This window comes from Actinomyces bowdenii (assembly GCF_017592395.1).
GTDB lineage: Bacteria > Actinomycetota > Actinomycetes > Actinomycetales > Actinomycetaceae > Actinomyces > Actinomyces bowdenii.
In genome coordinates, this window is record NZ_JAGFOU010000005.1 from 1 (window position 1) to 56,988 (window position 56,988).

Annotated in this window: 48 protein-coding genes, 1 pseudogene and 1 CRISPR repeat array (1 of these 50 only partly in view); of the genes and pseudogenes, 13 read left to right on the forward strand and 36 right to left on the reverse strand. The window is 70.4% G+C overall.

All coding sequences use genetic code 11. The features are described from left to right. From J5X07_RS03140 to J5X07_RS03150, 3 genes and pseudogenes are all read left to right on the forward strand, one after another. A pseudogene (locus J5X07_RS03140) lies at positions 1-335 on the forward strand (hypothetical protein); the annotation flags it as partial. 145 nt (positions 336-480) lie between these two features. Beyond that, positions 481-954, forward strand: coding sequence for a hypothetical protein (locus J5X07_RS03145; protein WP_208478652.1), 474 nt, complete (start codon positions 481-483; stop codon positions 952-954). Beyond that, positions 951-1,721 (forward strand): hypothetical protein, encoded by a 771-nt coding sequence (locus tag J5X07_RS03150; protein ID WP_208478653.1) that lies wholly within the window; start codon positions 951-953, stop codon positions 1,719-1,721. Before J5X07_RS03145 ends, J5X07_RS03150 begins: the two co-directional genes overlap by 4 nt. 216 nt (positions 1,722-1,937) lie before the next feature. Here J5X07_RS03150 and J5X07_RS03155 read toward each other — a convergent pair whose 3' ends face one another. Together J5X07_RS03155 and J5X07_RS03160 are read right to left on the reverse strand one after the other, a co-directional pair. Next, positions 1,938-3,323: an MFS transporter gene (locus J5X07_RS03155; protein ID WP_124933202.1), complete on the reverse strand. Its 1,386-nt coding sequence runs from the start codon at positions 3,321-3,323 to the stop codon at positions 1,938-1,940. Further along, positions 3,316-6,417: a glycoside hydrolase family 2 TIM barrel-domain containing protein gene (locus J5X07_RS03160; RefSeq protein ID WP_208478654.1), complete on the reverse strand. Its 3,102-nt coding sequence runs from the start codon at positions 6,415-6,417 to the stop codon at positions 3,316-3,318. The genes J5X07_RS03155 and J5X07_RS03160 overlap by 8 nt, the downstream gene beginning before the upstream one ends. Positions 6,418-6,650: 233 nt before the next feature. Here J5X07_RS03160 and J5X07_RS03165 point away from each other — a divergent pair, with 233 nt between their 5' ends. After that, entirely contained in the window at positions 6,651-7,643 is a 993-nt protein-coding gene (locus J5X07_RS03165) for a LacI family DNA-binding transcriptional regulator (RefSeq protein ID WP_124933235.1), read from the forward strand. Positions 7,644-7,765: 122 nt separating this feature from the next. On the opposite strand, the gene J5X07_RS03170 is transcribed toward J5X07_RS03165, so the two are convergent. Next, positions 7,766-8,566, reverse strand: a complete 801-nt coding sequence (locus J5X07_RS03170) for a hypothetical protein (RefSeq protein ID WP_243896394.1) — start codon at positions 8,564-8,566, stop codon at positions 7,766-7,768. Between the two features lie 321 nt (positions 8,567-8,887). On the opposite strand from J5X07_RS03170, the gene J5X07_RS03175 reads away from it, so the two are divergent. Next, positions 8,888-10,219: an enterochelin esterase domain-containing protein gene (locus J5X07_RS03175; RefSeq protein WP_208478655.1), complete on the forward strand. Its 1,332-nt coding sequence runs from the start codon at positions 8,888-8,890 to the stop codon at positions 10,217-10,219. 34 nt (positions 10,220-10,253) lie between these two features. Here J5X07_RS03175 and nrdF read toward each other — a convergent pair whose 3' ends face one another. Further along, positions 10,254-11,228 (reverse strand): class 1b ribonucleoside-diphosphate reductase subunit beta, encoded by a 975-nt coding sequence (nrdF, locus tag J5X07_RS03180; protein WP_124933198.1) that lies wholly within the window; start codon positions 11,226-11,228, stop codon positions 10,254-10,256. A 223-nt stretch (positions 11,229-11,451) separates the two neighbouring features. Between nrdF and J5X07_RS03185 the strand changes: the two genes are divergently transcribed. Continuing rightward, the gene (locus J5X07_RS03185) at positions 11,452-12,120 is read left to right on the forward strand and encodes a nucleoside/nucleotide kinase family protein (protein ID WP_208478656.1); all 669 of its coding nucleotides are present in this window, start codon (positions 11,452-11,454) and stop codon (positions 12,118-12,120) included. A gap of 562 nt (positions 12,121-12,682) precedes the next feature. Here the strand turns inward: J5X07_RS03185 and J5X07_RS03190 are convergent. From J5X07_RS03190 to J5X07_RS03200, 3 genes are read right to left on the reverse strand one after another with little or no spacing between them, the layout of a single operon-like run. Beyond that, entirely contained in the window at positions 12,683-14,131 is a 1,449-nt protein-coding gene (locus J5X07_RS03190) for a GntP family permease (RefSeq protein ID WP_208478657.1), read from the reverse strand. Next, positions 14,128-14,688, reverse strand: coding sequence for a gluconokinase (locus J5X07_RS03195; RefSeq protein ID WP_243896395.1), 561 nt, complete (start codon positions 14,686-14,688; stop codon positions 14,128-14,130). Before J5X07_RS03195 ends, J5X07_RS03190 begins: the two co-directional genes overlap by 4 nt. Further along, positions 14,685-16,163 (reverse strand): sugar porter family MFS transporter, encoded by a 1,479-nt coding sequence (locus J5X07_RS03200; RefSeq protein ID WP_208478658.1) that lies wholly within the window; start codon positions 16,161-16,163, stop codon positions 14,685-14,687. Before J5X07_RS03200 ends, J5X07_RS03195 begins: the two co-directional genes overlap by 4 nt. Before the next feature lie 236 nt (positions 16,164-16,399). On the opposite strand from J5X07_RS03200, the gene J5X07_RS03205 reads away from it, so the two are divergent. Beyond that, on the forward strand, positions 16,400-17,989 hold the full coding sequence (locus J5X07_RS03205; RefSeq protein ID WP_208478659.1) for an SLC13 family permease: 1,590 nt from the start codon (positions 16,400-16,402) through the stop codon (positions 17,987-17,989). 84 nt (positions 17,990-18,073) lie between these two features. Here the strand turns inward: J5X07_RS03205 and J5X07_RS03210 are convergent, their stop codons facing one another. From J5X07_RS03210 to nrdH, 5 genes are all read right to left on the reverse strand, one after another. Beyond that, the gene (locus J5X07_RS03210; RefSeq protein WP_208478660.1) at positions 18,074-19,123 is read right to left on the reverse strand and encodes a hypothetical protein; all 1,050 of its coding nucleotides are present in this window, start codon (positions 19,121-19,123) and stop codon (positions 18,074-18,076) included. Between the two features lie 375 nt (positions 19,124-19,498). Continuing rightward, entirely contained in the window at positions 19,499-19,987 is a 489-nt protein-coding gene (locus J5X07_RS12825) for a hypothetical protein (RefSeq protein ID WP_243896396.1), read from the reverse strand. Positions 19,988-20,001: 14 nt separating this feature from the next. Beyond that, entirely contained in the window at positions 20,002-22,158 is a 2,157-nt protein-coding gene (gene nrdE, locus J5X07_RS03220; protein WP_208478661.1) for a class 1b ribonucleoside-diphosphate reductase subunit alpha, read from the reverse strand. Next, the gene (nrdI, locus tag J5X07_RS03225; protein ID WP_208478662.1) at positions 22,143-22,553 is read right to left on the reverse strand and encodes a class Ib ribonucleoside-diphosphate reductase assembly flavoprotein NrdI; all 411 of its coding nucleotides are present in this window, start codon (positions 22,551-22,553) and stop codon (positions 22,143-22,145) included. The genes nrdE and nrdI overlap by 16 nt, the downstream gene beginning before the upstream one ends. A gap of 12 nt (positions 22,554-22,565) precedes the next feature. Further along, a complete protein-coding gene (gene nrdH / locus J5X07_RS03230; RefSeq protein ID WP_124933190.1) occupies positions 22,566-22,811 on the reverse strand; it encodes a glutaredoxin-like protein NrdH in 246 nt (81 codons plus the stop codon). 701 nt (positions 22,812-23,512) lie between these two features. Here nrdH and J5X07_RS03235 point away from each other — a divergent pair. The 5 genes from J5X07_RS03235 (at position 23,513) to J5X07_RS03255 (ending at position 28,974) form a co-directional block, all read left to right on the forward strand. Next, positions 23,513-24,193: a DUF4956 domain-containing protein gene (locus J5X07_RS03235; RefSeq protein WP_208478663.1), complete on the forward strand. Its 681-nt coding sequence runs from the start codon at positions 23,513-23,515 to the stop codon at positions 24,191-24,193. A 54-nt stretch (positions 24,194-24,247) separates the two neighbouring features. Then, a complete protein-coding gene (locus J5X07_RS03240) occupies positions 24,248-25,084 on the forward strand; it encodes a polyphosphate polymerase domain-containing protein (RefSeq protein WP_208478664.1) in 837 nt (278 codons plus the stop codon). 440 nt (positions 25,085-25,524) lie between these two features. Next, the gene (locus J5X07_RS03245) at positions 25,525-26,178 is read left to right on the forward strand and encodes a DUF4956 domain-containing protein (RefSeq protein ID WP_208478665.1); all 654 of its coding nucleotides are present in this window, start codon (positions 25,525-25,527) and stop codon (positions 26,176-26,178) included. Between the two features lie 26 nt (positions 26,179-26,204). Further along, positions 26,205-27,122 (forward strand): polyphosphate polymerase domain-containing protein, encoded by a 918-nt coding sequence (locus J5X07_RS03250; RefSeq protein WP_243896397.1) that lies wholly within the window; start codon positions 26,205-26,207, stop codon positions 27,120-27,122. A 67-nt stretch (positions 27,123-27,189) separates the two neighbouring features. Beyond that, entirely contained in the window at positions 27,190-28,974 is a 1,785-nt protein-coding gene (locus J5X07_RS03255) for a carbohydrate-binding domain-containing protein (protein WP_208478666.1), read from the forward strand. 220 nt (positions 28,975-29,194) lie between these two features. Next, positions 29,195-29,734: a CRISPR direct-repeat array (repeat unit 36 nt; unit sequence GCTTCAATGAAGTGCAGTTCCCGGAGGAACTGCAAC). 176 nt (positions 29,735-29,910) lie between these two features. Here J5X07_RS03255 and cas2 read toward each other — a convergent pair. From cas2 to hisC, 5 genes are all read right to left on the reverse strand, one after another. Next, the gene (cas2, locus tag J5X07_RS03260; RefSeq protein WP_208478667.1) at positions 29,911-30,210 is read right to left on the reverse strand and encodes a CRISPR-associated endonuclease Cas2; all 300 of its coding nucleotides are present in this window, start codon (positions 30,208-30,210) and stop codon (positions 29,911-29,913) included. Beyond that, the gene (locus tag J5X07_RS03265) at positions 30,210-30,392 is read right to left on the reverse strand and encodes a hypothetical protein (protein ID WP_185731987.1); all 183 of its coding nucleotides are present in this window, start codon (positions 30,390-30,392) and stop codon (positions 30,210-30,212) included. The genes cas2 and J5X07_RS03265 overlap by 1 nt, the downstream gene beginning before the upstream one ends. A gap of 133 nt (positions 30,393-30,525) precedes the next feature. Next, complete coding sequence (gene csb2, locus J5X07_RS03270) at positions 30,526-31,662, reverse strand: type I-G CRISPR-associated protein Csb2 (protein ID WP_208478668.1); 1,137 nt, start codon at positions 31,660-31,662, stop codon at positions 30,526-30,528. A gap of 56 nt (positions 31,663-31,718) precedes the next feature. Next, the gene (locus J5X07_RS03275; RefSeq protein ID WP_341769389.1) at positions 31,719-33,584 is read right to left on the reverse strand and encodes a glycoside hydrolase family 13 protein; all 1,866 of its coding nucleotides are present in this window, start codon (positions 33,582-33,584) and stop codon (positions 31,719-31,721) included. A gap of 35 nt (positions 33,585-33,619) precedes the next feature. Beyond that, positions 33,620-34,804, reverse strand: a complete 1,185-nt coding sequence (gene hisC / locus J5X07_RS03280; protein WP_208478670.1) for a histidinol-phosphate transaminase — start codon at positions 34,802-34,804, stop codon at positions 33,620-33,622. Positions 34,805-34,851: 47 nt separating this feature from the next. Between hisC and J5X07_RS03285 the strand changes: the two genes are divergently transcribed. After that, on the forward strand, positions 34,852-35,259 hold the full coding sequence (locus J5X07_RS03285) for a phage holin family protein (protein ID WP_208478671.1): 408 nt from the start codon (positions 34,852-34,854) through the stop codon (positions 35,257-35,259). 63 nt (positions 35,260-35,322) lie between these two features. Here J5X07_RS03285 and J5X07_RS03290 read toward each other — a convergent pair whose 3' ends face one another. The 19 genes from J5X07_RS03290 to J5X07_RS03380 form a co-directional block, all read right to left on the reverse strand. Continuing rightward, on the reverse strand, positions 35,323-37,329 hold the full coding sequence (locus J5X07_RS03290) for a hypothetical protein (RefSeq protein WP_208478672.1): 2,007 nt from the start codon (positions 37,327-37,329) through the stop codon (positions 35,323-35,325). 286 nt (positions 37,330-37,615) lie between these two features. Continuing rightward, on the reverse strand, positions 37,616-37,849 hold the full coding sequence (locus J5X07_RS03295; protein WP_208478673.1) for a hypothetical protein: 234 nt from the start codon (positions 37,847-37,849) through the stop codon (positions 37,616-37,618). A gap of 307 nt (positions 37,850-38,156) precedes the next feature. Continuing rightward, complete coding sequence (locus tag J5X07_RS03300) at positions 38,157-39,020, reverse strand: DUF817 domain-containing protein (protein ID WP_208478674.1); 864 nt, start codon at positions 39,018-39,020, stop codon at positions 38,157-38,159. A 217-nt stretch (positions 39,021-39,237) separates the two neighbouring features. Beyond that, positions 39,238-40,743 (reverse strand): NCS1 family nucleobase:cation symporter-1, encoded by a 1,506-nt coding sequence (locus tag J5X07_RS03305; protein WP_208478675.1) that lies wholly within the window; start codon positions 40,741-40,743, stop codon positions 39,238-39,240. A gap of 127 nt (positions 40,744-40,870) precedes the next feature. Continuing rightward, on the reverse strand, positions 40,871-42,658 hold the full coding sequence (gene gcl / locus J5X07_RS03310) for a glyoxylate carboligase (protein WP_208478676.1): 1,788 nt from the start codon (positions 42,656-42,658) through the stop codon (positions 40,871-40,873). Between the two features lie 6 nt (positions 42,659-42,664). Next, entirely contained in the window at positions 42,665-43,621 is a 957-nt protein-coding gene (locus J5X07_RS03315; RefSeq protein WP_243896399.1) for an NAD(P)-dependent oxidoreductase, read from the reverse strand. Between the two features lie 12 nt (positions 43,622-43,633). Next, a complete protein-coding gene (locus J5X07_RS03320; protein WP_208478677.1) occupies positions 43,634-44,554 on the reverse strand; it encodes a sugar phosphate isomerase/epimerase family protein in 921 nt (306 codons plus the stop codon). A 78-nt stretch (positions 44,555-44,632) separates the two neighbouring features. Then, positions 44,633-45,574 (reverse strand): transketolase family protein, encoded by a 942-nt coding sequence (locus J5X07_RS03325; RefSeq protein ID WP_208478678.1) that lies wholly within the window; start codon positions 45,572-45,574, stop codon positions 44,633-44,635. Beyond that, the gene (locus tag J5X07_RS03330; protein ID WP_424924080.1) at positions 45,571-46,458 is read right to left on the reverse strand and encodes a transketolase; all 888 of its coding nucleotides are present in this window, start codon (positions 46,456-46,458) and stop codon (positions 45,571-45,573) included. The genes J5X07_RS03325 and J5X07_RS03330 overlap by 4 nt, the downstream gene beginning before the upstream one ends. An 8-nt stretch (positions 46,459-46,466) precedes the next feature. Next, positions 46,467-46,880, reverse strand: coding sequence for a DUF3830 family protein (locus J5X07_RS03335; RefSeq protein WP_208478679.1), 414 nt, complete (start codon positions 46,878-46,880; stop codon positions 46,467-46,469). Positions 46,881-46,931: 51 nt separating this feature from the next. Continuing rightward, positions 46,932-47,927 (reverse strand): aspartate/ornithine carbamoyltransferase family protein, encoded by a 996-nt coding sequence (locus J5X07_RS03340; protein ID WP_208478680.1) that lies wholly within the window; start codon positions 47,925-47,927, stop codon positions 46,932-46,934. Positions 47,928-47,995: 68 nt separating this feature from the next. Then, positions 47,996-49,342, reverse strand: coding sequence for an allantoinase AllB (gene allB / locus J5X07_RS03345; protein WP_208478681.1), 1,347 nt, complete (start codon positions 49,340-49,342; stop codon positions 47,996-47,998). A 36-nt stretch (positions 49,343-49,378) separates the two neighbouring features. Beyond that, positions 49,379-50,890: an NCS1 family nucleobase:cation symporter-1 gene (locus tag J5X07_RS03350; protein ID WP_341769390.1), complete on the reverse strand. Its 1,512-nt coding sequence runs from the start codon at positions 50,888-50,890 to the stop codon at positions 49,379-49,381. Positions 50,891-50,953: 63 nt separating this feature from the next. Next, positions 50,954-51,895: a carbamate kinase gene (arcC, locus tag J5X07_RS03355; protein ID WP_208478682.1), complete on the reverse strand. Its 942-nt coding sequence runs from the start codon at positions 51,893-51,895 to the stop codon at positions 50,954-50,956. Between the two features lie 24 nt (positions 51,896-51,919). Further along, positions 51,920-52,657, reverse strand: coding sequence for an aspartate/glutamate racemase family protein (locus J5X07_RS03360; RefSeq protein WP_124933171.1), 738 nt, complete (start codon positions 52,655-52,657; stop codon positions 51,920-51,922). 307 nt (positions 52,658-52,964) lie between these two features. Then, positions 52,965-53,240 carry a hypothetical protein gene (locus J5X07_RS03365; RefSeq protein ID WP_124933170.1) on the reverse strand — a complete coding sequence of 92 codons (276 nt, stop codon included), beginning with the start codon at positions 53,238-53,240 and terminating at the stop codon, positions 52,965-52,967. A gap of 249 nt (positions 53,241-53,489) precedes the next feature. Next, a complete protein-coding gene (locus tag J5X07_RS03370; RefSeq protein ID WP_341769391.1) occupies positions 53,490-54,956 on the reverse strand; it encodes a four-carbon acid sugar kinase family protein in 1,467 nt (488 codons plus the stop codon). Between the two features lie 117 nt (positions 54,957-55,073). Further along, positions 55,074-55,796 carry a FadR/GntR family transcriptional regulator gene (locus tag J5X07_RS03375; RefSeq protein WP_124933168.1) on the reverse strand — a complete coding sequence of 241 codons (723 nt, stop codon included), beginning with the start codon at positions 55,794-55,796 and terminating at the stop codon, positions 55,074-55,076. 207 nt (positions 55,797-56,003) lie between these two features. After that, positions 56,004-56,988: the 3' portion of an MFS transporter gene (locus J5X07_RS03380; RefSeq protein WP_124933167.1), read on the reverse strand. It continues 383 nt past the right edge of the window; the window shows 985 of its 1,368 coding nt (coding positions 384-1,368); its start codon lies off the right edge, out of view; it ends in the stop codon at positions 56,004-56,006.

The window sequence follows — 56,988 nt, forward strand, 5'->3', positions numbered from 1 at the left end:
AGACCAGCCCCCTGATGTCACTCCTAGTACCAGCAGTTCTGTTCTTCCTGGCGGTCGCCGTCCTCGGCCTGCTTCCCATTCCTCTACCTAAGCCCATGTATCCAGAGTGGCAGATGGAGAAGCGCCGTCGACTCGCCAACCAGACCGCATCAGAAAAAGTCGATGAGTATCCCGACACAACACCGAGCATCCTCGCCCTCAAAAACTATCAATCCACGCCACCGCAGAACACCGACCACTCATCCTCCTACACCCTCCCCATACCCGACGACGAGCCACCACCCCGCTCACATCACAACCACGACAGCGCACCACACCCCAGCACGCCAACATGATAATATTGGATGTTAGGCCACCGGAAGACAATAGGCCGATACCTGCGAGGACCCCACCGACCGGTAAGCGCTAGTCACATCACACCCGGGGCGCAAGGTCACACGGCCCAATAGCATGGACCCGGACAGAGGAGCAAGGAGAACCATGGGAGACACGATCAATATCCAGCTCGCCCCCGGATGGCGCACGATCACCCCGGAGGAGCTGCCCCCCAATATTCTCAACATCGGCGGGGAAGCCGTAAGATACATTGCTGCCGCCGTACCCAGCACACCGTCCTACGCGCCCAACCTTGTCGCCGTGCGCACCACCCTAGGCCCAGACGATAACCCCGAGGAGGTCCTCATAGCCTCCGCCAGGGTGATGGCCGATTCCATTCCCGGCATGCGCATGCTCGACGAACTCGCCGTTGCCGGTCCCCCCGAGGGCAGGCGTCTGCGCAGCGGGATCTACATCCTGGACGACATCTCCCTGACCATCCTCCAGATCGCCTGGCTCGATCGCACCGACGAGGGCACCCACCTGTGGACGGCCACATTCACCTGCGCCACACAGGAGTTCGGCGCCCTGTCCGAGCATTTCGTCCACATGAGCAACACCCTGGAGGTGGCCGCATGAGCTCCTTCGACACCAGTCGCGGCATCATCATCCTCGAACCGGACCAGTGGGACGTCCTCCAGCGCATGCTCACCGGCCCCCTGACCCAGCGCGCCAACTACGCCGAGGGCGCCCTCGCGGGACTGGAGGATCTCGGCGTCATCGACCCCTACGGGCCCACGCCCGCAGCACGCGGCATCCTCGCCGGCCTCATGAACTCCGACGCCCGCTACCTGCTGCGCCGACTCGCCCCCAACGACCCCCTGCCAGTGCGCGACCTCGCCATCGCACTATCCTCCCCCACTTGCACCATCGCACGCCACGACGCCGACGGCGTCCACATCTACGCCTGCGACGACATCGAGGTCCCCCACATCGCCCTGGCCAACGACCACCTCTACCCCCGCCCCATGATAGGCGACGGCCCCGATGCGGTCTACGGCACCCTCGCCGCCGCCGTGCGGCAGGGAGACATCGACGCCGCCGTGACCACGATGCGCACCATGGGAGAGTACGGACCACCAGGATCCACCTTCACCAACGACGCGGAGACCGGGCAATGGTCCATCGTCCTACGCTCTCGCCAGGACAGGGAGGGAGACGGCTACACCACCACAGGGCAGGCCATGACCCTCGGTACCCGCAACGCCCTCTACCAGATCCTCGAGGAGCCGGGAGGCGCCACCGACCCGCACGGCCCCTCCTCGACGCAATATCCCCTCGAACCCCTCCTGGCCACCGACGTATGGACAACCATCACGCCCTGGCTATGGGCCACCCCTTCCTGAGGGCCACACCCCCATCAACGCCCAGGACCGGGGCGGAACCCACCGCCGGACACCACTCACACCAAGGCCTCACCCACCGCCGCAGTTGCGGAGCCGGCTCAAGGGCCCGGGCTTCGAGCGTTGCGCGGGTGTGGTGGCGGCGTCATCGCGCATGACACTGCCACCACACCCGCGCACCGCTCCCGTGGCCTCAGCCCATCGGGCCGGCTCACCGCCTCAGCTCGCCGAGCCCTCCCGCTTCCTGAGCCCGGCGTTGACGCGCTCGACATCGAGCCGCGTGAGCAGCAGCAGGATGACGGCAGCAGCGGCCAGGGGGAGCCACACGTACATGACGTGGAGCATCTGAATGGCCGAGTCCGACTGGGCCTGCGCGCCGCCGATGTACCCGCTGGCCGCCAGGAGCCACCCGGACAGGGCGGTGCCGATCCCCCCGCCCACCTTGACCCCCAGGGAGGTGCAGGAGAACATCAGCCCGTCGATGCGATGCCCGGTGCGCAGCCGGGTGTGCTCGGAGGCCTCGGCGATGAGCGCATTGAGGGTGCCCTGCAGCGGGCTCATCCCGATCGAGGCCAGGGCGGAGAAGGCGAGCATGAGGGGGACGCTGCCCATGTAGGCGGCCACCACCACGCCCAGGCGCCCGAGGACCGCCACGGCGTACCCCGCGATGTTGACCCGGTACATCCCCCCGAGGCGGCCCACGACCACCGGGGTGACGAGCAGCCCGACGATGAGCGGGATGTTGATGGCCCAGGCGAAGGCCCCCAGGAGACCGGCGTCGCCCAGGACGTAGGTCATGAAGTAGATGCCCATGTTGAGCATCGCGGTGAAGACCTGGGTGAGCAGGAAGACCGCCAGGATGATGAGGTAGTACTTGTTGCTCAGAAGCATGCGCACCGACTGCCTCAGGCTGAGCCGCTCCTCATCGCCGCCCCGGGCCCCCTGGCCCTGCTCCTCGAGCTCCTCGGGAGGCAGCTCCCTGACGCTGAGCACCGACAGGGTGTTGACCGCCAGCCCGATGACGGCGTAGATGATCGCCATGGCGCGCCACCCCTGCGCCCCGCCGCCCAGCATCTCCACGCCCTGGACGGTGATGGACTGGATGAGCAGGCTGGTGCCGAAGGCGAACATGAAGCGGATGGAGCCCATCTGCACCCGCTCGGCGCTGTTCTTGGTGATCAGTGCCGTCAGGGCCGAGTAGGCGATGTTGTTGGCCGTGTAGAACACGGAGTTGAGCAGGGTGTAGGTGATGAAGAACCAGGCGTACTTGGCGCCCTCCCCCAGGGCCGCGGGGATGGCGAAGAGCGCGATGATCATGGCGGCGCACCCCACGAAGCCCCACAGCATCCACGGCCGGGCCCGGCCCATCCGGGTGCGGGTCCGGTCCAGGAGCCTGCCGAAGATGATGTCGGAGAACCCGTCGAAGATTCTGGAGACCATCATCAGGGTGCCGATGACCCCGGGGTTGAGGCCAGCGGTGTCGGTCAGGTAGATCATGAGGAAGGCCGACAGGAGGGCGTAGACCACGTTGCCCGCCACATCCCCCGACCCGTAGCCGACCTTGTTGTACCAGCGCAGGTAGGTCGTCTCAGTGCTGTCAGTCATTGCTCACCTCGTTGTGCGTGTTCTGCTTGATGGTCGTGGGCACCAGCTCCAGGGCCATGCCCAGCTCCTCGTCGTCGATCCGGTACTGCTCCCTCAGCCCGGGCCCGCAGCTGTTGGAGCCGATGCCCGCCATGGCCCCGTCGAGGCACAGCACGGTGCTGCCCGACGGCCTGAGCCCGGTGCGGTGCCGGCACCGGGCCAGCTCCTCCTGGGTGTAGGGCGAGGCGTTGAAGGAGAAGGGCGAGCGGCCCACGGCGGTCAGCGAGACCCGCGGGCCGCTGAGGGTCACGTAGTCGCAGTCGGCCCGGCTGCCGCCCTCCTGGGGGCGGATGCAGTCCGGGGCCATCTCGACGACGTCGGCGAGGAACTCCCCGTGGTAGCCGGCGCGGCGCTTATCGGCATAGCTCTCCTGGGGGCCCAGCCCGTAGTAGGAGACGTGCCTCATGGCCTCGGGCAGGAGCAGGCGCAGGCCCAGGCGGGGCAGGGGCGGCAGCTCCCGGTCCCGGCGCGCCCTCAGGTCGATGCCGATGGAGCCGTCACCCCTGATGGTCCACACCACCGCCGCGCGCAGGAGCGGCTGGACGGAGGGCGCCACCATGGCGATGTCGCTGCGGATGATCACCTCGGCCCCATGCTGCTCGACCTCGACGTCATAGGCGCGGGCCCGGGCCAGGTGGTAGAGGGCGCGCTCCCACTCCTTCCTGATGTGCCGGTCGTTGTCGGTGGGGGCCCGCCACAGGTTGATCTCCATGGGGCGCTCCAGCAGCCGGATCCCGCCGACCCCCAGGGCCTCGGGCAGGCCGGTGCGCGTGTCGAAGGCGTGGGAGAACCCCTCACCGGAGATCTCGATCCTGGTGCCCGCCCGTCGCGCCCGCACCCGGCCCCGCGGTGCGGGGGCCGCATCGAGGCGGATCAGGGCCCGGTGGCGCGGGTCGGCATTGGCCAGGGGCGCCTCGTCGAAGCCCAGGGGATGGCCGGGCTCCAGCAGGGGCCGGTCGGCGATGAGCCGGTAGCGCAGCAGCAGGTGGCAGCGGCCGGAGGCGGGCACGACCAGCGGGCAGGGGACCGTGACCCGGGAGTGCGGGGGCACGGGCCCCTCGGGCTCCAGGGTCCCGCTGTCGACCGGCTCGCCGTCGCAGCGCACCTCGTAGTCGATGCGCAGGTAGTCGGTCAGGTCCGTCATGTCGAGCTCGTTGCGGATGGTCAGCTCCCCGCGCTCCTGGTCCAGGGCCACGAGGCGGGCGGGGCGCTGGACGTTCTTGAGCTCGGCCAGCCCGGGGTGGGGGCGACGATCGGGGTCCACGAGCCCATCGACGCAGAAGTTGGAGTCGTGGATGTCCTCACCGTGATCCCCGCCGTAGAGGTAGACGGGGCCGGCCCCGGTGTCGCGGCCCGCCACGGCATGGTCGCACCACTCCCACACGAACCCCCCGCAGAGGCGGTCGTGGGCCATGATGAGCTCCTGGTAGTCCTCCAGATCGCCGGGGCCGTTGCCCATGGCGTGGCTGTACTCCACGAGCACCAGGGGCTTGTCCGGATCGGAGGCCAGGTAGTCCTCGATCTCCTCCAGGGCGGGGTACATGCGGCTGTAGAGGTCGATGCCGGAGTAGTCGTAGCGCCGCTTGGAGTCGCGGTAGTAGGCGCCCTCGTAGTGGGTCAGGCGCGTGGGGTCGAAGGACTTGATCCACGCCAGGGCCGCCTCCAGGGTGCACCCGTAGGCGCACTCGTTGCCCGCCGACCAGGCGATGACGCTGGGCCTGTTCTTCTCCCGGTGGACGCACAGGCGCACCCGGTCCATGGTCGCCCCGATCCACTCGGGGTTGTCGGCGATGAGCTCGTTCCAGTGCTCGACCTGGTTGTCCCAGGAGGGGTCGGCCAGGTAGCGGGCCTGGGTGCCGTGGCTCTCGTTGTCGGCCTCGGACATGACGTAGAAGCCGTACTCGTCGCACAGCTGGTAGAAGCGCGGATCATTGGGGTAGTGCGCGCTGCGCACGGCGTTGATGTTGTGCTGCTTCATCAGCGCCAGGTCCCGCCGCATGTGGTCCAGGTCCACCACGGGCCCGGTGCGGGGGTCGGAGTCGTGCCTGTTGACGCCGCGCAGGGTCAGGGGGCGCCCGTTGAGGCGCACGACGGCGTCGACGGCCTCGATCCGTCGCAGTCCCACCCGGTCGGTGATGACCTCCTGCGGGGCGGTGAGGGTCAGGGTGTAGAGGTGGGGATCCTCGGCACTCCACAGGTGCGGGTCCTCGACGGCCAGGGAGACCCGGTGGGTGTAGTGGGGGTCGCCGTCGAAGGGCTCCAGGCGGCCCCCGGCCACGACCCGGCCCTCGTGGGACAGCTCCGCGGTGGTGGGCGCCTGCCCGCCGCGGAAGACCGCGCGCACCTCCACCTCGGCGCGGCTCGGCCCGTCCCCCGGCCCCAGGACGGTGGTGGTGGCGTAGTCGTGGACCATCGCCTCGGGGCGGGACAGGAGGTAGACGTCGCGGAAGATGCCGCTGGTGCGGAACTTGTCCTGGTCCTCCAGGTAGGTGCCGTCGCACCACTTGAGGACCAGGACCGCCAGGCGGTTGGCCCCGGGGACCAGGTGCTCGGTGACGTCGAACTCGCTGGTGGCGTGGGAGACCTGGCTGTAGCCGATGTAGTGGCCGTTGAGCCAGGCGTAGAAGCAGGAGTCGACGCCCTCCAGGACCAGGTGGGTGCGGGGCGCCTGGGGGCAGGGGGTGTGCTCGAAGTCCCGGAGGTAGGCCCCGCAGGGGTTGTCCTGGGGGACGAAGGGGGGATCGAGGGGGATGGGGTAGCGGACGTTGGTGTACTGGTGGTGGTCGTAGCCGAGGTGCTGCCAGGTGCTGGGCACGGGGATGGGGGTGAAGCCCTCGGTGGCGGCGCCGGGCTCCCAGAAGGGCTCGGTGAGGTCGTGGATGCTCGGCAGGTAGCGGAAGGCCCACTGGCCGTTGAGCATCTGGAGGCGGTCGGAGACGTCCCGGGCCTGGGGGCCCGGGTCGATCGCGGTGGAGGCGGGCAGGTAGTAGGAGCGTGGGGGCAGGGTGTTCTCATGGAGGACCGAGAGGTCCTCATAGTGCCGGGGGACGATCATCGTGCAGCTCCATCCGTGGGCGGATCACCGCGGTTCGCGCCGTGATGTTGACCTCAACATAACGACACCCTCTCGGCTTCACAAGGCTTTCTCATCAGATAATCCGGTTTATGTTAACGTCATCACAAGCCTTCGCCGAGCCTTCCGCGGGTCCTGGTAGCCTTCCCGGCATGGGAACGGGAGGGGAGGCGCGGCGCGGGGGCGCGCGAGGGCCGGCGGCGGGCGCCCCGTCCCTGGCCGACGTCGCCCGACTGGCGGGCGTGTCCTCCCAAACGGTCTCCCGGGTCTCCAGCGGGGCCCCCAATGTGCGCCAGGCCACCCGCCGGAGGGTCCTGCAGGCCATGGACCAGCTGGGCTACTCCCCCAACCGGGCGGCACAGGCGCTGCGCCGGGGCTCCTCCCGGACGATCGGGGTGCTCACCCAGCAGATCCAGCGCACCGGCGAGGCCCTGACGACGGCAGGGGTGCTGGAGGCGGCGACCGAGGCCGGGTACGCCGTCAACCTCGCCCAGGTGGCCCGCCCCGAGTCCGAGGACCTGCGCCAGGCCTCGGTCCGGCTGGCCCATCAGGACATCGATGGGCTCGTCGTCGTCCAGGCGGGCACTGCCGGGCCGGAGCGGTTCTCGCTGCCCCCGGGCATGCCGGTGGCCGTATCCGACTCCGCCCTGGTGGGCCACTACCCCTCAGCCTCGGCCGACCAGGTCCAGGGCGTGCGCGACGCCGTCGACCACCTCCTGGACCTGGGGCACCGCACGATCCATCACGTCACCGGGCCCCCCGGCTCGCAGTCGGCGCTCATCCGCCGGGCCACCTGGGCCCGGCGCCTCCAGGAGGCCGGCATCGCGGCCCCCGAACCGGTGCCGGGCGACTGGGATCCGGCCGCCGGCTACCGGGCGGGCCTTCGCCTGGCCCGCGATCCCGAGGTCACCGCAGTGCTCTGCGCCAACGACGAGATCGCCTTGGGCCTCATCCGCGCCCTGCACGAGCAGGGCCGGCGCGTGCCCGAGGAGGTCTCCGTCGTCGGCTTCGACGGCCTGGCCCTGGGTGAGTTCAGCTTCCCCCCGCTGACCACCGTGCGCCTGGACTTCCGCCGGCACGGCCGCGCGATGGTGGAGCTCATCCTGGAGCAGGTGGCCGCAGGAGGGCCGCAGGGCGCCAGGAGCATGGTGATCCCCACCGAGATGATCATCCGGGCCAGCACCGCTGCCCCGCCCCACCCCGGCTGAGCCGGTGCGCCGGGCGGGGCACGTGGCGGGGTCGGACGATTCCCGCTGGGTGAGCCGCATTCCGCCCGCTCATACCCGGTCGCATCACCGGGCGGAATACGGATGACCCAGCAGGGAGAGGCTCAGCGCCCCTGCTCCGGCAGCAGGATCGAGCAGCCCAGGGCGAAGGGGAAGCCGGGCTTGAGCAGGCACTGGACGGCGGGCTGGGCCAGCTCCACCACCCGGTCCGCGTCCAGGCCCTCCTGCCCGTCCTCGCCGAAGTCCGCCACCAGGTCGGAGTAGGGCACCCGCAGCTCCAAAAGGGACATGCCATCGGAGTGCGCGGCGGTCCTCCAGACCCCGCTGTCCATCTCCAGGAGCGTGCCCAGGTGGAAGCTCATGACGCCGGCATCATCGACGTCGGCGGGGATGGACAGCAGGTGGTGCGGCTCGGGATCCCGCGGTGCGCGCAGGGTGAAGATGAGGATGCCGCCGTCGCGGGCGGCCCGCAGCATGAGCCGGCCGATGTGGATGCTGAAGCCGATGAGGTCGAAGTCCCCCTCCATGGCCTCCTCGAAGCCCAGGGGCTCATCGAGCACGACCGGGGCGCCCTCACCGGGATCGTTGATGGCCCGGCGGCCCTGCGGAGTGGCCGCCCTGAGCAGGAGCACGCGGCCGCCCTCGGCCAGAGTCCCGGTCTCCACGTGCTCGCCCCACCCCTGGGGCACCTCGGTGGGTCCGGGCTCGGTCTCCACCAGGCCCATGCCCAGGACGGTGGCCAGATCGGTGCCGTCGCCGGGGCGGTGCCAGGTGATGGTGGCGTCGTCGTGCCAGATGGGCACCACCCCGTTGAAGGGGATGCCGAAACGCACGTGCTCCCGCTCATCGACGCGGCGCCCCGGGTCGGCGTGCCTGCCCGTGGGTCCCGCCAGGTACTCGCTCATGGTTCCAGATTAGTCACCACGACCGGCCCGGCCGGGCACCCCGGGCGGCCCCGGCCCACCGGGGATCAGTCCCGCCCCGGGGCCCGCAGGGGGCGGGCCAGGGCGATGGAGGTGCGGAGGACCCGCAGGATGCTGCGGCGCTGATGCCGTGAGGTTTCCATCCCGCCACCGTAGGGCCGGGCGGGGGCGCCGGGAACGGGTAGCCCTCCCCGCCCCTGCCCACGGGCGCCCGCAGCGGCCATGGGCGCAGGCATCGCCAAGGGGCCCGGGCGCTCCGGAGGGGAGTGCCCCGCCGGGAATGGTGAGGCTAACCTGAGCGACATGGTCCCGCTGCTTGATCACGCCCTGACGGAACGACGGCGCGCCGCCACCCCTCCCCAGGCGGCGCGGCCCTGGCCCCTGCCCCGGGCCCGCTCCTCGCGGCTGACCGCCCTGGAGGAGTCGCTCACTCGCGCCGCTCCCGGCGAGCGCGACCGGATCCTCGACCGCTTCGAGGCCGAGGTCATGGCCGCAGGCACGCCCCTGGTGGAGGAGGGCTCCCGGGAGGGAGCCCGCATCGTGTCCTTCCTGCGGCGCGGGCCGGCCCCCCGGGGCGTCTACCTGGAGGCCAACCGGATCACCGACCCCACCGATCCGGGGGAGGCGCGCATGCTCCCGCTGGGCGGCAGCGACCTGTGTGCGCTGAGCCTGGAGATGCCGAGCACATGGATCGCCTCCTACCGCTTCGTCGTGCCCGGGAGCCCGCCACCGGCGGCGAGCCCGCACGAGGGGGTGAGGCTGGGGGACTACCGGGCCTTCCTGGCCCATGCCGAGCAGGATCCGCACTGCCGCGAGCGCCTGCCCGCCGGTGCGGGCGCACGGGGGCCGGCGGCCCATGGCGTGCTGGCCCTGGAGGAGGCGCCCGGGGTGCCGCACCGGGTCACGGCCGCCTGGCGGCGCCGGGATGCGGTCCTGACGGCCCCGGCCTCGGGTCGGGAGCTGGACCTGGTGGTGCTCACCCACCCGGGGGCGGGGGCCGGCAGCCCCCTCGTCATCTGCCTGGACGGGGAGGCCTGGCTGGGTGACGCGCTGCTGGTCGAGGCGCTGGCCGCCGCCGTGGAGGAGGGGCGCATGGCCCCGCCGAGGCTCGCCCTGCTGTGCGCCGCCGAAGGCGCGCAGCGCCAGATCGACTGGGCCTGCGAGCCGGCGGAGTCCAGGGCGCTGCTGGAGGCGGTGCTGGCGCTGGCCGGGCCGGGGCCCGGCCATGGGACGGGCGGGAGCCGCCCCCCGGTGGTCGTCGCCGGTCAGAGCCTGGGCGGCCTGTTCGCCATGCTGTGCGCGGTGCGCCACGGGGATCTGGTCGACGCGGTGGTGGCGCAGTCGGCCTCCCTGTGGTGGCCGCGGAGCGAGCCGGTGGATCCGGGGGCCGGGCGGTGGTTCGAGGAGGTGGGCCGGCGGGGCGACTCGGCACCGGTGGTGCTCCAGGGCGGCCGGCTGGAGTGGAACCTCGTGGGGGCGCTGCTGCATGCCCGCAGCCTGCTCGACGCCGTCGGGGCACTGGTGCCCGCACCGCACGACCTGGTCACCGGTGGGCACGACATGGCCTGGTGGCGGCGCGCCCTCCCGGGTGCGATCGAGCAGGCGGTGGGCGCCGCGGGGCGGGCCCGGCGCTGAGGGGCGGGGGCCGCCGCTGAGGGCCCGGGGCGGCTCAGAAGTCCCAGTCCTCGTCCTGGGTGGCCTCGGCGGTGCCCATGACGTAGGAGGAGCCCGAGCCGGAGAAGAAGTCGTGGTTCTCATCGGCATTGGGGCTCAGGGAGGCCAGGATCGCCGGGTTGACGTCCGTGGCCTCGGGCGGGAAGAGCGCCTCGTAGCCCAGGTTCATCAGGGCCTTGTTGGCGTTGTAGCGCAGGAACTTCTTGACGTCCTCGCTCAGCCCCAGCTCGTCGTAGAGGTCCTCGGTGTACTGCTCCTCGTTGTCGTAGAGCTCCATGAGCAGATCGAAGGTGTAGTCCTTGAGCTCGGCCTGGCGCTCGGGCGAGGACTCGCGCACCGCCAGCTGGTACTTGTAGCCGATGTAGTAGCCGTGGACGGCCTCGTCGCGGATGATGAGGCGGATGAGGTCGGCGGTGTTGGTCAGCTTGGCGTGGCTGGACCAGTACATGGGGGCGTAGAAGCCGGAGTAGAACAGGAAGGACTCCAGCATGGTGGAGGCCACCTTGCGCTTCTCGGGATCCTCGCCGCGGTAGTAGTCCAGGATGATGCGGGCCTTGCGCTGGAGATTCTCGTTCTCCTCGCTCCAGCGGAAGGCCTCATCGATCTCCGCGGTGGAGATGAGGGTGGAGAAGATGGAGGAGTAGGAGCGGGCGTGGACGCTCTCCATGAAGGCGATGTTGGTCAGCACCGCCTCCTCGTGGGGGGTGCGGGCGTCGGGGATGAGGGAGACCGCCCCCACCGTGCCCTGGATGGTGTCCAGGAGGGTCAGGCCGGTGAACACACGGGTGGTCATGTTCTTCTCGGCCTCGGTCAGGGTGGCCCAGGACTGGACATCGTTGGACAGCGGCACCTTCTCGGGCAGCCAGAAGTTGCCGGTCAGCCGATCCCAGACCTCGAGGTCCTTGTCGTCGGACAGGCGGTTCCAGTTGATCGCCTGGACGCGGTCGATGAGCTTGATGGGCTCGTGCATGGGGGCTCCTCCGGACGGCTGGCTGTCACCCCCATGCTAGCGACGAGGCTGCAGCGGAGGCGCAACGAGGCTGGGCGCGGCGGCGCCGCCGGGCGAGCACCCCGCGCGCGCCAGGGGATGACGGGGCTGCGACCTGCACGGCCTCGGTGTTCACTGAGCGTTCACTGAGCACCCCGCGCGCAAGGGGATGGCGCAGGGAGGCGTGGGCGGGGACACTGCCGTCATGAGCCCCGAGACGCCCACTCCCCCACGACTCACCGATGAGCCCGCCCTTCTCCTGGCCGGCCTCGTCGACGACGCCGAGCACCTGGCGGGGCGGGCCGCCTCCGGGCGCGCCGTCGTCGGCCTCACCGGGGCTCCCGGGGCGGGCAAGTCCACCCTGGCCGCCGAGCTGGAGGCGCTGCTGGCAGGGCGGGGGCTGCTGGCGGGCAGCGTCCCCATGGATGGCTTCCACCTGTCCAATGCGGTGCTCGACGCCCTGGGGCGCCGTGGCCGCAAGGGCGCGCCGGACACCTTCGACGTCGCGGGCTACCTGGCCGTCCTGGACCGCGTGCGCGCCGGCGCCGAGGTCCTGGCCCCCGTCTACCGGCGCGACCTGCATGAGCCGGTGGCCGCCGGCACCCTGGTGAGCGGGCCGGGCATCGTGGTCACCGAGGGCAACTACCTGGCCCTGGAGGCGCAGGGGTGGGGGCCGGTGCGCGAGCGCATCGATGTGCTCATCCACCTGGAGGTCGACGAGGCGGAGCTGTCCCGGCGCCTGGTGGCCCGCCACCAGGCCTTCGGGCGGGACCGGGCCCAGGCCGGCCACTGGGTGCGCAGCGTCGACCTGCCCAATGCCCGGCTGGTCTCGGCCAGCGCTCACCGCTGCGACCAGGTGTGGCGGCTGGGGTGACCCGCCTGCGCCGGCCCGCGCGCCACCACCGGTGCGCAGGGATGGGTGCGCTCCCCTGGGGGCTGTGGACGGGGAGGGTGGGGCTTGCGGTGGGGTGCGGATGGTCTGGCTCGCCTTGGTCATCAGGGGCTGGTGCTCAGAGGGCCGGCGCTCATCGGGGTCCCCTCTCCGGCGCGCAAGGGGCTGGCCGCCTGCGACGCCGACGACCGGCCCATCGTGCCGTCCTCCTCCGGCATGCATGGGGCTGGTGACTGGCCAAGGCGGTGGTGGGACGGGTTCGATGGGACCTCACTTCGCGACAAAGGCGTCACTTCGCGACATGGACGGTACCTGCAGGTGTCGTCCATGTCGCGAAGTGACGCGCTTTTCGCGAAACGACGCCCAATCTGCGGCCCGTCGCGCAGCTCCTCGTGCAGGCGCCGCAGCCGGCCACCACCTCGAGGCCATCCAGCGCACCAAAGCCATCCAGCCCAGAACCCCGACCCACGCCCCGGACCACCCCGAGCCAGGAAGGGGCGCCAGAACCTCGCCCGCCCCGGTCGCGCCTCCCGGGGAAGCGCACCTAGACGACGAGGTTGAGGAGCAGGACCGCGGCCAGGGCGACCACCGAGACGAGGCACTCCATGAGCGACCAGGTCTTGAAGGTCTGGCCGACGGTCATGCCGAAGTACTCCTTGACCATCCAGAAGCCCGCATCATTGACATGGGAGAGGAAGACCGATCCGGCGCCGATGGACAGCACCAGCAGGGCGGCCTCGGGCGCCGTCAGACCTGTGGCCAGTGGCGCCATGATGCCCGCAGCGGTGATGGTGGCCACAGTGGCCGAGCCGGTGGCCAGGCGCACAGCAACCGCCACGAGCCAGCCGGCCAGGAGCGGCGAGAGCCCGGCGCCCTGGATGGCCTCGGCCATGACCTCGGCAACCCCGGAGTCCACCAGGGTCTGCTTGAAGCCGCCGCCGGCCCCGACGATGAGGAGGATCCCGGCGATCGGTCCCAGCGCCGACCCCACCCGGGAGCTGATCTCCTGCGCCCCCTGCCCCATGCGGGCGCCCAGGACCAGCAGGCTCAGGAGTGTGGTGAGCAGGAGCGCGACCACCGGAGTGCCCGCGAAGGCGGCGGCCCTGTAGAGGATCGAGCCGGTGGATCGGGGCATGATCGTCTCCACCAGGGTGCGCAGGAGCATGAGGATCACCGGCAGCAGGACGATGGAGATCGCCACGGCGAAGGAGGGCCGGCTCCCCCGGTCCCGCGGCGCGTCCTGCTCCCCCGGATCGTCCCGGTCCCCCAGGATGCCGCTGGCCTGGATGGGCACCCAGGCGGCCATGAGGCGGGCAGCCACGGGACCGGAGATGATGACCGTGGGAATGGCCACGATGAGCCCCAGGCCCAGGGTCAGCCCCAGGTTGGCGCCGATGGCGTCGATCGCGATGAGGGGGCCGGGGTGCGGGGGCACGAGCCCGTGGAGGGCGGACAGGCCCGCCAGTGCCGGGATCCCCACGAGGATGACGGGCAGGCGGGAGCGGCGGGCCACGAGCATGACGATGGGGATGAGCAGGACGACTCCGACCTCGAAGAACAGCGGGATCCCCACGACGAAGGCCACCAGGGCCATGGCCCAGGGCAGGAGCGGGACGCTGGTGCGGGCCAGGACCGTGTCCACGATGGTGTCAGCGCCCCCGGACTCGATGAGGAAGGCCCCGATGATGGCCCCCAGGGCGATGAGGACGCCGACGCCGCCGATCGTGGAGCCCAGGCCCTGGGTGAAGGGGGTGAGGGCGTCCACCAGTGGGATGCCCGCGATCACCGCCATGGCGAAGGAGCCCAGGGTCAGGGCGAGGAAGGGGTGCAGCTTGACCCGCACGATGAGCACGACGATCGCCGCCACCCCGATGAGGGCGGCGATGACGAGCTGGGCGGGTGAGGAGGAGTGGGTGACGGCGTCGGCCTCCAGGGGTGCTCGGACCAGGGGGGAGCCGACGGCGCAGACGGGGGCCAGGGGAGGCGGTGTCATGAGCTGGTCCTCCCATCGGCCTGAAGCGCCTCGAGGATGGCGGCCAGGGTGAGCTCGGGGGTCTGATGGGACTCCACGACAATGCCGTCCTCATCCGCCTCCAGGGGCTCGAGCGTGGCGAGCTGGGAGGGCAGGAGGCTGGGCGGCATGAAGTGGCCGGTGCGCTGCTCCATGCGCTCCTCCAGCTGGGCCTGCGGGACGCGGAGGTGGATGAAGCGCACCCGGCCCTCAGCCGCGGAGAGCAGGTCGCGGTAGGAGCGCTTGAGGGCGGAGCAGGTGACGATGGTGGAGGCCCCCTCGCCTGCGCGCCGGGTCATCCACTCCCGCAGGGAGGCGAGCCAGGGCCACCGGTCCTCATCGGTCAGCGGCGCCCCGGAGGCCATCTTCTCGACATTGGCGGCGGGGTGGAAGTCGTCGGCCTCGGCCACGGGCCACCCCAGCTCCCGGGACAGGCTCGCGGCCGCCGTCGTCTTGCCGCAGCCCGAGACCCCCATGATCACCAGGTGAGTCACCTGCCCCGGGCGGGCGCCGTCCCTCGGCTCCTGCATGCCGCTCATCTGCTCAGATCCTCCATGTCCTCCAGCTCCTTTCCCTTGGTCTCAGGCACCGTGCGCAGCACGAAGAGGAAGGACAGCAGCGCGCAGACGGCGTAGAAGCCGTAGGCGAAGGTCAGGCCGATGTCGGAGAAGATGGGGAAGGTGGTGGAGATGAAGAAGTTCGCCACCCACTGCGCGGCCGCCGCCACGGCCAGCGCTCCGGCGCGGATGCGGTTGGGGAACATCTCCCCCAGCAGCACCCACACCAGCGGTCCCCAGGTGGCGCCGAAGGCGACGACGAACAGGTTGGCCGCCACCAGCGCGATGGGCGCCCAGGGCGCTCCCAGGGTGACCTCGCCACCGGCGCTGATCTGGGCGAAGGAGAAGGCCAGGGCCATGAGCCCCAGGGAGGCGGTCATGACCACGGAGCCGACCAGGAGCATGGGGCGGCGCCCCACGCGGTCCACCAGCAGGATCGCCACGATGGTGACCACGATGTTGGTCACCGAGGTGATGACGGTGATGGTCAGGGCATCGGACTCCTGGAAGCCGATCGTGCGCCACAGTGTGGTGGAGTAGTAGAAGATGACGTTGATGCCCACGAACTGCTGGAAGACCGACAGGGCGATGCCCACCCACACGATGGGCTTGAGCCCCATGGCCGGGCCGCGCAGATCGGACAGCGACTCGCGCTTCTCGGAGTCGATGGTGGAGCGGATCTCCTCGATCTTGAGGTTGACGTTGACGATGCCGGTGAAGTCGTAGAGCACCTGGGAGGCCTTGTCGTAGTCGCCGCGGGCCACCAGGAAGCGGGGGGACTCGGGCAGCCGGAAGGCGAACAGGCCGTAGAGGAGGGCGGGGATGGCCTCGGCCATGAACATCCACCGCCAGGCGCTCATCCCCCACCACAGGGTGCCGGCGGCGCCCCCGGCGAAGCCGGCGAACATGGCGTCCGCCAGGAGGGCGGAGAAGATGCCGACGACGATCGCCAGCTGCTGGAGGGAGCCCAGGCGGCCGCGCACCGAGGCCGGGGAGACCTCCGCGATGTAGGCCGGGGCGATGACCGAGGCGGCCCCGACTCCCAGGCCCCCGATGACGCGCCAGACGATGAAGTCGGCCACACCCCAGGCCAGGCCCGAGCCCAGAGCGGAGAGGATGAAGAGCACGGCGGCGATGAGCATGACGGGCACGCGGCCCATGCGGTTGGCCACCGGTCCGGCGAACCAGGCGCCCAGGGCGCAGCCGATGAGTGCGGAGGAGACGGAGAAGCCCTTGAGGGCGGAGCTCAGGGTGAACTCGCCGGCCAGGGCGTCGACGGCGCCGTTGATGACGGCGGTGTCGAAGCCGAAGAGGAAGCCCCCCAGCGCCGCAGCGATGCAGATGCCGATGACGCGGGCATTGAGGCGGCTGACCGTTGAGGCGGCGTCGGGGTGATCGCCGCTCTCAGTGTGCTCGGTGTGCTTAGTGCTGTCGGTGGGGCGGGTGGTATCTGACATGTGGTCGTCCTGACGTCGGCGCCAGTGCCGTGGAGCGGTGGTTGGCCCGCGCGATCCTCTGCGCGGAGATTCCCCAGGATACGGGAATGAGTCCCACAACACACCGAATTGACCGGGTGGGCTGGCGCATCAGGACGGCTGGCGATCCACTCGGCCTCGGCAGGATCTGTGGCGCACTCGGGGTGCGATCGGTAGAATCGTGCGACTTATCGCTCTCGCACGAGGAGGTGCACGCCATGAGTCTGCCCGTCACCCACGAGTCGAGCTCCCATGCTCGCGCCGACTCCGAGACCCCTCCCACTGCCTCAGCCCTGCGCCGTCAGCGCATCGGCATCGTCCTCGGGCCGGTGCTGGCGGCGCTGGCCTACGCCCTCTTCCCCGCCGACGCCGTCGATCAGGTCAACAGCGCTGCCGCGGCGGCCGGCAACGAGGCGGCCTACACCGACGCCGGCCTGCGGGCGGTGGCTGCCGCCGCCGTCCTGCTCGGGGTGTGGTGGATGACGGAGGCGATCCCCCTGGCCGCCACCGCACTGCTGCCCCTGGTGATCTTCCCCGCCCTGCAGGTGGCGGACTTCAAGGAGGTGGCCGCCCCCTACGCCTCGGACACGATCTTCCTGTTCATGGGCGGCTTCATGCTGGCCCTGGCCATGCAGAAGTGGAACCTCCACCGGCGCGTGGCCCTGTGGGTGGTGCTGCGGGTGGGGACCAGGCCGCGCGCCCTGGTCCTGGGGTTCATGACGGCGACGGGATTCCTGTCCATGTGGGTGTCGAACACGGCCACGGCGGTGGTCATGCTGCCCATCGGCATCTCGGTGCTGGGCCTGGTCTCCTCCCTGGTAGGAGGGCCGGACAGGATGCGGCGCCTGTCGACCGGCCTCATGCTCGGCATCGCCTACGCGGCCTCGATCGGCTCGGTGGGCACGATCATCGGCACCCCGCCCAACGCCCTCATGGTGGCCTATCTCTCCGAGACGCATGGGATCGAGATCGGCTTCGGCCGGTGGATGCTGGTGGGGGTCCCCCTGGCCATGGTCCTCATGCTCGTGGCCTGGTGGCTGCTGGTCCACGTGCTCTTCCGGCCCGAGGTCGAGGACATCCCCGGCGGCCGGGAGGTCATCGCGGGGGCGTGGCGCGAGCTGGGCCCCATGAGCAGGGGGGAGATGAGGGTCGCGGTCGTCTTCGTGGTGACGGCGGCATCCTGGGTCTTCATCCCGCTCATCCTCAATCGGACGGGCTCCTCCCTGACCATCTCCGATGCGCTCATCGCGATGTGCTCGGCCACCGCCCTGTTCCTGCTGCCCGGTGACCGCTCGCGGGGGACCCGGCTCCTGGACTGGGCGACGGCCAAGGAGCTGCCCTGGGATGTGCTGCTGCTCTTCGGCGGCGGGCTGTCGCTGTCGGCGATGTTCTCCCGCCTGGGACTGTCGATCTGGATCGGCGAGCAGGCCAAGGGCCTGGGGGCGCTGCCGATCGTGCTCCTGGTGGCGGCCGTGGCGCTGCTGGTGATCCTGCTGACCGAGCTGACGTCGAACACGGCGACGGCGGCGGCCTTCCTGCCGATCATGGGCGGGGTGGCCATCGGCGTCGGCCTGACCGAGCAGGCTCCCGCCAACATCATGCTGCTGGTGGTGCCGGTGGCCCTGTCGGCAACCTTCGCCTTCATGCTCCCGGTGGCCACGCCGCCCAATGCGGTGGCCTACGGGTCGGGCTACATCCAGATCGGCGACATGGTCCGGGCCGGCATCTGGCTCAACCTGGCGGGGGCGGTGCTGGTGACGCTGGCCGTCGTCGGCCTCATGGTCCCGGTCTTCGGCCTGAGCCTGTGAGCTGCGGGGCGCCTTCAGCGCCTGTCCAGCGCTGGGGCGCCCCGACCGCGGTCAGGACCGCCTGCACGCCCCTGGCCGCCACGCTCACCCCAGCTCGGCGAGCACCTCGCGGGAGCGCTCCAGGGAGATGCCCGTCCCCGCGAGTGCCGGGACGACCTCGGGAACGGAGAGGGTGCCGTCGGTGCACTCGAAGACGACGCCGCGGTAGCCGTCACCGCCCTCGGCCAGGATCCACCGGGCCCAGGTGCCGGTTCGCGCCAGGTCCAGCACGCCGCGCAGATCCTCCACCCCAAGAGGCTGGTCGGAGCGCGGCCCTGCGCCTTCAGGCTCGGACAGGCGCACGACTGCGCCCGCCTCCGCCGACTCCACGGTCGCCTCATACCACCGCAGGCCGCAGGCTGCCTCAGCCAGATCGGCCAGGGGCACCTCGGACATGTCGTCTCCAGCCATCATGCGGGTGATGAGCACGCAGTTCCCGTCGTAGTCGCGCTGCTGCTCCAGGACGACGCCGGCCGGCAGACTCGCAGGCGCGGCGAGCAGCCAGACAGCCGGGTCGAGGAGGCCGCCGCCGTCGGGATCAGGATGACGCAGGGCCAGGGTCTCGCCGGTCAACGCGGCCGAGTTGGTGCCACTGTCGAGCGCCTCGCTGGCCACTGACATGCAGGCGGCCAGGACATCGTGATCCGTGGCACTGGCGATCTCGGCGGTGATCCCCGTGTCCTGGCTGCGCCGGCGGCTGCGCAGCTCGACCCGCACCCGGAGGGGGACGGTGTCCGAGCCGGGCGGTACCAGGAGGCCGTCCACCGCCTCATGGAGCCCGACGACGAAGGCCGCCATCTGGGTGGGCGTGACGGTCTCATCGAGATCACCGGTGACCTGGAGGCTCGCCTGGACCGATGCGCTCGACCAGCCGGAGCGGTTGTCCTCGGAGATATCGACGCCTGCCCACCCGTGCTCGGTGTTGAAGCGGGTGACGGCGGCGCGCAGCTCGGCCAGCCCGGGCGCCGGGGTGGGTGGGGGCGGTGGCGGGCAGGGGCAGGGGCGGTTCGCGTTGTAGTACGACAGGGCGCCACCGCCGGCGAGGACCGCACCGATGACGCCCAGGGCTCCCAGGATCACGGTGCGGCGTCGCATCCGATGCCGCCATCGGGGCCCAGGGGCGGCGTCAGCGCCGGCGCCGTCATCCGAGGCTCCGCCGGGGGCAGAGGCAGGTGGCGCCGCAGTGTCATCGGTGGAGGACATGCGGCCAGGGTATACGGCAGGGCCCGCCCACCTCGGCTCCTATCACGCACGGTCACCGCCTGACCTGGGTGCGCTTTCAGGGCTCCCCTGCGCTGCCAGGAAGGCAGGCGCTCCCGACAAGGCTTGCGTTGTCGACAAGGCGTGCGTATGATGATCTTTGCCCAGGGCAGTAGCCTTGCGAAGTGGACCCGGCAGCCTTCCGGACGGTGGGCGAGCCGGGTTTCGCGCTGGATGGGGGAACCTCAGTTCACCACTGATCTCACACCGTCACGCACTGAGTTCGACGACCTCGACTTCGATACCGCTTAACCGCTCCCTCCAGTCCCCACCCCTGTTCCAGCACCAGCTGATGCCGTCAGCAAGCCACAGCAACGGCTCCTCATGGTCGCGAAGATGGTCGTACGTTCCCTCCCAACCATGGCCGAGCACTTGCTGAAGGACCTGCCGATCAGCCTTCACCACGGAGTCGCTCCGATCCAGGACTAGGCGCCGGCATGTCATCATCTCAATGAGCGCCTTACGAGCTTCTGGACGCTCATTGGTGAAGTGAATCGACCGCTGCCCCTTGCGCATCTGCTGCTTGAGTTTTGCTCTTGCATTCGCGACATCCGCAGCCCTGACGGCAACCGCGGTCATCGAGTAGCCCTCAACCTCGGACTCGTCAACAAGCACATGGAAGGGACGAGAAATCCCCCATCCTCCCACCTCTATACAACTCTCTTCCGAGCCTTCGACACCGCCCTGTTTGACAGCCACTCCATTCCTGTCACTCACAGCATGCAGCTCACGCAGCCCTCGACCTCGGTGCCCACCAGGGCGGCCTGGCGCAGGCGGATGTAGTAGAGGGTCTTGATGCCCTTGCGCCAGGCGTAGATCTGGGCGCGGTTGACATCGCGCGTGGTGGCGGTGTCCGGGAAGAACAGGGTGAGGCTCAGCCCCTGGTCCACGTGCTGGGTGGCCGCGGCGTAGGTGTCGATGATCTTCTCGGGGCCGATCTCGTAAGCATCCTGGTAGAACTCCAGGTTGTCGTTGGTCATGTAGGGCGCCGGGTAGTAGACCCGCCCGATCTTGCCCTCCTTGCGGATCTCCACCTTGGCCACGATCGGGTGGATGGAGGAGGTGGAGTTGTTGATGTAGGAGATCGAGCCGGTGGGGGGCACCGCCTGGAGGTTGCGGTTGTACAGGCCCCCCTTCTTCACCTTCTCGGCGAGCTCCGCCCAGTCCTGGCGGGTGGGAACCTTGACCGAGGACTTCTCCAACAACTCGCGCACGCGCTCGGTCACGGGCACGAAGTCCTGCGTCGTGTACTTCTCGAAGAACTCCCCGCTGGCATAGGTGGAGTCCTCAAAGCCCACGAAGCTCTCCCCGCGCTCCACCGCCATCTCGTTCGACGCCGTCAGGGCCGCGTAGAGCACGCAGGCGAAGTAGACGTTGGTGAAGTCCAGGCCCTCCTCGGAGCCGTAGTGGATGCGCTCGCGCGCCAGGAAGCCGTGGAGGTTCATCTGCCCCAGCCCGATCGCGTGGGACTCGTGGTTGCCCCGGTCGATGGAGGGCACGCTGGGCAGGTGGGTCTGGTCGCTGACCGCCGTCAGGCCGCGCACCGCGGTGCGGATGGTGCGGGCGAAGTCCGGGGAGTCCATCGTCTTGGCGATGTTGAGCGAGCCCAGGTTGCAGGAGATGTCCTTGCCCACGTGGGCGAAGGTGAGGTCCTCGTTGAGCGTGCTGGCCTCGGAGACCTGGAGGATCTCCGAGCACAGGTTGGACATGACGATCTTGCCCTTGATCGGGTTGGCCCGGTTGACCGTGTCCTCGAACATCACATACGGGTAGCCGGACTCGAACTGGATCTCGGCCAGGGTCTGGAAGAAGGTGCGGGCGTTGATCTTCTTCTTCTTGATGCGCCCGTCGTCCACCATCTCCCGGTACTTCTCGGTGACGTTGACCTCGGAGAAGGGCATGCCGTAGACGCGCTCGACGTCGTAGGGGCTGAAGAGGTACATGTCCTCGTTGTTGCGGGCCAGCTCGAAGGTGATATCCGGGATGACCACGCCCAGGGACAGGGTCTTGATGCGGATCTTCTCATCGGCGTTCTCGCGCTTGGTGTCCAGGAAGCGCATGATGTCGGGGTGGTGGGCGTGCAGGTACACCGCGCCGGCGCCCTGGCGGGCCCCCAGCTGGTTGGCGTAGGAAAAGGAGTCCTCCAGCAGCTTCATCACCGGGATGACACCGCTGGACTGGTTCTCGATGCGCTTGATGGGCGCACCCATCTCGCGCAGGTTGCTCAGCAGCAGGGCCACTCCCCCACCGCGCTTGGACAGCTGGAGGGCGGAGTTGATGCCCCGGGCGATGGACTCCATGTTGTCCTCGATGCGCACCAGGAAGCAGGAGACCGGCTCCCCGCGCTGCGCCTTGCCCTCGTTGAGGAAGGTGGGGGTGGCCGGCTGGAAGCGGCCGGTCATCATCTCCTCGATGAGGTCCAGGGCCAGCTGCTCATCGCCGTCGGCCAGGGTCAGGGCCACCATGGTGACCCGGTCCTCGAAGCGCTCCAGGTAGCGCTTGCCGTCGAAGGTCTTGAGCGTGTAGGAGGTGTAGTACTTGAAGGCGCCCAGGAAGGTCTCGAAGCGGAACTTGTGGGCGTAGGCCGCCTTGAAGGCGCTCTTGACGAAGGCCGGGGAGTACTTGTCCAGGACGTGGCCCTCGTAGTAGCCCTCGGTGACCAGGTACTCGAGCTTCTCCTCCAGATCGTGGAAGAAGACGGTGTTCTGGTTGACGTGCTGGAGGAAGTACTGGCGGGCGGCCTCCCGGTCGGCATCGAACTGGATGAGCCCGTTCGCGTCGTAGAGGTTGAGCTTCGCGTTGAGCGCGTGGTAGTCCAGCTCCGGGGAGGACACGGTCTCAGAGCCGGTGTCCGTCAGCGTTTCTGCCAAAAGTCTTCCAATCCTTGCTTGACGCGCGCGACGTCGGTGGGAGTGCCCAGAAGCTCGTAGCGGTACAGCAGCGGCACGCCGAGCTTGCTGGCGATGATGTCACCGGCCAGGCCGTAGGCCTCGCCGAAGTTGGTGTTGCCCGAGGCGATGACGCCGCGGCACAGCGACCGGTTGTGGGGGTCGTTGAGGAAGGCGATGACCTGCTTGGGCACCGCGCCCCTGATCGCCCCACCGCCGTAGGTGGGCACCACGAGGACGTAGTCCTCATCCACCCTCAGGGGCGCCTCGGTGCGGCGCAGCGGGATGCGCACCGCCGGCAGGCCGAGCCGGCCGACGAACCGGTGGGTGTTCTCCGAGGTGGAGGAGAAGTAGACCAGCAGGCCCCTGCCGCTCACGGAGCGCCTGCGTCAGACGGCGACGGCCTCAAGGGCGGTGGCCAGGGCCTTGATCTTGTCCGGGCGGAAGCCGGACCAGTGATCGCCGCCGGCCATGATCACGGGCGCCTGGGCGTAGCCGAGGGTCTTGACCTGCTCCAGGGCCTCGGCGTCCAGGGAGATGTCCACGACCTCGTAGGACAGGCCGGCCTTGTCCAGCGCACGGTAGGTCGCAGAGCACTGGACGCAGTTGGGCTTGCTGTAGACGGTGATCGCCATGGTGGCCTCTCCCTCGGGTTCCGGTGGAGACCCCAGCGCCTCGCTCCCGTCGGGCGATGGCACCGGTGTAACCACACGCTTGTCATTCGCGGAGGGCCATGGTGGCCCCGCGAGACAAGACACTACCCCTAGGGGTCCATCGGGTCCACCACCCCAACATGCTGTGTCTAGTGCTGACCTGTGCACAACATCCTCCCGCCTGTGGACAGCTCCGGGACCGCCTGTGGAGGGGCCGTGGACAGCCCCTCCGCGCGCTGCGGCCCCCACCCGGGGGACCTGTGCGCCGATCCGCGGAACCATGGTCCTGCACGGGTGGGACACGAACAGGCCCCCGCGACCACAGCCCCGCCTCCCCGCTCCATCCACCGACGCCCTCGATCTGGGGACAAGCCGCTCAATCTCGTTTGCATCACAGCCCGCCGTCCGCGTGTCGCCGCCGCCTCGCAGGCCGCCCGGGAGGCGGCACCGCCCCGCCGAACCCGCTCGGGCAGATTATTGATACGGAAACTATCACGTCCGGGAGGGCGATTCCCAGGAAGGACTTTCGCCCGACATAACAGGAGAATCAGGGATCCCGCATGCCGCCTTCAGAACGTCTTTACAGTTTTTCCTCATGCTCTTCATAGAAAAGTCCCTTAGATTCGCCCCGCTAGTTCCCGTCACACCAACGGTTCCCCCCACCCGACCGTAGGAGCCCCAATATGTCCCTGTCCTCCTTACTCACACCCCTGAGCCACATCGCCGCCGACCTGGTGGCCCTGACCGTCCTGGTCGGCGTGCTCTACGCGCGCCGCCACCGCCGCAAGGACCTCGTGGCCGCCTATATCGGCGTCAACATCGGCGTCCTGGCCGTCACCCTCCTGCTGTCCACAGCAGATATCGGCGCCGGCCTGGGGCTGGGCCTGTTCGGCGTGCTGTCCATCATCCGACTGCGCTCCACCCAGTTGAGCCAGCACGAGGTCGCCTACTTCTTCGCCGCCCTGGCCCTGGGCCTGCTCGGCGGCATCCAGAGCGCCCCGCTCCCCATCGATGCGGCCCTCATGGCCCTGGTCGTGGCCTCCCTGTGGATCGGCGACCACCCCGCCCTCATGCGCCGCCACCGCCACCAGGTCATCCTCCTGGACCGCGCCATCAGCGACGAGACCGCACTGACCGCCCACCTGGAGCGCACCCTGGGCGCCCGCGTGCGCTACCTGGAGATCGAGAAGCTCGACCTGGTCAACGACACCACCCAGGTCGACGTGCGCTTCCAACTCCCGCGCCAGCAGCGCCGCCCCTCCTCCGAGCCCGACCCCCAGCCCTGGCCCGACCAGCATCCGCCCCATCCCACCTCCTGGCCCCAGCAGGGCCACGCCCCGTGGCCCCAGCCGCAGGCGGCCTGAGCGAATCGGGCCGGCAGTGGCCGATGACAGCCCTGACAGACCATAGGAGCCCTCATGCCCCGGCACACCCTCAGGCTGCGCACCCAGGGGATGGCGACGATCAGCCTCGATCAGCTCAACACCGACGCAGACCTGCTCACCCGCATCGACCGCAAGTACCTCATCCCCCTGCCCGACGCCCAGGCGCTCATCAGCACCCTGGCCCCGCACGGCAGGGTCCTCCAGATCGGCCGGCTCCAGGCCTTCTCCTACGCCTCCACCTACTTCGACACCCCTGACCTGTCCACCTACATGCTCTCGGCGCGCAAGCGCCGGCGCAGCTTCAAAGTCCGCACCCGCACCTACCTGGACTCCGACCTGTGCTTCCTGGAGGTCAAGACCCAGGGCTCGCGCGAGGCCACCGTCAAGACCCGCCTGCCCTACAGCTCCACAAACTGCGACCGCATCACCGATGACGGGCGCGCTTTCGTCACCGAGCGCCTGAGCGCCTCGAACATCCTCCCGCCGCCCCAGGCGGCGCAGGTCGCCCAGATGCTCACCCCGGTCATCCTGACCCACTACGACCGCATCACCATGCACCTGCCAGGTGACGGCGCGCGGGTGACGGTCGACGCCTACCTGACCTGGAGGGATATCGACGGGAGGGGCCCGGGTACCCGGGCCGCCTCGATCGGGGACCTCATCGTCGTCGAGACGAAGAACCCCGCCACACCCTCCCTGGCGGACCGGTTCCTGTGGTCCCAGGGGCATCGCCCAGCACGCATCTCCAAGTACGCCACCGGCATGGCCCTGCTCCACCCCGGGCTCCCCGCCAACAAGTGGCACCGCACCCTGACCCACGAGCTCGCGGACTCCCGCCCCAGCACCTACCAGGCCAGGCACGCCGCCTGAGCCACCGCGAGGAGCACCGGTCAGCGGGATCGGGGCGGAGCTCCCAGGCCCCGCTGCACATCTTCAGGCCCCCACCCAGCTGCCAGCCCTGGACATTCCCCATGATCTCGCCAGTCTCAGGGCTCAGGCCGAGTTGAAGATGTGCAGCAGGAGCGCCGCTGCACATCTTCAGCGCCGCTCGGCAGGATTCCTGCCGGACAAGCCGCGGAATCATGCGGATCCACCAATCGGTTGATTCCTGAAGATGTGCAACGCCCGCCCCGCCGGCCGGCGACTCCCGGTGATCCGTCTGACAGTCCCAGCCCGCGTCCCGCTTGAGCACCCACACCGGAGAAATCCATGCCTGGGGCTTTCCCCATTCACAGCCGGCTCATTGACTGCGCGTCTTGACTCCTTGGTGCCAGCCCGAAAGGGCCGCCCGACACACGAGGAGTCACTCCATGAGCACTCTCATGCACATCGCCGCCGACCTCATCGCCCTCGGCATCCTGATCGGCGTCCTCTATGCCCCTCGCCACAGCCGCAAGGACCTCGTGGCCGCCTATATCGGCGTCAACATCGGCGTCCTGGCCGTCACCCTCCTGCTGTCCACAGCAGATATCGGCGCCGGCCTGGGGCTGGGCCTGTTCGGCGTGCTGTCCATCATCCGACTGCGCTCCACCCAGCTGGCCCAGCACGAGGTCGCCTACTTCTTCGCCGCCCTGGCCCTGGGCCTGCTCGGCGGCATCCAGACCGCCCCGATCCTGGGCGTGGGCGCTCTCATGGCCCTGGTCGTGGCCTCCCTGTGGATCGGCGACCACCCCGCCCTCATGCGCCGCCACCGCCACCAGGTCATCCTCCTGGACCGCGCCATCAGCGACGAGACCGCACTCATCGCCCACCTGGAGCGCACCCTGGGTGGCCAGGTCCGCTCCCTGGAGGTCCAGCGCCTCGACCTGGTCAACGACACCACCCAGGTCGACGTGCGCTTCCAACTGCCCCGCACCACCGCCACCACCGGTCTCAGTGCCGACGCCACCGCCACCGGCCTGCCCTCCGCGGCCTCGCCGGCGGACAGCTGGGCCAGCGCCCGCCAGGCCGTCATCGCGGGTTGAGGCCCGCCGTCCCAGGAGGATCCCGCATGACCCGCCCAGCCGCCCCCGCCATGCCCCCAGCACCGCCCGTCTCACCTCCCTCAGCACTGATCACGCAGCGCCTGCCCGCCATCAGCCTGGAACAGCTGGAGGCAGCAGCGGGACTCCTGACCCGCGTGGACCGCAAGTACCTCGTCCCCCTGCCCGAGGCCCAGGGGCTCATCGATGCACTGACGGATCGGGCGCAGATCCTGCAGATCGAAGGCCGGCGCAGTCTCTCCTACGCCTCCACCTACTTCGACACCCCCGGCCTGGAGTCCTACATGCGCGCGGCGCGCAAGCGCCGGCACCGCTTCAAGGTCCGCACCCGCACCTACCTGGACTGCGACCTGTGCTTCCTGGAGGTCAAGACCCAGGGTTCGCGCGAGGCCACCGTCAAGACCCGCATCGCCTATCGCCCCGGAGACTCGGGCCGCATGACCGAGGAGGGGCGCGACTTCGTGGCCTCCTGCCTGAGCTCCCTGGGGATCGCCGACGCGCGGGCCGCCGAGCGCATCGCCGGGTCGCTCGCCCCCGTGCTCGCCACCACCTACCGGCGCTGCACCCTGCACCTGCCCGATGACGGGGCCCGCGCCACCATCGACACCGACGTGACCTGGAGGCGCCTGAGCCGCACGGCCTGGCGGAGAGCGCCCGGGGCACCGGCCCCGGCCGCCGGGCCCGGCGCCCCAGTGGGGCTCCAGGGCTGCGCCGTCGTCGAGACGAAGAACCCGGCCCGCCCCTCATCAACCGACCGGCTGCTGTGGTCCGCCGGCCACCGGCCGGAGCGCCTCTCCAAGTACGCCACCGGAATGGCCCTGCTCCACCCCGGGCTCCCGGCCAACAGGTGGCACCGCCTCCTGGCCCGTGGTCCCGCCGATCCCACCGGGATCGTCAGGCCGACCGGCCTGGCGACGGCGGCCTGAGGCCCTTCGCGCCCACCCGGACGCCCGTTCCGCACTGACCCACCGATACCACCACAAGGACAGAATCATGATCACCCGCACTCTCCTTCACCGCCGCACCACCGGACCGATCGTCCTGCTGGCCGCCCTGAGCCTGGCCGCCCTGAGCCTGGCCGCCGGATGCTCCGCCTCCGGCACCGCTACCGACGCCCAGGCGGCATCGGCCGGCCAGTCCGGCTCGGCGTCGTCGGCCTCGCAGTCCTCGACGGCCTCAGAGTCCTCGGGCACGGCCTGGACCACGATCTCCGAGGCCATCGCCTCCGCCTCCGCCGGCGCGACCACTGCCGACATCCTGGCCGCCAACGCGCAGGTCGAGCAGGCCTCCACCCCCCAGGACGACGCCGGCACGGTGGATGCCTCCGGCGCCACCACCATCGCCCTGTCCGGCACGGCCGCCACCGTCCAGGGCGAAGGCGCCAGCGCGGAGGGCTCGATGGTGACCATCACCGAGGCGGGGACCTATGTGGTCTCGGGACAGACCTCCAATGGCAGGATCGTGGTGGCGGCCCCGGGCGCCCAGGTGCGCATCGTCCTGGACGGCGCCTCGATCACCAGCAGTGATGGCCCGGCCATCGATATCCAGGACGCCGGGGAGGCGATCGTGGTCCTGGCCGAGGGCTCGACCAACGCGCTGGCCGATGGCGCCGTCTACGCCGACACCTCCTCCGAGGCGCCGACCGCCGCCCTGTTCTCCTCCGACACCCTCACGCTCACCGGCACCGGCTCGCTGTCCGTGACCGGCTCGCACAGGGACGGCATCTCCTCGAAGAACGGCCTCATCATCACGGGCGGCACCACCATCGAGGTCACGGCCGCCGACGACGGCCTGCGCGGCAAGGACTATGTGGCGATCAGCTCCGGGAGGCTGACCATCAATGCCGGTGGGGATGCGGTGAAGTCCAGTGAGGACACCGATGAGACCAAGGGCTTCGTGTCGCTGGGCGAGGCCTGGCTCACCCTGGTCTCCGGCGACGACGGCATCACGGCGGCCACCGATGTCACGGTGGCCGGCACGACCCTGGAGATCACCGCGGGAGGGGGCCAGGCCGCTGCGGTGCCGCAGGAGGATCCCGGGACGGGGGCGCAGTCCGGCGAGGAGTCCCAGGACGCCGCCCCTTCCCCCAAGGGGATCAGCGCGGGGGTGAGCTACACCCAGGACTCGGGCACGCTGACCCTCAACACCGCTGATGAGGGCCTCCAGGCCCCCTTCGTGACCATCAGCGGCGGCGAGCTGTCCGTGACCTCCGGAGATGACGGGATCAACGCCTCCAATGGCGACCACGTCATCGAGGGCCATGAGAGCGCCGACTCGGAGTCCGACGACGGATCGGTGCTGACGATCTCGGGGGGCGCCGTCCAGGTGGGCTACGCCGCCTCGGACGGCATCGACTCCAATGGCTCGGCCCATGTCACCGGGGGCAGGGTGGTCATCGGGGGCTCGACGGGCTCCATGGACGGGGCGATCGACGCCAACGGGGCCACGACCCTTGTGGGCCTCACCGGGGCGCCCGCTGTCGCTGAAGGAGACACCATCACCCTCAGCGGGGCTTCGGAGTGGTCGCTGACCAGTGCGATCTCCGCCGCCGATATCACGGTCCTGGGCCTGGAGGAGGGCAGGGAGTACACGGTGTCCTCCACGTCCGGCGGCTCTGCTACCGCGACCGCCTCCGCCCTGTCCGCCGGGATGGGCGGGCCCATGGCTGGTGGCCAGGCCCCTGGTGGTGCGGGCGGTCCTGGTGGCCGGAGTGGCCAGGAGCCTGGCGGGCAGGCACCTGAGGGGCAGGGCGACCAGGGCTCATCCGCTCAGGGTTGAGGCCCCGGCGCGGGGCCGCTTGCCAGGGCCCGCAACGGGGGCGGGCGACTCCTGGACTGCCCTGCCCATCACGGGGTCGACCCCACCGCGCATCTCCGAGTACTGGGGGTGGGAGCCGCAAGATTCTGCGGCTCCCACCCCCAGTACTGTCATGTGGGCATCGCGGTTCCCGGAGGAACCGCAACCTGAGAGGGGCGGACCTGGGGCAGAGATTCATGCTGCTTCAATGAAGTGCAGTTCCCGGAGGAACTGCAACCGGGTGGCTGTTTTGATCCCCGCCCCGGTCATGCAGCTTCAATGAAGTGCAGTTCCCGGAGGAACTGCAACCGCGCAGCGGGCGGGGTTCCGCACCTGGGGGTACGGGCTTCAATGAAGTGCAGTTCCCGGAGGAACTGCAACGGCCTCCTTGTGCCCGAAGGCGCCGTTCTGGAGGTCGCTTCAATGAAGTGCAGTTCCCAGAGGAACTGCAACGACTATGCTCCGCCGTATCGGCGGGGATTCCGCACTCGCTTCAATGAAGTGCAGTTCCCGGAGGAACTGCAACCCACCTTTGGGATGACCGTACGCGAGACGCCCATGCTTCAATGAAGTGCAGTTCCCGGAGGAACTGCAACTTCACTATCCGCCCCGCTACTGCCCATAGCGCGGTGATGCTTCAATGAAGTGCAGTTCCCGGAGGAACTGCAACACCGCCCACTTTCGAGGGTTCCCTGGATGTCTTCCGGCTTCAATGAAGTGCAGTTCCCGGAGGAACTGCAACAGCACCCTCAGAATAGCCCGGCCTGCCGGGGATCCGAGGGGGTTCTGCGAGCGCTGCGGCCAGCAAGCCGGCCGGCGCCCTCCGCGTCGCTCAAGGCTAGCGCACGATGCCCGCAGTCTCAACGATTCCCGCCCGCGAGCGCTCCGCGGGGATCCCAGAGCACCGGAGCGCTCGCATCAGGCGATGAGCGGCCCCTCCGGTGTGATGGTCCGGGTCAGGCCCACATAGGAGAAGCGCCGCTCGTCGATGGAGGACAGCAGGCCCACATCGCATAGGAGCACGGAATCCTCCTCGGCGTCGATGATCCCGTCCAGTTCGCCGCGCATCCGCAGGAGCTTGGCCGGGGAGGCATCCACGACGAACACCGAGTACTGGATGCGGTCGCCGTAGGTCAGCAGTTTCTTCGCCACCCGGTTCCAGCGCCGGTCCGACGGGACATCGTAGGCCACAAGGACGCGTCTGACGTCGTCACGCATCAGCGCACCGTCACTCCCCGGTACGCCTCCTGGGTGCCATCGATGGCACCCAGCACCAGGCGCGCCTGGACCTCGATCGCGCGCCGCCATGTGACGTCGTAGCCGAACACCGGGTGCTTGAAGGTGGTCTCCACTCGCCGCTCGAATCCGGCGATCAGCTGCTTGCGCCCACGATCGGTCATGCGGCAGCCGCCTATCGCACTGCTGATGTCCGCCTCGGAGACCTCCCCGTTGCGCGCGCACCAGCATGCCGCGGTCCGTGGCGGCCACGCCGCGCATGGTGACCACCACCAGTCCCGGACTCCTCGATGCCGATCATCGTGGGCCTCCGAGCCCCTCGCGCACCAGCTCGGCCGGCAGGTCGGCCGGGACCAGGAGCCCCCCTCCCAGGTGCCGGCTCTGGCCGATAGCGGTGAGCCCGGTGTCCGGGCACAGCTCCCCCGTGCTCAGGAGGGCGGTGTAGGGCTGGGCGACCATGCCCGGGGGCATCCTGTGGGCGTAGGCGCTCGGGTGGCGCACACGCCTGCGGTACCACATGACCCCGGCGCCGCGCTGGCGGACCCGGGCCACCAGCTCCCGATAGCCCTGGGCCCCCTTGGGCACGGGGCCCTCGGAGGCACTGAGCGCATCGCGCCACACGAAGCCCAGGGACAGCAGGATCGCGTCCTCGAAACCCCAGGAGCCCCGCTGCCGGGTGACCTCGGGCACCGCCACCGGGGCGGGGGACCACAGCCGTGCCGCGCCTGGGCCGGGACCGGGCCAGAAGCACCGGGCGTCGAGGATCTCCCCCACCGGCTGCAGGCGCGCCCGCCCCCACCGGGAGCGCAGGTGCCTCATGCCCGCCAGGGCGCCCAGGATCACGGCGGTCTCATCGTCGGTGACCCGGGAGGGGAGCATCACCAGGAAGGCGCCCGGGGCCGATACCGGCCCCGCAGCCGCCGAGCGCGCCAGGTCCGGGGCCGGCAGGTAGTGGATGGCCAGCCGGTTGGCGGGCACCGCCGCGCCCTCGGGGTAGCGCCCGGTGACGACGGCGGGGGCGCCGTCGCCGATCCGGGAGACCAGGGCGCGGTGGAGGGCCACGCACCACCCCAGTCGGCGCTCCGGCGCGATCACCTCCCCCGTGCCGTCATCGGCCTTGAGGATCAGGACATCCCGCCACGGCGGGTCCTGCCCGTTCGCGGGGTCATCGGCGTTGACGGGGGCGTACCGCACCATGCGCGTGCACTCCTCGGAGGTGGGGGCGTTGATGATCATCTCCTCGGCCTTGGGGCGGTCATCCCCGGGGGTGGGCGGCCGCTCCGAGTGGGCCCGGATATGGAGATCCTGCAGGATCCTGGTGCGCCCCGCAGCGGCCACCCGCAGACGCAGCGGCCAGGGGCCGGCCGAGGCGGGCCTGACCGCCCTTGAGGTGCCACTCGATGCGCGGGAGCCGGGCCGGGAGCGGATCACCATCCGCCACGGCAGTGGAGTCGGTCACGGCCCCCCTCATCGCACTGGTCAGGGCCGGTTCAGGTGAGCAGCCAGGCGGTGGCGTCGGCAGGCAGGACCGCGGGCTGGGCACCGGCGTCGATGGGGGCGCTGGACAGGATGACCTCGCCCGCGGGCAGTTCCACCGGGGCCCCGAAGGCCGTCCAGCACTGCAGGCCGCCGCGGGCGAAGGCCAGGGCGTGCTCCGGGGCCTCCAGCCAGGTCAGGGGCGCATCGTTGGCCGCGCCCCACACCCGGCGGCGCAGCGCCAGCCCCCGGCGGTAGAGCTCCAGGGCGGAGCCGGCCTCCCCCTCCTGGGCCTGGGCGCTGAGAGTCCCCCAGGACGGGGGCTGGGGCAGGTGGGGCTCGGCGCCGTCCTCGGGGCCGAAGCCGCTGGAGGCCCCCGTGCGCGTCCAGGGCAGCGGCACCCGGCAGCCGTCGCGGCCCTTCTCCACCGCGCGCCTGCGCAGCGCGATGGGGTCCTGCAAGCGGTCCTCGGGGATGTCGGGGACCTCGGGCAGGCCCAGCTCATCCCCCTGGTAGATGTACATGGAGCCGGGCAGGGCCATGACCAGCAGGGCCCCGGCCAGGGCCCGGCGCCTGCCGGCGGCCGCATCCCCCACGGGGGCCACGCCGTTGGCGACCACCCACTGGCGGGCCAGGGCCAGGCTCGCCCCCGCGGGCTCGTCCCCCTGCGCCGGGTCGTAGGGCCCGGGCTCCTCGGCGCCCCGGCCATCGGGGGAGGCACCGGCCTCCTGAGCGGCGCCCCGGCCCTCGTCCTGCCTGCCCGCGCCCCGCGGGTCGAAGCCGTAGCGGGAGGCCACGCGGATGACGTCGTGGCAGCCCAGCACCCAGGTGGTCGAGCCGCAGCGCTCCAGGTCATCGAGCCCGGCCTCGACCGCCCACCGGTAGGAGGCGGGGGTGAAGTCGGCGTCCTGCATCTGGAAGTTGAAGGCCTGGCCCACACTGGCGGCATAGGCCGCGCGCCTCGAGGCCGCCACCCCCGCCTCGGCCACGGCGAAGCGGGGCGGGTCGTAGTCCTCCAGGATGCTGCGCCACTCGCGGTAGATCTCGTGGACCTCATCGCGGTCGAACAGGGGGTGGGATCCGTCCTCGGGCAGGGGCCACCAGGGCATCTGGGAGAAGGGCCGGTAGGGCTCGGACATGTCCTTGGCCATGCCCAGCGCCGCATCGACGCGGAAGCCGTCCACCCCGCGGTCCGCCCAGAAGCGCAGGGTGCCGCGGAAGTGCTCGCGCACCTGCGGGTGGCCCCAGTTGAGGTCGGGCTGCTGGACGGCGAAGATGTGGAGGTACCACTGGTAGGGGCGCCCGGTCCCTGGGCCGGTGAGGGCCCGCCCCTGGGCGTCGCGGTCCTCGATGCGCTCCCAGGCCGGGCCCCCGAAGATCGACCGCCAGTCGTTGGGCGGCTCGGCCCCGTCGGGGCCGGTGCCCGGCCGCACGTGGTAGAGGTCCCGCTCGGGCGCGTCGGGCCCGCCGGCCAGGGCGGCGCGGAACCACTCGTGGCGGTTGGAGGAGTGATTGGGGACGATATCGACCAGGACCCGGATGCCGGCGGCATGGAGGGCCCCGACCATCTCGTCGAAGTCCTCCAGGGTTCCGATCTCGGGTGCCACGTCCCGGTAGTCGTCGACGTCGTACCCCCCGTCCGCGAGCGCGGAGGGGTAGAAGGGCGAGAGCCACACGGCGTCCACCCCCAGCTCGCGCAGATAGGGCACGCGGGAGGTGATGCCCACCAGGTCCCCGATGCCGTTGCCGTCGGCGTCGGCGAAGGAGCGCGGGTAGATCTGGTAGACCACCGCGTCCTTCCACCACGGCCGCTGCTGTGCGGCGGGCGGGGCGGGGCGGTGGGGTCGGGAGGCCCGGGGCGGGGCGGGGCTGTCGGTCACGGGAGGACTGTGCCACAGGTCGGCCCCGCCGGGCCTCACGCGCCCGACGACGATCCTCCTGCAGATCCTCCTGCGCCCATCCATGCGGCTGCGGCGGCCGCCACCCGCTCGTTGTCGGCGGGCAGGCCCACGCTCACCCGCACGCCCTCGCCGGCGAAGGGACGCACCAGCAGGCCCGCCTGCGCGAAGTGCTCGGCCAGGGCGCCCGCCTCCCGTCCCGCCGGCAGCCACAGGAAGTTCCCCTGCGCCTGGGGCACCTGCCACCCCTGGTCGCGCAGGACCCCGGCCAGGCGGTCGCGCTCGACGGCGATGCCCCGGCAGCGCCGCGCGGTCTCGGCCAGGGCCGCCTCCCCCAGGGCGGCCAGGGCGGCGGCCTGGGCGGGCAGGCTGACGCCGAAGGGCGTGCACACCGAGCGCACGGCGCAGGCCAGGCCCGGCTCGGCGATGAGGCAGCCCACGCGCAGCCCGGCCAGGGCGTGGGCCTTGGAGAAGGTGCGCGCGATGACCAGGTTGGGGTGGGAGGCCAGCAGGGGCAGGGCCCGGCCGGCCCCGGGGTCGGTGACGAAGTCCAGGTAGGCCTCGTCGACGAGCACCACCACGTCCCGGGGCACGCCCTCCACCAGTGCGGCCAGGTCGGCGGCGCTGAGCACCGTGCCGGTGGGGTTGTTGGGGCTGCAGGCGATGACCATGCGGGTGCGGGGGGTGATCGCCGCCAGCATCGCGGGGATGTCGTGGCGGGCCCGGGGATCCAGGGGGACGCGGATGGCCCGTGCCCCGGCCACGGCCACGCAGATCGGGTAGGCCTCGAAGGAGCGCCAGGGCAGGACCACCTCATCGCCCGGCTCGCAGACCGTGTCCAGCAGGTGCTGGATGAGGGCGACCGAGCCATTGCCCACGACCACCTGGTCGGGGGTGACCCCCCAGTGCTCCGCCAGGGCCGCCACCAGGCCCGCCCCGGTCATCTCCGGGTAGCGGTTGACCTCCCGGGCCGCCCCCGCGATGGCCTCGACCACCGCCTCCTGGGGCGGGTGGGGGAGCTCGTTGGAGGACAGCTTGACCGCCTGGGCGCCCCACGCCCGGGACCCGGGAACATAGGCGGGCAGGTCGGCGAGATCGGGGCGGATGCGCACCGTGGTCGTGGGGCGCGCCGGGCCCGCGGCGCGTTCCGGGCTCTCGGGGCCTGCCGGGCTCTCGGCGCGCCTGGCGCTGACGGTGCTCATAGCCCCCATCCTGGCACTGCGCAGCGCCGCCTGGAAGGATGCGCGGCATGGAACTGATCGTGCGGACCCTCGGCAATGCGGCGGGCCTGTGGCTGGCCACCTCCCTGCTCGTGGGACTGAGCGTGCCCCAGGGCGTGTCCACTGCGGCGACGTGGATCAACCTCGTGGTGCTGGGCCTGGTGCTGGCGCTGGTCAACTCGCTGATCAAGCCCGCGGCGCGCCTGGTTGCCCTGCCCCTGTACATCCTGACCTTCGGGCTGTTCGCCCTGGTGGTCAACGGCGCCATGCTGTCCCTGGCGGGGTGGCTGACGGACAACCTGGATGCCCTGGGGGCCGGCGGCCCGGTGCCCCTGGGCCTGGAGGTCTCCTCCTTCGGCGCCGCAGTGGCCGGATCCCTCATCGTCTCGGTGATCTCGGCACTCATCGTCGCGGTGCTGGGCCCCCGGGAGGAGTGAGCCCCGTGGCCGGCACCGCTTTGAGGAGCCCCTGCGGGTCCGCCCCACCTCCTCAGCCGGCCCCTAGCCCGCGCCCGGGGCGTGGCCGGGCAGCCTGGGGACCGTGCCCAGGAGCAGCGGAGGACCGCTTCCCGGACGGTGGGCCGGGCCGGCGGGGTCGTTCAGGTCCCGCTGGATGGCGAAGACCTGCTCGGTGGTCACCGCCCCCTCCTCCCCCGCCCCCGTGACGCGGTTGAAGGACTCACTCCATGGTGCGATCTCGGGATAGGCCTCCTCGATCCCCTGGGTGGCCCGGGCGTAGACATCGGAGCCGTGAGGGTACTGCTCGATCCCCAGCTGGTGGGTGTCGATGAGGGCCACCTGGCGGTGGGGGCCGGTGGGAGTGGCCCGCCCCTCCAGGCCCGGCACGGCATCACCGGTGTTCTCCAAGTGCAGGACCTGGACGTCGTCGGGGATGTCGGCCTCCGCCGTGGGGCTTCCGGCGGTGAGCACGGAGGTGATGGTGTAGCGCTCCTTGATGGCGGGATCAGCGGCCAGGTTGGACACGGTGATCCCGCCCTGGGAGTGGCCGTAGAGGGCGACCTCCTGCCCGGACTGGATCCCCGCCTGGCGCATGGCGGTGACGACGGCGCTCTCCATGACCGTGGGCACCCCGGCCACCGCCTCCAGGTTGGTCAGCAGGTCCTGGGGCTCATGGTCCCCACTGGTCCAGTCGGTGGTGCCCGGCACGTAGACCACCCAGGAGACCCGGCCATCGGCATGCTCAGTGCGCTGGATGGAGATGACGCCGGCCTCCTCGCCCTCATCCTGCATCCGGCTGCCGATGCTCTGGACGGACTGGCAGTGGCTGATGGTCTCGGAGATGGTGCGCGGGGCGGAGGAGGGCGTCATGGCTCCCAGGAGGCCGGGGGCCACGGGGGTGCCCAGACCGTAGGGGTCCTCGCGTGCGGGGGGAAGCCTGGTGCGGCCGCGGCCGTTGAGAGGCGTGACGCTCAGCCCCGCCTGGGAGCCGAAGATCCCGGCCCCGCTGCGGCCCGAGAGGCCGGCCAGGTGGAGGCAGGCCCGCTGCATGGGGGTGAGGCTGGCGGTGCTCACCGTGCGAGTGCCCACCTGCGTGGTCTCGGGCAGCTGCTGGCTCACCCAGGGGTCGATGCGCCGGGCCACCGAGTCCAGATAGGCCTGGATGGTCACCGCCTCCCGGCCGGTCCTGGCCCGGCTCAGCCAGCTGCTGAGCAGGATGAGGCGGGCGATGTCGTTCTTCACCCACTGAGCGGTGGCGGGGTCGTTGAGCAGCACGGTCAGGCTCTGCACCCCGGCCAGCATCATCTCGTTCTCTGAGACGTTGTCGAGGATCCACTGGTAGAGATCGGTCCCCGGGGTCAGGGCGAGGCCGGCCCCGGCAACCGCGGGCCCCAGTGCCCGGTTGAGCAGCATGTTGTCGAAGGCCCGCATATCCACCGGCCCCATGGTGCCCGCTCCCGGTGTCGCCGAGCCCTCGGCCAGGCCGTAGAGCTCGGAGCAGGCGCTGAGGTCCGAGGCCAGGGCGCGCAGCGCCGAGGCGGTGTCCTGCAGTGATCCCGGCCCGCTGATGAGGCTGTTCAGCGCAGTGACCGCGGTGGATCTCCTCAGCTCGAAGGTGATGGCCGGATCCCATTGGCCCGGCGCCCAGGAGCTGAGTGAGCCGGGCTCGGTGAAGGCGGGAAGGCCGTCGAGCGGTGAGGTGGGGGCGGGCACGGCCGGTGTGCAGCTGCGGACAGCCCCTATGGGGGCGGGCGCGGAGGCGTAGGGGTCCTGGCAGGCGGGGATGAGGCTGATCTGGGTGGAGGGCATGGGGTCGGGAGCCACCGGCGCGGGCCGGGCCTGGACCTCGCTGAGGGCCGCCTGGGCATGGGTGCGCGCATCATCGAGGGAGGCGGCCGCCAGGGTCAGGGAGCTGGCGGTGGCATCCAGATCGTCGGTGCTCACCGAGATGGTGCCGCCGCTGACGATGATCGCGGCGCCACTGCCCGCCCACGGGATGCTCCACTCGTGCCCGTGGGGGCTGTGGATCGGGTCCGGGAGGGGATCCACCGGTGGCGCTCCGGGCTGCGGAGCCGGCTCGGTGAGGCTTCCTGCGCCGGGGTCGGCATGGCTCGGAACGGGGGTCGGCACGGCGACGGGCTCCCCCGGGGCCGGGGTGCGCACTGGCGGCGGGCCGGGTGCCGGCGCTGGGCCGGGCTCCCCCGGGGCAGGGGCCGGCAGGGTGAGCATGGGAGTGGCGGCGCCCTGGAGCGACCCCGGGGAGACGCCGGTGCCGGAGCCTGCGGGGGCTCCCGGGCTGCCGGCCGTGGGCGCCGGCGGGGCGGAGGTCGCGCTATCAGCCACCGGTGCTCACCGCCCCGCACTGGGCGCTGGCGCCGTCGAGATCCTTGACGGCCAGCGCTGCGATGTCCAGGAGCCCCTGGATGCCGCTGAGGAGCAGGACCGCGCTGTCCAGGCTGGACTGGAAGGCGGTGGCGGCCCCGCCGCTCCAGGTGGGGGGCACAGTGGTGGGCATGAGGGCGACGGCGGTGTCGTAGTCGCCGTCGGCGAGCATCAGGTCAAGACTCATGGCACGACGCTAGGACCGCTGGAACCCGCCGCGCTCCGATCGGCTCCGGGGCTGTGGACGCAGCCTGCAGGAGCGCGGCATGTGGATCCCGACTCGCCGCACAGGCGCGAGGATCGCCGGAATCGCTGCCGCAGGGTGGGACTCGCCCGCCCCGCCGGCACCGCACCGGTGCCCCTCGTCGCTGGATCTCCCGTGTTCTGCTGGGTCACTCGCTGCTCGCCGGCTCATCAGGGGCCCACAGGCCCAGCGGGATGCGAGTGACCCAGCGGGATGCGGATCACCCCGCAGGCAATGGGCCCACCCGGCCCTACCGGGGCGCCCCACCCCGCTCCAGGCGCCCGCGCACGACTCGGGGCAGGCCCCTGCCGTAGAGGGTGCCCTCCCGGGCCTTGACGGCGGCGACCAGCACGAAGCTCAGGGAGATGAGCAGCGCCCAGCTGCCGAGCTTGCCGGCGTGCACCAGGTGCCACCCCTCGGCCTGGTCGGGGTAGCGCCACGCGCTGAGCCCGGTGGCCAGGTTCTCGGCCACCCACAGGAAGAAGCCGATGAGGACGAAGGACAGGGCCGTGGGCATCCAGTAGCGATCGCCGCCCACCGTGAAGTGCACCGTGGAGCCCCACAGGGCCGCCACGAAGCCCAGGGCGATGGCCCAGCGAAGATCGGCGATGACATGGTGGGTGAAGAAGTTGATGTAGGCCATCACCGCCAGGATGCTCACCGGCCACCACCGGAATCCCCCCACATGAAGGTCGAAGCGCCGGAAGGCCTGGCAGATGTAGGAGCCGACCGAGGCGTACATGAAGCCGGAGAACAGCGGCACGCCGCCCAGGCGCACCACCCCCGCATCGGGGTAGGCCCAGGACCCGATGCGGACCTTGAACACCTCCAGGGCCAGGCCGATGAGGTGGAAGGCGCAGATGACCCCCAGCTCCCGCCAGGTCTCCAGCCTCAGGGCCACGAAGGCGATCTGGATGATCACCACGTAGATGAGCAGGGCGTCGTAGCGCTCCAGCGGCATCTCCACGGCGCCCCACACGAGCAGGGAGACCGCCAGGCCCGCGAAGATCGCGAGGGGGAAGGCGCAGCAGGCCAACTGGATGACCGCGAACTGCACGAGCCTGCGCCCGATCAGCTCGGCGCGGGTGAAGGGGAGTCGCACGGATGGGGGCACTGACGCAGTATGCGTTCCCTGCGTGCGCCCGCGCGCCACGACGGCCCGATCGCGGGCCCCGCCGCGGCGGGGAGCGGTCCCCATGGCCCTAGCCCCGGGCGGGTCCCCGTCGCGGCACTGCGCGCACGGGGACCGGGCTCCGTCGGGAGCAGTGGCCCCTCCCGACGGCGCCCGGCGGCATCCGGGACCCGGCTGGCGCCCAGTGCTCTGGGCGCTGTCAGCCCCTCGCCTCCGCCTCGACCGCAGCAGGCTCGGCGCGCTCGCCGCGGGCGCTCATCACCGCCCAGTAGCACAGCGCCCCCAGGGGCGCGGCGATGAACCAGGAGAAGGGCGCCAGCTCGCGGCACAGCTCGAAGGGCAGCAGCGCGATGCACAGCGCCACGATCGCCGCGGGGATGAAGGCCACGACCGCATTCATGTTGAAGCCCCGCTGGTAGTAGTAGCGCCCGTCCTCCCTGGGGGAGTAGAGGTCGCGCAGGTCGACCCGGGAGCGCTTGTAGTAGAAGTAGTCGAGCACCAGGATCCCGAAGAACGGGCCCAGCAGGGCTCCCAGGGAGCCCAGGAAGTAGGTGATCGCCGTGGGGCTGCCGTAGAGGTTCCACGGGGTGACCACGATGGAGGCGATGACCGCGATGATGCCGCCCACCCGGAAGGAGATGTGCTTGGGGTGGACGTTGGACAGGTCGAAGGCCGCCGAGACGAAGTTGGCCACGATGTTGACCCCGATGGTGGCCACGATGAACCCGATGCTCACCACGTAGAAGACCAGGTCGTTGTCGATGCGCGCCAGCAGGTCGCCGGGGTCGTGGAAGGCCTCGCCGTAGACCTCGATGGCGGCCGCCGAGCACAGCACGGAGGTCATGGCGAAGGCGGTCCAGTTCAGGGGCAGGCCCAGGGCGTTGCCCAGGATCATGGATCGGGCGCTGGGCGCGTAGCGGGCGAAGTCGGAGAAGTTGAGCATGAGGGTCGCCAGGGTCCCCACGGTCAGGCCCACAGTGACCAGGATCTGGTAGACCTGGTAGCCCAGCGGGGGCGTGGCGCCGTCGGCGTTGACCATCCAGTCGAACCTCCAGTCGGCCTGCCACAGCATCCACACGCCCAGGCCGATCATGATCACCCAGATGATGGGCCCGGCCAGGCCCTGGAAGTGGCGCACCGCATCCATGCCGCGCCACACGATGAACAGCTGGATCGCCGACAGCGCCAGGAAGGCGAGCCACCCCGAGGCGCGCAGCCCCAGGATGGAGGCGTCCCAGTCCTGCACCGCGGGGATGATCCGCATGAGCAGCAGCTCCAGGGAGATCGAGGCCAGGTAGGTCTGGATGCCGTACCAGGCGATGGCCACGATCCCGCGCACGACCGCGGGGAAGTTCGCCCCCCACACGCCCCAGGTCACGCGGGAGATCACGGGGTAGGGGGCGCCGGTCTCATAGCCCATGAGCCCCGAGATGCAGCACGCCCCGAAGATGATGAGGGTGGCCACGAGCACGCCGATGACGATCGCCAGGGGCGTCATGCCCATGAGGGCGCCCGTTCCGATGAACAGGGCGGCGGCGAAGGTGTAGTTCGAGGCGTTGTGGGCGTCATTCATCCACAGCGAGAACAGGGAGTAGCTGTTCCACGTGCGGTCACCGGGCCTGGCCGGGGCCAGGTCGTCATTGAACAGTCGTCCGTCCGCGTCACCGCGGCTCAGTTCCTCGCGGTCGACTTCCACGGCTTTCATCTGGGCTCTCCTCACGCCGTTGTAGGGGAATGCAGGTGGATGATCGGTTGGGTCTCTTCTTCAGGGTGCGAGTCCCCAGGGGCACCGCCGCGATCGCGATGCCCCTGGGATCTCCCGGCTTCCCGGGTCAGGCGGGGCCGGCTCCGCGCAGGCCCACCGCCTGGGGGGCGTCGACCGCCGGGTCCTCGGCGATCTCCTCGAACTCGTTGACCGCGTCGATGGCGGTGCCCATGGAGATGTTGGTGACGCGCTCGAGGATGGCCTCGACCACCACCGGCACGCGGTCGCGCAGCGCGGTCTCGCGCGCAGTGGCCAGGGCCCGGGCCAGCTCCTCGGGGGTGCGCACGCGGATGGCCCGGCAGCCCAGGGCCTCCACGACGCCGACGTGGTCCACCCCGTACCCCTCGGTGGCGGGGGCGTTGATGTTCTCGAAGGAGAGCTGGACCTGGTAGTCCATGTCGAAGTTGCGCTGGGCCTGGCGGATCAGCCCCAGGTAGGCGTTGTTGACCACCACGTGCACGTAGGGGATCTGGAACTGGGCGGCCACGGCGAGCTCCTCGATGAGGAACTGGAAGTCGTAGTCCCCCGACAGCGCCACCACCGGGGTCTCGGGGTCGGCCACGGCCGCCCCGATGGCCGCCGGGACGGTCCAGCCCAGGGGGCCGGCCTGGCCCGCATTGACCCAGTGCCGGGGCCGGTAGACGTGCAGCATCTGGGCCGCGGCGATCTGGGACAGCCCGATCGTGGTGACGTACCGGGTCTCGGGGCCGAAGGCGCGGCACATCTCCTCGTAGACCCGCTGCGGCTTCATGGGCACGTTGTCGAAGTGGGTCTTGCGCAGCAGGGTGGACTTGCGCTCGTCGCACTCCTCCACCCAGGCCCCGTAGCGCTCCAGGGGGGCGCCGTAGCGCTCCTGGGCGGCCTCCAGCAGGGTGCGCAGGGCCGCGCCGGCATCGGAGACGGACCAGAAGTCGGGCGGGAAGACCCGGCCGATCTGGGTGGCCTCGATGTCGATGTGCACGAAGCGGCGGCCCTCGCGGTAGGTCTCGATCCTCCCGGTGTGCCGGGCGGCCCACCGGTTGCCCACCCCGATGACCAGGTCGGAGGCCAGGAAGGTGGCGTTGGCGTAGCGCTGGGAGGTCTGGATGCCGGCCATCCCCTGGGCCAGGCGGTGGTCGTCGGGGATGGAGCCCCAACCCATGAGGGTGGAGATGACCGGGATGCCGAGGTACTCGGCCAGGGCCACGAGGTCCTCGGAGGCGTCGGCGTTGATGATGCCTCCACCGGCGATGAGCACGGGGTGCTCGGCGCCGTCGAGCATGTCCAGGATGCGCTCGGCCTGGTGGCGGGACATGGTCGGGCAGGTGACCGGCAGCGGCTCGTAGGCGTCGATGTCGAAGTCGATCTCCGCCATCTGGACATCCAGGGGCAGGTCGATGAGGACGGGCCCGGGGCGGTCGGAGCGCATGAGCTGGAAGGCCTTGGCGAAGGTGCCGGGGATCTGCGCGGGCTCCAGGACGGTGACCGCCATCTTGGTCACCGGGGCCGCCACCGAGGCGATGTCGACGGCCTGGAACTCCTCCTTGTGGAGCATGGGGACGGTGGCCTGCCCGGTCAGGCACAGGATCGGGATGGAGTCGGCGCTGGCCGAGTACAGGCCGGTGACCATGTCCGTCCCGCCCGGTCCCGAGGTTCCGATGCACACGCCGATGTTGCCTGCGCGGGTCCTGGTGAAGCCCTCGGCCATGTGGGAGGCGGCCTCGACATGGCGGGCCAGGATGTGCCGGATGCCGCCGTGCTGCTTCATCGCCGAGTACAGGGGGTTGATCGCCGCCCCGGGCACGCCGAAGGCCTGAGTGGCCCCCTCCTTCTCCAGGATGAGGGCGATCGCGTCAACTGCTCGCATTCGTGCCATGACTTCTCACTTCCGGTCGTTACGGTGGGTGCCGCTGAGCAGTTCTGTCACCCGGACCACCGCAGCGTGGTCCAGGTCGGCCAGCCCATTGGCGACAGCGGCATCGAGCGTCTGGGTGACCGTCTGGGAAACGGGCAGGACGCAGCCGAGCGAGTCGGCCAGGTCCTGGGCGATTCTCATGTCCTTGGCGTGGAGCCCTGCGGTGAAGGTCGGGGAGAAGTCCCGGGAGAGGATGGCGGGGGCCTTGAGCTCCATGATCCGCGAGCCCGCGAGGCCGCCGGACAGGGCCGACAGCGCCCTCCCGGCGTCCAGGCCGCTGGCCTCCAGCAGCAGGACCGCCTCCCCCAGGGCCACCAGGCCGGCGCCGACGATCATCTGGTTGGCGGCCTTGGCCACCTGCCCCGAGCCGGCCGGCCCCAGGTGCGTGATCGTGGTGCCCATGGCCTCCAGGAGGGGCCGGGCGCGCTCCAGGGCCTGCTCGGCGCCCCCCACCATGATGGTCAGGGTCCCGGCCTGCGCGCCCCTGACGCCGCCGGAGACCGGGGCGTCGAGGACCTCGATCCCCAGCTCCTGGCCCCGGTCGGCCAGCTCCCTGGCCTCCCGGGGGCTGGCGGTGGTCATGTCGATGAGCAGGGTGCCGGCGGGCACAGTCCGCGCCACGCCGCCCTCCTGCTCCATGACCTCGCGGACGACGCCGCCGTCGGGGAGCATGGTGATGACGACGTCGGCCCCCTGGAGGGTCTGGGCCAGGGTGGCGCAGGCCCGGCCCCCGGCCGCCGTGAAGCGCTCCAGGCGCCGGGCGTCGCGCGAGCCCCCGCGGACCCGGTGGCCGGCCTCCAGGAGCCGCAGGGCCATGGGCAGGCCCATGGCCCCCAGGCCGACGAATCCGACGGTCCGCGGAGGGGGGCCGGAGGGGCCCGCCTGCCCGCTGGGCCCGGCCACGCCGCTATGCATCATCATCATGCCCCCGGCCTGTCACAGGATGCGCCAGGCCTCGCGCAGGACGCGCTTGGCCTCGGCGATGATGACGGCGGCGCGCTGGTCGCCCAGCGGCTGGACCTCGAAGGCCACGACGCTGCGCTCGGGGGCGTCCTCGCGCAGGTAGCCGATGTCCAGCAGCCCGCGCAGGAAGTCCCGCACCTGCGGCACGTTGTTCTCGCCCTTGGGGTGCCCGAAGTGGGGGTGGAGGTCGCCGTAGGCGGGGTCCTGGGTGTCGCGGATGACGCAGTTGCCGATGTGGGCGTGGTTGATGAACTCCTCGGTGGCACTCAGCGCCTGGCGGATGGTCTCGCCCTGCATGGGCAGGTGGGACAGGTCCACCATGAGGCCGAAGTCCGGGATGGCCTTGCGCACCTCGTAGGCCAGCTCGCAGGCCAGCCGGTTGGTGCCGATGAGGGCCTTCTTGTCCGTGGAGTCGTCGAAGGTCTCCAGGGAGAGCACCAGGTCGCCCTTGGACTTGGCGTAGCGCCCCAGCTCGATGATGGAGTCGGCCAGCAGCTCCAGGGCCCGGTCGCGGTCCTGCGCGGGCGGCTTGGGTCCCGACAGGAAGCCGAGCTTGCCCGCACCGACCTCGTAGGCCTGGTCGATGGCCGACTTCAGGGTCTCGACGGCCTTGCCGCGCTCCTGCTCATCGGTGGAGTTCAGGTCCAGCTTCCCCTTGAGGATGTAGGGCTGGGCCCCGAATCCCACGGTCATGCCGGAGCTGGCCAGCAGGGTCTTGACGGCGTCGCGCTCGGCCTGGTCGTTGACGCGGGTGATCTCGATCTCGTCGAAGAACTCGTCCTCGACGATCTCGGCCACTGATTCCGCGATCCTGCCTTCGCCGCTGAGGGCGAAGGGGTAGGCCATGAAGTGGACGATGCCGACCTTCATGTAATCGTGCAGAGATTCCTTCACAGTTCCCGCTCCTTAATGGTCTGACTGGCCCTGGGGGCCAGGTGGTCTTCTCTCATCCGGTTGATCTCGGTGATCGGGTCAGCCGCGGCGGGCGCGGACCCGGCGCGCGGCCCCGGCGATATCGGCGGCCCGCAGGCCGAAGTGGTCGAAGAGCTCGTCCATGGTTCCCGACAGGCCGAAGACGTCCCGCGTGCCCACCCGCTCCAGGGGCGCGGGGTGCTGCTCGGCCAGGAGCTCGGCGACGGCCGAGCCCAGTCCGCCGATGATCGAGTGCTCCTCGATGGTCACCGCGCAGCCCGTGCGGCGCACCGACTCCAGGACGGCCTCGGCGTCCAGCGGCTTGACGGTGTGGAGGTGGAGGACCTCGGCGCTGATGCCCTCGGCCTCGAGCAGCTCGGCGGCGCCCAGGGCCTCGGAGGCCGTGCAGCCGGTGTTGAGGATGGTGACATCGCCGCCCTCGCGCAGCGGGACCGCCCTGCCGATCTCGAAGGGCGTGTCCGAGCTGGTGACCACCGGCACCGGCAGCTTGCCCACGCGCAGGTAGACCGGTCCGGGGTGGTCGTAGACGGCGTGGACGGCCTTGCGCATCTCCACCGCGTCGCAGGGGACGATGACGGTCATGCCCGGAAGGGCCCGCATGAGGGCGACATCCTCCAGGGGCAGGTGGGTGGCGCCCTCCTGGGCGGCGGTGGTTCCCGCGTTGTGGCCCACGACGGTGACCTTGCGCTCGGAGTAGGCCACCGAGACGCGCACCTGGTCGAAGCCCCGCCCGGTCAGGAAGTTGGCGTAGGCGTTGGCGAAGGGGACCTTGCCCTGGGCCGCCATTCCGGCGGCGGTGCCGATGATGTCGCACTCGGCGATGCCGATGTTGAAGAAGCGGTCGGGGTGGGCCTCCTGGAAGCGGGCCGTGTAGTTCGGCTTGGCGCAATCCCCGTCCAGGACGAAGACGTCGTCGTGCTCGCCCCCGATCTCCAGCAGTCCCTCGGCATAGCCGTCGCGGGGCTCTCTCTTCTCACTCATCGCAGCTCCTCCAGCGCAGTCTCGAGCTCCTCGGGGGTGGGTGCGAGCCCGTGGAACTTCGCGGTGTTCTCCATGAAGGACACTCCCTTGCCCTTGATGGTGTGGGAGATGATCACAGTGGGCCTGCCCTTGGTGGCCCTGGCCTCCTCAAGGGCCTCGTCCACCTGGCGCATGTCGTGCCCATCGACCTCGATGACGTGCCAGCCGAAGGCGCGCCACTTGGCGGGCACGTCGCCCAGGGACTTGACGCTGTCGACGGTGCCGTCGAGCTGGATGCCGTTGGCATCGACGATGGCGCAGACCTGGTCCAGGCTGTAGGCGGCCGCGGTCATCGCGGCCTCCCAGACCTGCCCCTCCTGGATCTCCCCGTCGCCGAGCATGACGTAGTAGCGGGAGTCCCGGCCGTCGTGCCTGGCGGCCAGGGCGGCGCCGTTGGCCAGCGACAGCCCCTGGCCCAGGGAGCCCGAGGAGGAGTCGACCCCGGGCAGATGGGTGTTCGAGGGGTGGCCCTGGAGCCTGGTGTGCATCTCCCGGAAGGTCATGAGCTCCTCGCGGGGGAAGTACCCGCGGGCGGACATCGCGGTGTAGTAGGCGGGGGTGCAGTGGCCCTTGGACAGGAAGAACATGTCGCGCTCGGGCCACATGGGCTCCTCGGGGCGGATGTTCAAGTGCCGGAAGTAGAGGACGACAAGCGCATCAATCGCGGAGAGCGACCCTCCGGGGTGCCCACTGCCCGCCTTGTTCGTCATGCGGACGATATCGCGCCGGCACTGACGCGCAATATCCTCCAGCTCCTGTAGCTGTGCATCGTTCATCATCATCGTCTCCTCGTCGGTGCGGGGGCCTGGGAGTCGCCCGGGCGGCTCCCAGGCCCCCGACGTCATCTCATCGCTCAGACCTCGCGGAAGGAGATCTCCTGGGCCCCCTCCCACAGGAACTTCTCGCCGAGCTCGTGGAGGTGCTCATTGCCCTCGACGATCGTGGCGAAGTGATTCCCGGCGAGCTGGCCCGCCTTGGAGGCGAAGTTGACGTAGCCGTAGCCGATGAGCAGCTCGGTCTCCGAGACGCCGCCGGGGTAGATGACGATCTCGCCGGGGTGCGGGTAGCAGGTGCCGTTCTCGGGCTCCAGCTCCAGGTCGAGGTCGCCGAAGGGGATCCAGCCGGCCTGCCCCGACCAGCGCACGTGGATGATCCGCGAGTCCAGCGGGAGCAGCTTCTCGCGGAAGGCCGCGATCGTGCGGGGGGCGGCCTCCTCCTCGTAGCGGGCCTTGAAGGTGAATCCTCCGGCCTTGATCTCAAGCATCATTGCAGGTCTCTCTTTCTCAACGGTTGGTGTTCAGGTGGTGACGATTCGGGCTCACAGGCCCAGGATCGCGGTGATCAAAGCCATGCGGATGGACACGGACTGCAGGATCGCCCGGAAGTACAGCTGGTGCGGGCTGTCGTCGATGCGCAGGTCCATCTCGCCGGCGCGGCGGGGCAGGGTGTGGGTGACGTAGATCTGGTGGCCCTTGTCCGCCTCCTCGGTAAGGGTGTCGTAGCGCACCAGGTAGCGGTCCATGAGCGTCTTGAACTCATCGGCCTTGGCGCCGGCGGGAGCCGAGCACCCGGGCAGGTAGATGAGGTCCTGGCTGCGCACGAAGTCGTTGAAGGCGTCCTGCTCGAAGTCGAACTGCTCGGACAGGTCGCAGTTGAAGTCGCTGCGGATGCGCTTGGTGACCTCCTCGGGTGTGCGCCGGTCGGAGTCGGAGCAGATGGTGACCTTGGCGCCCAGGCGGGCCAGGCCGTAGGCCATGGAGTGGCCGGTGCGGGCCTCGACCATGTCGGGGGAGACGACCGCGACGTTGAGGCCCTCGATCCTCCCGAAGCGCCGCCACATGGTGTAGAGGTCGAGCAGGGCCTGGGTGGGGTGCTCCCAGTGGCCCCAGCCGCCGTTGATGATGGGGCAGGTCGCGGCCTCGGCGCCGCGGCGGGCCTCCTCCTCGTCGTAGTGGCGCAGGACGATGAGGTTGGCGTACTGGGACACGCAGCGCATGGTGTCCTCCATGGACTCCTCCTTGGCCACCGAGGAGGTGACCTTGGGGTTGGCCTCGACGATCGTGTTGCCGCCCAGGCGCTCCATCGCGGTCTGGAAGCTCATGCGGGTGCGGGTCGAGGGCTGGAAGAACAGCAGCGCGAGCATGTTGCCGCCCAGCAGGTCGATCTTGGAGCGGTTGTACAGCTCCAGGTTCTTGGCCAGCTCGAAGAGGCTGTAGAGCTGGTCATCGGTCATGTCATTGATCGAGATGAAGCTCTTGCCGACGTGGTCGACGGCCTCGACCAGGCCCTTCATCGAGCGCATGTACTGGGACATGAGTATCTCCTCACTGTGATAGCGGATAAGTGCGTGTCAGGGGGTGTCCATGGGGATCGGGGTGCGGATCAGCCGCGCTCGATGATCCGTCCCCGCTTGGAGTCGCGGTCCACGGTGGCGCCTCGCAGGATCGTGCGCCGGACGACGCCGGAGAGGGTGCGCCCGTGGTACGGCGAGATCTTGTTCTTGTGCTCCAGCGCCTCGACGTCGACCTCGAAGGCGGCCTGGGGGTCGAGGATGGCCAGATCGGCGTCATTGCCCACGGCGATGGACCCCTTGCGCGGGATGCCGAAGGTGGCCGAGGGCCCGGAGGCGAACCAGCGGGCGATGTCCTCCAGGGTGATGCCGAACTCCTGGCCTGCGGTCCACACGGCCGGCAGGCCCAGCTGCACGGAGGCGACGCCTCCCCAGGCCCTCCCGAAGTCCCCGGTGTCGCGGCACTTGAGGTCCACGGTGCATGGGGAGTGGTCGGAGGCGATGTGGTCGATGGTCCCGTCCTTCAGGCCCGCCCACAGCTCCCGGCGGTTGGCCTCCTCGCGCACCGGTGGGGCGCACTTGTACTCGGTGGCGCCGTCGGGCACGCTCTCGGCGGCGAAGGTGAGGTAGTGGGGGCAGGTCTCCACCGTGATCCTCACGCCCTCCTCCTTGGCCTTGCGGATCATCGGCAGGGCCTGGGCGGAGGACAGGTGGAGGATATGCACCCTGGCACCGGTGCGGCGGGCGGCCCCGATGACCCTGTCGATGGCCTTGTCCTCCGCCTCGCGGGGCCGTGAGGCCAGGTAGCCGGCGTAGGGCCGGCCGAGATCCTGGGGCGCGGCGGCCAGGACCGCGGGGTCCTCGGCGTGGACGATGAGGACGGCGCCCAGGCGGGCGATCTCCTCCAGGGCCTCCTCGATCTCGTCGTACCCCAGGCATCCGTACTCATCGATCCCCGAGTGGGCCGTGAAGCACTTGAAGCCGAAGACGCCCCGCCCCCACAGTGGCTCGATCTGGTCGAGGTTGCCGGGCACCGCCCCGCCCCACAGGCCCACGTCCACGGAGAGCCGGCCCTCGGCGGCCCGCAGCTTCTCCTCCAGGGCCTGGATCGTGGTGGTGGGCGGCGAGGAGTTGAGCGGCATGTCGATGATGGTGGTGATGCCGCCGGCCAGCGCGGCGCGGGTGGCGCTCTCGTAGCCCTCCCAGGGGGTGCGGCCGGGCTCGTTGACGTGGACGTGGGAGTCCACCAGCCCGGGCATGAGCACCTGGTCGTCGGGGACGCTGATCTCCTCGGCGGCGTCGACGGCGGCGTCGTGGTCCTCGATGGCGGTGATGGTCTGGCCATCGATGACCACGCAGGCGGGCCGGGTGCCCTCGGGCAGGACGGCGCGCCGGGCCCTGATCACCAGGTCGTGGATGGGCTTGTTCGGGTCAGTCATGATCGGGTCTCCTGAAGTCGTCTTGGTCGGTGGTGGTCATCGGGCCACGGAGTCGCGGTCGGCGTCGAGATCCAGGGCCTCGGCCTGCCGGACCGCGCGGATGACGTAGGGGTCGTCGCGGGAGATGGCCAGGTGGAGCCCGAAGCCCAGGGCCGCCCCGATGAACCAGGAGAACGGGCTGAGGAAGCGGCAGATCTCGGTGGGGACCACGGCCACGATGATCGAGGGGATCGAGGCCAGGACGAAGGCCCACACGGCGCGCATGTTCCAGCCGTTGCCGAAGGCGTGCAGGCCATTGGCCCGGAACAGCTCGGAGACCTGGACCTTCTCGCGGCGCAGGTAGTAGTAGTCGGCGATGATGATGCCGAACAGGGGGCCCAGCACGGCGCCCAGGGCGGCGAGGAACACATTGATGATCACCGGGTTGTTGAACAGGTTCCACGGGGTGATGACCAGGGCGATGCAGGCGGAGATGAAGCCGCCGCGCACGAAGTTGATCTTGGAGGGCCAGGCGTTGGCCAGGTCATAGGCGGGGGACACGAAGTTCGCCACCACGTTGATGCCCAGCGTGGCCACGGTGAAGGTGACGGCGCCCAGGATGATGGCCACGGGGTGGTCGATACGGGCCACCAGGTCGATGGGGTCGAAGATGTACTCGCCGTAGATCTGCAGGGATCCGGCCGTCACCAGGACCGAGACCACGGAGAAGGCGATGAAGTTGACGGGCAGGCCCCACAGGTTGGCCATCCACACGGCCTTGCGCGTGGGTGAGAAGCGGGAGAAGTCGCAGAAGTTGAGCAGGAGGGTGGAGAAGTAGGCCACGGTCAGCGATACCGCGGCCAGGACGGCGTGCAGGGTGCCCCACTCGGCCGGCTCGGTGGCCAGGTTGAGGGAGATGTGCCAGTCGGCGAGCATGAGGATGTAGACGGTCAGGATGAACATGACCACCCACACCGCCGGCCCGGCCCAGTCCTGGAACTTGCGGATGGTCTCCATGCCGTTGCGCAGGAGCAGCAGCTGGAGGGCCCACATGAACAGGAAGGCGGCCCAGCCCAGGAGGCTCTCACCCAGGAAGCGGGCCTGGCCGAACTCGAGGATATGCGGCCAGATGCCGGCGACCAGGACGATGACGGCCTTGGAGGCCAGCCATGTCTGGATCCCGTACCAGCAGATGGCCACGAAGCCCCGCAGCAGGGCCGGGAGGTTGGATCCGACTGTCCCGAAGGTGATGCGCGCCAGGACGGGGTAGCACAGCCCCGTCTTCTGGCCCGCGAATCCCACGAGGTTCATGAGGAAGAAGACGACGATGATTCCGATCGTCAGGGAGGTGAACACATAGGCCGCGCCCAGGCCCAGGGCGAAGAGCCCGGCGGCGAATGTGTACCCGCCAATGGAGTGGATGTCCGACATCCACATGGCGAACAGGGAGAAGAATCCCCAGTCGCGGCTCTTGGCGGGGGCCAGATCGTCATTGATCAGGTGGGGGTCGATATCCGCCGGCTCCACCGGCACGCCTTCGCGGGTTGAAGGCGCTGCGCTACTTTCCACGGCAGTGTCCTTTCAGTGTTCTCTTGGCCCGGCGGGCACCCTTGTCCGCCCGGGGAGGGGGTATCAGTTGGTGATGCAGGTCCCGGCCCTGCCGGCGACGGCGTCCTGGAGGGACTCGAGGGAGGTGATGATGGCGCGCTCGCCACCGGCCTCCAGGAAGTTGAGGGCGGCCTCGATCTTGGGGGCCATGGAGCCCTTCCCGAAGTGCCCCTCCTCCAGGTAGGAGCGGGCCTCCTGCGCGGTGATCGTGCTCAGCGCCCTCTGCTCGGGGGTGCCGAAGTCGAGGTAGACCTGCTCCACGGCGGTGCAGATGACCAGGTCGGGCACGCCGAGCCTGGAGGCCAGGAGGGCGGAGGCCAGGTCCTTGTCGATAACGGCCTCGACCCCGTTGAGCCGGCCGTCCTCGCGGCTGACGGGGATGCCGCCACCGCCCGCGGCCACCACGATGCAGCCGGAGTCGACCAGGGAGCGGATGACCTCGCACTCGACGATCTCCACGGGCGCCGGGGAGGGCACGACCCGGCGCCAGCCGCGGCCGGAGTCCTCGCGCACGGACCAGCCGTCCTTCTCCTCGTGCTCGCGGGCCTCCTCCTGGCTCATGAAGGAGCCCACCGGCTTGGAGGGGGCGGCGAAGGCCGGGTCATCGGGATCGACGACGCTCTGGGTGACCACCGCGACGACCTCGCGCTCGATGCCCTGCTGGGCCAGGCATCCGCACAGGCTGCGGCTGAAGAGGTAGCCGGTGGCGCCCTGGGTGTCCGCGCCCAGGACGTCCAGGGGCAGCGGGGGCAGCTCATCGAGGGCCAGCTCGGCCCGGCGCAGCAGGAAGCCGACCTGCGGGCCGTTGCCATGGGTGACCACGGGGGTGCGGCCCGCGGCGATGAGTGCGGTGATGTGCTCGGCGGACTCGCGGACGGCCTCGGCCTGGCTCGCGACCGACACCTCCCCGGGGTCCTTGATGAGGGCGTTGCCGCCGACGGCGATGACGAGTGCCCTGCTGCTCATGGGGTGCTTCCTCTCCTGCTCGGTTCAGTTCTCGGCCGGCATCCGCGATGACAGCGGCCAGCCATCGATCCGCTTGGGTCGCGGGGGTGCGTAGGTGCGGGACTTCGAGGTCCTCAGGCCCAGGGCGACGAGGGACTCGGCGAGCTTGACGGCGCAGGCCACGCCCTCCACGACGGGCACCCCCAGGTCCCGGCTCAGCTCGGCGTTGAGCCCGGCCATGCCGCCGCAGCCCAGGACGATGACCTCGGCGCGGTCCTGGGCCACGGCCTCCTCGGCCTGGCGGGCGACGGCCCGCGCGGCGCGCTCGGCGTCCTCCAGCTCCAGGACGCCCAGGCCTGTGGAGCGCACGGAGGCGCAGTGCTCCCGCAGGCCGAATGACAGCAGCCGGTCCTCGATGAGGGGCACGGCCCGGTCCAGGGTGGTCACCACTGAGAAGCGGTAGCCCAGGAGCATGGCCATATGCGCTGCGGCCTCGGTGATATCGACGACGGGGACCTCGAGGAGCTCCATGAGCCCCTCCTTGCCGTGCTCGCCGAACCCGGCCAGGATCACGGCGTCGGCCTCGCCCTCATAGGCGGTGACGGCGTCCATGACGGCGACGGCGGCGAGATGGGACTCGAAGTTCCCCTCAACCGAGTCCGCCCCGATAGCCGGGGTGAGCTCGATGATCTCGGTGCCCTCGCCGGCCACGGCGCGAGCGGCCTCGCCGATGCTGCGGGTCATGGATCGGGTGGTGTTGACGTTGACTGCGAGGATCTTCATTGCTCCGCGCTCTCCGGTTTGCTGTGCCTGCGTCTGTGCGGGGGGGGTGGGACGGGAGGGCGCCACCATGCGCACTCCACTCATATCTCTGAGGTCAGTCCTCTGAGGTGTTGATGTCAATTAGATCACTGCTCGGCCGTCTTGGCAAGCCCCGTGGAACCGAGAGAAGTGGTGCTCGACAGTGAGTGCAACCACCTCATACATCATCTAAGACAAGCAAAGAGCAGGAGGAGGGCGCCCGTGGGCGCCCTCCTCCTGGTGGTGACCGTCAGCAGGTGGCGATAACGGACACCAAACGTGTTGTGAATCACATGCCAGCGCGGCGCAGCTCCCGGAAGGCGGTGCCCACGCACACGACGACGGAGACCATCGCGGTGGCGACCACGACGGGCATGGCGTTGGCGATGGCGGCGAAGATGGTGAACATGCCCAGGATCGCGAGGATGGCGAGCACGGTGGTCACCACGGTGATGTCGGCGTGACCGGTGGTGGAGGCCTGCCGCTCCTCACGGGCCTTCTCCACCGCGGGGGTGCGAACCGCCTCGACGACGGGAGTGCTGATGGGTGCGACCAGAGTCGACATGAATGCTCCTGCTTCTTCTTCTCATCTCATGCGGCAGGAGCACCGCTCTGCGGCCGCGCCCCTGCACGGCCTTGTGCGCCTCTCGTGGAGGCCTGCGGGGAGCCTATATCACCTCAGAGCACTGAGCAGCGTCAGATTCATCACGAGCCCTTCGGGCTGCGGGACCCGCGAACGGCAGCAGCCAGGCGGCAGTGGTTCAGCACCGCGCACGGCGCCGCCCGCCACGGGCCCCAGCGGCCGGGCGCCGGGTCAGTCCCGGCCGAGCAGGACCCCGACCACCGCCGTCAGTGCCGCCTCATCCCCGACATTGCCCGGGAAGACGACGTAGGGGACGCCGCGCGCCGGGCCGTCGCAGGCCGCCCACAACGAGACGATGCCCGGCAGCATGGGGCCCACGCAGTGGGCGCGCCTGATGCCCAGACCGCGGGAGGCGACGTCGGAGGAGGTGATCCCGCCCTTGGCCAGGACGAAGCGGGGGCGGATGCGCTCCAGGATGCCCGCGACCGCCTCCACCACCGCCGCGGAGACCCTGCGGGACAGCTCCAGGGACTCCTCGGCGTCGGCGCCCGTGACCAGGGTCCTGGAGGTGCGCACGATGACGGTGCCCTCCTCCAGGCGCTCCACGGCCCGGGAGATGAGGGACTCCAGGTGGGCGGTCCTGGTCGCCTCCTCGAGGACCTTGGGGACCTCCACCTCCAGCACCGGGGCCCCCACCGCGCCGATGAGGTGCTCGAGCTGCCTGGTGGTCAGCGCCACGTGGGAGCCGACGACGACCAGGCCGCCGGCGGCGGTGCGCAGGGCCGGCTCGGCGCCCCGATCCGCCGCGGCCGGGGGCCGGCGCACCGCCTCGACCTCCTCACTGGTCAGAGGCGGGTGGAGCTCCTGACCCAGGCGGGCCCGCATGAAGGGTGGGCCGACCCGGTAGACGAAGGTGCGCCCCCGGGCCTCCGCGGCGATCAGCGCCCGCGACAGGGCCAGCAGGTCCTGCTCGCAGGCGATGTCGGGGGCGATGACCTGCCGGTCGTGCGCCGAGGCCAGGGCCTGGGCCAGGGCCTCGGGGCGGGTGCGGACCTCGGTGAGATCCGGGGTGAGCACCTGGGAGGCGCTCACCGCCCCGGCCGTCTTCTCCTCGACCCATTGGGCCAGGCCCGAGGCGCTGTAGCCGAAGGTGGCATCGCGGGCGAACTCGGTGAGCCCGCTGGGCAGGAGGTCCTCGCCCACGCGCGTGTAGTGGACGCCGCCCACCGTGACCCGGCCCGCCTCGGGGAAGGCCGGCACCAGGACGATGCCGTCGACCGGCCGCCCCTCCTCCTCCAGGAGGTCGGCGATGAGCTGGGGCTCGAGCGGGAAGTGCCCCCGCAGGGTGGAGTCGGAGCGGCTGACGAAGGCCAGGCGCCTGCCGGCCCGCCGGCCCGCGGCGCCGGCGGCGCCCACGACCTCGCGGGTCACGCGCCCGGCCTCCTGCGGTGACAGGGAGCGCGAGTTGGTCATGACGTAGACCGCCGGGGCGCCCGTGCCCAGGGCCCAGGCGAGATCGTCCTGGGTCCAGGAGGTCAGGACCGGGAGCCCCGAGACGGACTGGGTGCCCGTGGGGTCGTCGTCGAGCACGACGAAGAACGGGTCGATGCCCGCGGCTGCGGCCGCATCCCTGACATCGGAGGGCGTCAGACCGGGCGCGGGCGGGTAGGGCGCCACGATGTCACTGAGGGTGGCCACGCTGCTCTCCTTCATCATTGAAGTTAGACCTCTGAGGTCTAAGATCTTAGCATGATCGAGCGCCCCCGGGCGCCCGGGGCGGTCCTGTCAGCGACCCTCAGCGACCCTCAGTGGCTCTCAGAGGTTCTCGGAGAGCTCCCCGCCGCGGCGCTCCCTGGCGGTGAGGATGTCCCGCCGTGTCTGCGCCATGTGCTCGTGCATGAGGCCGGCGGCCCGCTCGGCATCCTGCGCCTCGACCGCCTCCAGGATCTGGCGGTGATGGGAGATCACCGTGGCCCGCACCTCCTCGGACTCCGAGGCCCTGAACCTGGTCCCCAGAAGCGCGTCGCGGAAGGGGTGCATCGTCGAGGCGACGAACTGGTTCCCGGTGGCCGCCAGAATGGCGTCATGGAAGGCGTGGTCCAGGCCGATGAGCGCCTGGATGTCATCGGCCTTGGCGGCGATCCGGTACTCCTCCACGCAGCGGCGCATCTCGATGAGGTCCTCCTCGGAGCGCTGGGCGGCGGCCAGTCGGACAGCACCGACCTCCAGCATCTCCTCCACTCCGAGCAGGTCGAGCTCCACCTCCTGCACGCGCCCCTCGTGGGCGGCCACGTACAGCAGGTAGCGCAGCTCGCGCCACCGGAATCGGGGGAGCAGGAAGGTCCCCCGCCCGTGCACGACGTTGAGGACCCCGCCCATGGACAGGTTCCTCACCGCCTCCCTCATGGTGGGTCGCGAGACCCGCAGGAAGCGGGCCAGCTCGGCCTCGGCGGGCAGTGGCTCCTCCTCCACGAAGGTCCTGTCGACGACGGCGTCCAGGACGCCCTCAACGGCGCGCTCCACCAGGTCGTTGGCCATCAGGGTCTCCTTGATCATAAATCCGTTGCCGGTGCCGATAGCACCGCATTCATCATGAACAGCCCTTCACCGCGCGCGACGGCTTCAGGATCGGCGCCCCACAGGAGTCAGCACTCACGCGATCCTGTGGGAGGCGGGCCCTCAGCAGGCTGACGAGAGGGACGGGCGGTGTCCCAAACATGTCAATGCTACTGCCGTCACATGGGTCTACCGCTCGAAACGCCTGGTCACAGAATGAGCACCGCCTGCACGGCGCGCCGCCAGGAGCCTTGTGCCGCCCACCGCCGGGACCAGCCCCCGCCGAGGACGCATGCGGCGCCAGTACCACAGGGCCACCGCCCAGACCATGACCACCAGCGCCCCCTGCACCCCTCGGGACCAGCCCATAGGCGGCAGCACCAGGACGGCCGCAGCGGCGGCGAGGCACTCGGAGGTGTTGAACAGCACGTCGTAGATGGCGAAGGCACGGCCCCGGTAGGCGTCAGCGGTATCGGCCTGGACGATGGTGTCCACCGCGATCTTGGCTCCCTGCACCCCCAGGCCGAAGATGAGGAGCCCGGCCATCACCCACTGCCGGTCATGGGTGGCCACCAGGATCATCTGCCCCACGGTGCCCCCCAGGAGGCAGAGGATCACCCAGGCCTGCGGCGCCACCCACTCGTGCGCCACCGGCGTGAGCACCACCGCCAGCGCGTGACCCGCGATCATCGCGCCCATGAGGGCGCCGAAGACCGCCAGTCCCGCATCGGCGTCCTGCGGAATGGCCAGGAGGTTGCGGGCCATGAGGATGAGGGTGATGAGCTGCATGCCGTAGACGAAGCGGTGAAGGGACATGGTGGTCAGGGCCAGGGCCGGGGTGCCGCGCCGGCGCAGGTGCGCCAGCGCCCGGGCCAGGTCAGTCGCGGTGGCGGCGAGCACCGCGCCCACTGCGGGCCCGGGTCCGGGCAGGCGGGAGGGTCCCAGCTGGTCAGGGCCCAGGCGCGTGACGATGGCGGCCGCCCCGCAGTACAGGAGCGCCGCGGCCAGGAGACTGGCGGCGTCCTGCGCGCTGCCGGCGGGCAGGAGGAGTCGCAGGAGCAGGCCGATGGCGGCTCCCACGGCGGTGGCCGCGCCACCCAGGGTGGGCACGATGGAGTTGGCCACCAGGAGGCGCTCACGGTCGATGACCTGGGGCAGGCCCGCGGACAGGACC

What these genes read in the sequence shown, in the direction of transcription:
- J5X07_RS03330 (WP_424924080.1), bottom strand. Translation starts at nt 46,458, where the DNA reads ATGACGTCGGGGGCCTGGGAGCCGCCCGGGCGACTCCCAGGCCCCCGC.
- J5X07_RS03195 (WP_243896395.1), bottom strand. Translation starts at nt 14,688, where the DNA reads ATGAGCGGCATGCAGGAGCCGAGGGACGGCGCCCGCCCGGGGCAGGTG.
- gcl (WP_208478676.1), bottom strand. Translation starts at nt 42,658, where the DNA reads ATGGCACGAATGCGAGCAGTTGACGCGATCGCCCTCATCCTGGAGAAG.
- J5X07_RS03150 (WP_208478653.1), top strand. Translation starts at nt 951, where the DNA reads ATGAGCTCCTTCGACACCAGTCGCGGCATCATCATCCTCGAACCGGAC.
- J5X07_RS03175 (WP_208478655.1), top strand. Translation starts at nt 8,888, where the DNA reads ATGGTCCCGCTGCTTGATCACGCCCTGACGGAACGACGGCGCGCCGCC.
- J5X07_RS03340 (WP_208478680.1), bottom strand. Translation starts at nt 47,927, where the DNA reads ATGTCCCAGTACATGCGCTCGATGAAGGGCCTGGTCGAGGCCGTCGAC.
- arcC (WP_208478682.1), bottom strand. Translation starts at nt 51,895, where the DNA reads ATGAGCAGCAGGGCACTCGTCATCGCCGTCGGCGGCAACGCCCTCATC.
- J5X07_RS03190 (WP_208478657.1), bottom strand. Translation starts at nt 14,131, where the DNA reads ATGACACCGCCTCCCCTGGCCCCCGTCTGCGCCGTCGGCTCCCCCCTG.
- J5X07_RS03210 (WP_208478660.1), bottom strand. Translation starts at nt 19,123, where the DNA reads ATGCGACGCCGCACCGTGATCCTGGGAGCCCTGGGCGTCATCGGTGCG.
- J5X07_RS03185 (WP_208478656.1), top strand. Translation starts at nt 11,452, where the DNA reads ATGAGCCCCGAGACGCCCACTCCCCCACGACTCACCGATGAGCCCGCC.
- J5X07_RS03265 (WP_185731987.1), bottom strand. Translation starts at nt 30,392, where the DNA reads ATGACCGATCGTGGGCGCAAGCAGCTGATCGCCGGATTCGAGCGGCGA.
- J5X07_RS03170 (WP_243896394.1), bottom strand. Translation starts at nt 8,566, where the DNA reads ATGAGCGAGTACCTGGCGGGACCCACGGGCAGGCACGCCGACCCGGGG.
- csb2 (WP_208478668.1), bottom strand. Translation starts at nt 31,662, where the DNA reads ATGGTGATCCGCTCCCGGCCCGGCTCCCGCGCATCGAGTGGCACCTCA.
- J5X07_RS03200 (WP_208478658.1), bottom strand. Translation starts at nt 16,163, where the DNA reads ATGTCAGATACCACCCGCCCCACCGACAGCACTAAGCACACCGAGCAC.
- J5X07_RS03160 (WP_208478654.1), bottom strand. Translation starts at nt 6,417, where the DNA reads ATGATCGTCCCCCGGCACTATGAGGACCTCTCGGTCCTCCATGAGAAC.
- J5X07_RS03360 (WP_124933171.1), bottom strand. Translation starts at nt 52,657, where the DNA reads ATGAAGATCCTCGCAGTCAACGTCAACACCACCCGATCCATGACCCGC.
- J5X07_RS03305 (WP_208478675.1), bottom strand. Translation starts at nt 40,743, where the DNA reads ATGAAAGCCGTGGAAGTCGACCGCGAGGAACTGAGCCGCGGTGACGCG.
- J5X07_RS03240 (WP_208478664.1), top strand. Translation starts at nt 24,248, where the DNA reads ATGCCCCGGCACACCCTCAGGCTGCGCACCCAGGGGATGGCGACGATC.
- J5X07_RS03145 (WP_208478652.1), top strand. Translation starts at nt 481, where the DNA reads ATGGGAGACACGATCAATATCCAGCTCGCCCCCGGATGGCGCACGATC.
- J5X07_RS03375 (WP_124933168.1), bottom strand. Translation starts at nt 55,796, where the DNA reads ATGGCCAACGACCTGGTGGAGCGCGCCGTTGAGGGCGTCCTGGACGCC.
- nrdH (WP_124933190.1), bottom strand. Translation starts at nt 22,811, where the DNA reads ATGGCGATCACCGTCTACAGCAAGCCCAACTGCGTCCAGTGCTCTGCG.
- J5X07_RS03295 (WP_208478673.1), bottom strand. Translation starts at nt 37,849, where the DNA reads ATGAGTCTTGACCTGATGCTCGCCGACGGCGACTACGACACCGCCGTC.
- J5X07_RS03255 (WP_208478666.1), top strand. Translation starts at nt 27,190, where the DNA reads ATGATCACCCGCACTCTCCTTCACCGCCGCACCACCGGACCGATCGTC.
- J5X07_RS03250 (WP_243896397.1), top strand. Translation starts at nt 26,205, where the DNA reads ATGACCCGCCCAGCCGCCCCCGCCATGCCCCCAGCACCGCCCGTCTCA.
- J5X07_RS03315 (WP_243896399.1), bottom strand. Translation starts at nt 43,621, where the DNA reads ATGATGATGATGCATAGCGGCGTGGCCGGGCCCAGCGGGCAGGCGGGC.
- J5X07_RS03335 (WP_208478679.1), bottom strand. Translation starts at nt 46,880, where the DNA reads ATGATGCTTGAGATCAAGGCCGGAGGATTCACCTTCAAGGCCCGCTAC.
- cas2 (WP_208478667.1), bottom strand. Translation starts at nt 30,210, where the DNA reads ATGCGTGACGACGTCAGACGCGTCCTTGTGGCCTACGATGTCCCGTCG.
- allB (WP_208478681.1), bottom strand. Translation starts at nt 49,342, where the DNA reads ATGACTGACCCGAACAAGCCCATCCACGACCTGGTGATCAGGGCCCGG.
- J5X07_RS03325 (WP_208478678.1), bottom strand. Translation starts at nt 45,574, where the DNA reads ATGAGTGAGAAGAGAGAGCCCCGCGACGGCTATGCCGAGGGACTGCTG.
- J5X07_RS03285 (WP_208478671.1), top strand. Translation starts at nt 34,852, where the DNA reads ATGGAACTGATCGTGCGGACCCTCGGCAATGCGGCGGGCCTGTGGCTG.
- J5X07_RS03365 (WP_124933170.1), bottom strand. Translation starts at nt 53,240, where the DNA reads ATGTCGACTCTGGTCGCACCCATCAGCACTCCCGTCGTCGAGGCGGTT.
- J5X07_RS03155 (WP_124933202.1), bottom strand. Translation starts at nt 3,323, where the DNA reads ATGACTGACAGCACTGAGACGACCTACCTGCGCTGGTACAACAAGGTC.
- J5X07_RS03205 (WP_208478659.1), top strand. Translation starts at nt 16,400, where the DNA reads ATGAGTCTGCCCGTCACCCACGAGTCGAGCTCCCATGCTCGCGCCGAC.
- J5X07_RS03235 (WP_208478663.1), top strand. Translation starts at nt 23,513, where the DNA reads ATGTCCCTGTCCTCCTTACTCACACCCCTGAGCCACATCGCCGCCGAC.
- hisC (WP_208478670.1), bottom strand. Translation starts at nt 34,804, where the DNA reads ATGAGCACCGTCAGCGCCAGGCGCGCCGAGAGCCCGGCAGGCCCCGAG.
- nrdF (WP_124933198.1), bottom strand. Translation starts at nt 11,228, where the DNA reads ATGCACGAGCCCATCAAGCTCATCGACCGCGTCCAGGCGATCAACTGG.
- J5X07_RS03245 (WP_208478665.1), top strand. Translation starts at nt 25,525, where the DNA reads ATGAGCACTCTCATGCACATCGCCGCCGACCTCATCGCCCTCGGCATC.